Origin of the sequence: Fibrobacter sp. (genome assembly GCF_045601785.1) — a bacterium.
In the GTDB taxonomy this organism is placed as follows: domain Bacteria; phylum Fibrobacterota; class Fibrobacteria; order Fibrobacterales; family Fibrobacteraceae; genus Fibrobacter.
In genome coordinates this window covers 57672-115342 of the sequence record NZ_JAZSAF010000086.1, presented here as the reverse complement: position 1 = coordinate 115342, position 57671 = coordinate 57672, and the positions used below count along the sequence as shown (strand labels likewise).

The 57671-nt window shown below is 51.5% G+C and carries 51 protein-coding genes and 3 tRNA genes (2 of these 54 cut by a window edge); 29 read left to right on the top strand and 25 right to left on the bottom strand.

Annotated elements, in window-relative coordinates:
• From ACKI61_RS14480 to ACKI61_RS14450, 7 genes are all read right to left on the bottom strand, one after another.
• Positions 1 to 95: the start of a V-type ATP synthase subunit I gene (locus ACKI61_RS14480; protein ID WP_407458369.1), read on the bottom strand. Its footprint begins 1834 nt before the window's first position; only the first 95 of its 1929 coding nucleotides appear in the window; its start codon is at positions 93 to 95; its stop codon lies off the left edge, out of view.
• The gene (locus ACKI61_RS14475) at positions 92 to 724 is read right to left on the bottom strand and encodes a V-type ATP synthase subunit D (protein WP_407458368.1); all 633 of its coding nucleotides are present in this window, start codon (positions 722 to 724) and stop codon (positions 92 to 94) included. The genes ACKI61_RS14480 and ACKI61_RS14475 overlap by 4 nt, the downstream gene beginning before the upstream one ends.
• A gap of 1 nt (position 725) precedes the next feature.
• Positions 726 to 2027 (bottom strand): V-type ATP synthase subunit B, encoded by a 1302-nt coding sequence (locus tag ACKI61_RS14470; RefSeq protein ID WP_072799621.1) that lies wholly within the window; start codon positions 2025 to 2027, stop codon positions 726 to 728.
• Positions 2020 to 3777 carry a V-type ATP synthase subunit A gene (locus ACKI61_RS14465; RefSeq protein WP_407458367.1) on the bottom strand — a complete coding sequence of 586 codons (1758 nt, stop codon included), beginning with the start codon at positions 3775 to 3777 and terminating at the stop codon, positions 2020 to 2022. Before ACKI61_RS14465 ends, ACKI61_RS14470 begins: the two co-directional genes overlap by 8 nt.
• A gap of 17 nt (positions 3778 to 3794) precedes the next feature.
• A complete protein-coding gene (locus ACKI61_RS14460) occupies positions 3795 to 4352 on the bottom strand; it encodes a DUF2764 family protein (RefSeq protein WP_073116467.1) in 558 nt (185 codons plus the stop codon).
• Positions 4353 to 4364: 12 nt separating this feature from the next.
• Complete coding sequence (locus ACKI61_RS14455) at positions 4365 to 4967, bottom strand: ATPase (protein ID WP_088627877.1); 603 nt, start codon at positions 4965 to 4967, stop codon at positions 4365 to 4367.
• Between the two features lie 269 nt (positions 4968 to 5236).
• Positions 5237 to 6532 carry a bifunctional folylpolyglutamate synthase/dihydrofolate synthase gene (locus ACKI61_RS14450; protein ID WP_407458366.1) on the bottom strand — a complete coding sequence of 432 codons (1296 nt, stop codon included), beginning with the start codon at positions 6530 to 6532 and terminating at the stop codon, positions 5237 to 5239.
• Between the two features lie 79 nt (positions 6533 to 6611).
• Between ACKI61_RS14450 and ACKI61_RS14445 the strand changes: the two genes are divergently transcribed.
• The 4 genes from ACKI61_RS14445 to ACKI61_RS14430 all read left to right on the top strand — a co-directional run bounded on the left by ACKI61_RS14445 (position 6612) and on the right by ACKI61_RS14430 (position 12986).
• A complete protein-coding gene (locus tag ACKI61_RS14445; RefSeq protein WP_407458365.1) occupies positions 6612 to 7334 on the top strand; it encodes an endonuclease in 723 nt (240 codons plus the stop codon).
• A gap of 26 nt (positions 7335 to 7360) precedes the next feature.
• Positions 7361 to 8134 (top strand): hypothetical protein, encoded by a 774-nt coding sequence (locus ACKI61_RS14440; RefSeq protein WP_407458364.1) that lies wholly within the window; start codon positions 7361 to 7363, stop codon positions 8132 to 8134.
• 88 nt (positions 8135 to 8222) lie between these two features.
• Positions 8223 to 11258, top strand: a complete 3036-nt coding sequence (locus tag ACKI61_RS14435; RefSeq protein ID WP_407458363.1) for a glycosyl hydrolase family 28-related protein — start codon at positions 8223 to 8225, stop codon at positions 11256 to 11258.
• Between the two features lie 9 nt (positions 11259 to 11267).
• On the top strand, positions 11268 to 12986 hold the full coding sequence (locus ACKI61_RS14430; RefSeq protein WP_407458362.1) for a hypothetical protein: 1719 nt from the start codon (positions 11268 to 11270) through the stop codon (positions 12984 to 12986).
• A 1-nt stretch (position 12987) separates the two neighbouring features.
• Here the strand turns inward: ACKI61_RS14430 and ACKI61_RS14425 are convergent, their stop codons facing one another.
• A complete protein-coding gene (locus ACKI61_RS14425; RefSeq protein WP_407458361.1) occupies positions 12988 to 13191 on the bottom strand; it encodes a type II toxin-antitoxin system Phd/YefM family antitoxin in 204 nt (67 codons plus the stop codon).
• Between the two features lie 25 nt (positions 13192 to 13216).
• Between ACKI61_RS14425 and xseA the strand changes: the two genes are divergently transcribed.
• Positions 13217 to 14515, top strand: a complete 1299-nt coding sequence (gene xseA / locus ACKI61_RS14420) for an exodeoxyribonuclease VII large subunit (protein WP_407458360.1) — start codon at positions 13217 to 13219, stop codon at positions 14513 to 14515.
• A 51-nt stretch (positions 14516 to 14566) separates the two neighbouring features.
• Here xseA and ACKI61_RS14415 read toward each other — a convergent pair whose 3' ends face one another.
• On the bottom strand, positions 14567 to 14992 hold the full coding sequence (locus tag ACKI61_RS14415; RefSeq protein ID WP_407458359.1) for a type I restriction enzyme HsdR N-terminal domain-containing protein: 426 nt from the start codon (positions 14990 to 14992) through the stop codon (positions 14567 to 14569).
• A 429-nt stretch (positions 14993 to 15421) separates the two neighbouring features.
• On the opposite strand from ACKI61_RS14415, the gene ACKI61_RS14410 reads away from it, so the two are divergent.
• On the top strand, positions 15422 to 16723 hold the full coding sequence (locus ACKI61_RS14410; protein WP_407458358.1) for a pyridoxal phosphate-dependent aminotransferase: 1302 nt from the start codon (positions 15422 to 15424) through the stop codon (positions 16721 to 16723).
• Positions 16724 to 16744: 21 nt separating this feature from the next.
• Complete coding sequence (locus tag ACKI61_RS14405) at positions 16745 to 17803, top strand: spermidine/putrescine ABC transporter substrate-binding protein (protein WP_407458357.1); 1059 nt, start codon at positions 16745 to 16747, stop codon at positions 17801 to 17803.
• 26 nt (positions 17804 to 17829) lie between these two features.
• Here ACKI61_RS14405 and ACKI61_RS14400 read toward each other — a convergent pair whose 3' ends face one another.
• Complete coding sequence (locus tag ACKI61_RS14400; RefSeq protein ID WP_407458356.1) at positions 17830 to 18630, bottom strand: exodeoxyribonuclease III; 801 nt, start codon at positions 18628 to 18630, stop codon at positions 17830 to 17832.
• A gap of 254 nt (positions 18631 to 18884) precedes the next feature.
• On the opposite strand from ACKI61_RS14400, the gene ACKI61_RS14395 reads away from it, so the two are divergent.
• The 9 genes from ACKI61_RS14395 (at position 18885) to ACKI61_RS14355 (ending at position 30268) form a co-directional block, all read left to right on the top strand.
• Positions 18885 to 19469, top strand: coding sequence for a hypothetical protein (locus tag ACKI61_RS14395; protein ID WP_407458355.1), 585 nt, complete (start codon positions 18885 to 18887; stop codon positions 19467 to 19469).
• 101 nt (positions 19470 to 19570) lie between these two features.
• A complete protein-coding gene (locus ACKI61_RS14390) occupies positions 19571 to 20458 on the top strand; it encodes an MBL fold metallo-hydrolase (RefSeq protein WP_407458354.1) in 888 nt (295 codons plus the stop codon).
• Positions 20459 to 20473: 15 nt separating this feature from the next.
• A complete protein-coding gene (locus ACKI61_RS14385; protein WP_407458353.1) occupies positions 20474 to 21226 on the top strand; it encodes a tRNA (guanine(46)-N(7))-methyltransferase TrmB in 753 nt (250 codons plus the stop codon).
• A gap of 38 nt (positions 21227 to 21264) precedes the next feature.
• Positions 21265 to 22908: a DNA repair protein RecN gene (gene recN, locus ACKI61_RS14380; RefSeq protein WP_407458352.1), complete on the top strand. Its 1644-nt coding sequence runs from the start codon at positions 21265 to 21267 to the stop codon at positions 22906 to 22908.
• 11 nt (positions 22909 to 22919) lie between these two features.
• The gene (gene pgsA, locus ACKI61_RS14375; protein ID WP_407458351.1) at positions 22920 to 24077 is read left to right on the top strand and encodes a CDP-diacylglycerol--glycerol-3-phosphate 3-phosphatidyltransferase; all 1158 of its coding nucleotides are present in this window, start codon (positions 22920 to 22922) and stop codon (positions 24075 to 24077) included.
• Between the two features lie 49 nt (positions 24078 to 24126).
• Positions 24127 to 24200, top strand: a tRNA-Met gene (locus ACKI61_RS14370).
• Positions 24201 to 24292: 92 nt separating this feature from the next.
• Positions 24293 to 26476, top strand: a complete 2184-nt coding sequence (gene dnaG, locus ACKI61_RS14365) for a DNA primase (RefSeq protein WP_407458350.1) — start codon at positions 24293 to 24295, stop codon at positions 26474 to 26476.
• 55 nt (positions 26477 to 26531) lie between these two features.
• Positions 26532 to 27596: a histidine phosphatase family protein gene (locus ACKI61_RS14360; RefSeq protein WP_407458349.1), complete on the top strand. Its 1065-nt coding sequence runs from the start codon at positions 26532 to 26534 to the stop codon at positions 27594 to 27596.
• A 131-nt stretch (positions 27597 to 27727) separates the two neighbouring features.
• Positions 27728 to 30268 carry a VPS10 domain-containing protein gene (locus ACKI61_RS14355; RefSeq protein ID WP_407458348.1) on the top strand — a complete coding sequence of 847 codons (2541 nt, stop codon included), beginning with the start codon at positions 27728 to 27730 and terminating at the stop codon, positions 30266 to 30268.
• Between the two features lie 83 nt (positions 30269 to 30351).
• Here ACKI61_RS14355 and ACKI61_RS14350 read toward each other — a convergent pair whose 3' ends face one another.
• A complete protein-coding gene (locus tag ACKI61_RS14350; RefSeq protein ID WP_407458347.1) occupies positions 30352 to 30903 on the bottom strand; it encodes a hypothetical protein in 552 nt (183 codons plus the stop codon).
• A gap of 142 nt (positions 30904 to 31045) precedes the next feature.
• On the opposite strand from ACKI61_RS14350, the gene ACKI61_RS14345 reads away from it, so the two are divergent.
• On the top strand, positions 31046 to 32248 hold the full coding sequence (locus ACKI61_RS14345) for a sialate O-acetylesterase (protein ID WP_407458346.1): 1203 nt from the start codon (positions 31046 to 31048) through the stop codon (positions 32246 to 32248).
• On the opposite strand, the gene tsaA is transcribed toward ACKI61_RS14345, so the two are convergent.
• On the bottom strand, positions 32226 to 33014 hold the full coding sequence (gene tsaA, locus ACKI61_RS14340) for a tRNA (N6-threonylcarbamoyladenosine(37)-N6)-methyltransferase TrmO (protein WP_407458345.1): 789 nt from the start codon (positions 33012 to 33014) through the stop codon (positions 32226 to 32228). The two genes, ACKI61_RS14345 and tsaA, sit on opposite strands and share 23 nt — an antisense overlap.
• A gap of 91 nt (positions 33015 to 33105) precedes the next feature.
• Here tsaA and ACKI61_RS14335 point away from each other — a divergent pair, with 91 nt between their 5' ends.
• Positions 33106 to 34443 (top strand): UTP--glucose-1-phosphate uridylyltransferase, encoded by a 1338-nt coding sequence (locus ACKI61_RS14335; protein WP_407458344.1) that lies wholly within the window; start codon positions 33106 to 33108, stop codon positions 34441 to 34443.
• 33 nt (positions 34444 to 34476) lie between these two features.
• Complete coding sequence (locus tag ACKI61_RS14330) at positions 34477 to 35373, top strand: lauroyl acyltransferase (RefSeq protein WP_407458343.1); 897 nt, start codon at positions 34477 to 34479, stop codon at positions 35371 to 35373.
• Between the two features lie 6 nt (positions 35374 to 35379).
• On the opposite strand, the gene ACKI61_RS14325 is transcribed toward ACKI61_RS14330, so the two are convergent.
• Positions 35380 to 36204, bottom strand: coding sequence for a transporter substrate-binding domain-containing protein (locus tag ACKI61_RS14325; RefSeq protein ID WP_407458342.1), 825 nt, complete (start codon positions 36202 to 36204; stop codon positions 35380 to 35382).
• Between the two features lie 133 nt (positions 36205 to 36337).
• On the opposite strand from ACKI61_RS14325, the gene ACKI61_RS14320 reads away from it, so the two are divergent.
• Positions 36338 to 36808: a Smr/MutS family protein gene (locus ACKI61_RS14320; RefSeq protein WP_407458341.1), complete on the top strand. Its 471-nt coding sequence runs from the start codon at positions 36338 to 36340 to the stop codon at positions 36806 to 36808.
• A gap of 78 nt (positions 36809 to 36886) precedes the next feature.
• Positions 36887 to 36960, top strand: a tRNA-Pro gene (locus tag ACKI61_RS14315).
• A 290-nt stretch (positions 36961 to 37250) separates the two neighbouring features.
• On the opposite strand, the gene ACKI61_RS14310 is transcribed toward ACKI61_RS14315, so the two are convergent.
• From ACKI61_RS14310 to ACKI61_RS14300, 3 genes are all read right to left on the bottom strand, one after another.
• Entirely contained in the window at positions 37251 to 37562 is a 312-nt protein-coding gene (locus ACKI61_RS14310) for a transcriptional regulator (protein ID WP_407458340.1), read from the bottom strand.
• Positions 37563 to 37565: 3 nt separating this feature from the next.
• Positions 37566 to 37901, bottom strand: coding sequence for a type II toxin-antitoxin system RelE/ParE family toxin (locus ACKI61_RS14305; protein ID WP_407458339.1), 336 nt, complete (start codon positions 37899 to 37901; stop codon positions 37566 to 37568).
• Positions 37902 to 38043: 142 nt separating this feature from the next.
• Positions 38044 to 38313, bottom strand: coding sequence for a hypothetical protein (locus ACKI61_RS14300; RefSeq protein WP_407458338.1), 270 nt, complete (start codon positions 38311 to 38313; stop codon positions 38044 to 38046).
• Between the two features lie 30 nt (positions 38314 to 38343).
• Between ACKI61_RS14300 and ACKI61_RS14295 the strand changes: the two genes are divergently transcribed.
• The 3 genes from ACKI61_RS14295 (at position 38344) to ACKI61_RS14285 (ending at position 40706) form a co-directional block, all read left to right on the top strand.
• Complete coding sequence (locus tag ACKI61_RS14295) at positions 38344 to 38826, top strand: hypothetical protein (RefSeq protein ID WP_407458337.1); 483 nt, start codon at positions 38344 to 38346, stop codon at positions 38824 to 38826.
• A gap of 435 nt (positions 38827 to 39261) precedes the next feature.
• Entirely contained in the window at positions 39262 to 40167 is a 906-nt protein-coding gene (locus ACKI61_RS14290; protein ID WP_407458336.1) for a PD-(D/E)XK nuclease family transposase, read from the top strand.
• Between the two features lie 269 nt (positions 40168 to 40436).
• Positions 40437 to 40706, top strand: coding sequence for a type II toxin-antitoxin system RelB/DinJ family antitoxin (locus ACKI61_RS14285; protein ID WP_073053781.1), 270 nt, complete (start codon positions 40437 to 40439; stop codon positions 40704 to 40706).
• Positions 40707 to 40713: 7 nt separating this feature from the next.
• On the opposite strand, the gene ACKI61_RS14280 is transcribed toward ACKI61_RS14285, so the two are convergent.
• From ACKI61_RS14280 to ACKI61_RS14260, 5 genes are all read right to left on the bottom strand, one after another.
• Positions 40714 to 41316, bottom strand: coding sequence for a fibrobacter succinogenes major paralogous domain-containing protein (locus ACKI61_RS14280; RefSeq protein WP_407458335.1), 603 nt, complete (start codon positions 41314 to 41316; stop codon positions 40714 to 40716).
• Positions 41317 to 41386: 70 nt separating this feature from the next.
• On the bottom strand, positions 41387 to 41995 hold the full coding sequence (locus ACKI61_RS14275; protein WP_407458334.1) for a 50S ribosomal protein L25: 609 nt from the start codon (positions 41993 to 41995) through the stop codon (positions 41387 to 41389).
• A gap of 36 nt (positions 41996 to 42031) precedes the next feature.
• A tRNA-Gln gene (locus ACKI61_RS14270) sits at positions 42032 to 42103 on the bottom strand.
• Between the two features lie 48 nt (positions 42104 to 42151).
• Positions 42152 to 43018 (bottom strand): 4-(cytidine 5'-diphospho)-2-C-methyl-D-erythritol kinase, encoded by an 867-nt coding sequence (gene ispE, locus ACKI61_RS14265; RefSeq protein WP_407458333.1) that lies wholly within the window; start codon positions 43016 to 43018, stop codon positions 42152 to 42154.
• Positions 43019 to 43185: 167 nt separating this feature from the next.
• Positions 43186 to 46218, bottom strand: a complete 3033-nt coding sequence (locus ACKI61_RS14260; protein WP_407458332.1) for a DNA translocase FtsK — start codon at positions 46216 to 46218, stop codon at positions 43186 to 43188.
• A 51-nt stretch (positions 46219 to 46269) separates the two neighbouring features.
• On the opposite strand from ACKI61_RS14260, the gene ACKI61_RS14255 reads away from it, so the two are divergent.
• Positions 46270 to 49398, top strand: coding sequence for a CHASE2 domain-containing protein (locus ACKI61_RS14255; protein WP_407458331.1), 3129 nt, complete (start codon positions 46270 to 46272; stop codon positions 49396 to 49398).
• A 79-nt stretch (positions 49399 to 49477) separates the two neighbouring features.
• On the opposite strand, the gene panC is transcribed toward ACKI61_RS14255, so the two are convergent.
• From panC to folK, 3 genes are read right to left on the bottom strand one after another with little or no spacing between them, the layout of a single operon-like run.
• Positions 49478 to 50329 (bottom strand): pantoate--beta-alanine ligase, encoded by an 852-nt coding sequence (panC, locus tag ACKI61_RS14250; protein WP_407458330.1) that lies wholly within the window; start codon positions 50327 to 50329, stop codon positions 49478 to 49480.
• Positions 50329 to 50979 carry a deoxynucleoside kinase gene (locus ACKI61_RS14245; protein WP_407458329.1) on the bottom strand — a complete coding sequence of 217 codons (651 nt, stop codon included), beginning with the start codon at positions 50977 to 50979 and terminating at the stop codon, positions 50329 to 50331. The genes panC and ACKI61_RS14245 overlap by 1 nt, the downstream gene beginning before the upstream one ends.
• A gap of 1 nt (position 50980) precedes the next feature.
• Positions 50981 to 51490, bottom strand: coding sequence for a 2-amino-4-hydroxy-6-hydroxymethyldihydropteridine diphosphokinase (folK, locus tag ACKI61_RS14240; protein WP_407458328.1), 510 nt, complete (start codon positions 51488 to 51490; stop codon positions 50981 to 50983).
• A 71-nt stretch (positions 51491 to 51561) separates the two neighbouring features.
• Here folK and yajC point away from each other — a divergent pair, with 71 nt between their 5' ends.
• From yajC to ACKI61_RS14220, 4 genes are read left to right on the top strand one after another with little or no spacing between them, the layout of a single operon-like run.
• Positions 51562 to 51939, top strand: coding sequence for a preprotein translocase subunit YajC (gene yajC, locus ACKI61_RS14235; protein ID WP_407458327.1), 378 nt, complete (start codon positions 51562 to 51564; stop codon positions 51937 to 51939).
• 10 nt (positions 51940 to 51949) lie between these two features.
• A complete protein-coding gene (def, locus tag ACKI61_RS14230) occupies positions 51950 to 52489 on the top strand; it encodes a peptide deformylase (protein WP_407458326.1) in 540 nt (179 codons plus the stop codon).
• Between the two features lie 18 nt (positions 52490 to 52507).
• Positions 52508 to 53869: a SpoIID/LytB domain-containing protein gene (locus ACKI61_RS14225; protein ID WP_407458325.1), complete on the top strand. Its 1362-nt coding sequence runs from the start codon at positions 52508 to 52510 to the stop codon at positions 53867 to 53869.
• A 4-nt stretch (positions 53870 to 53873) separates the two neighbouring features.
• Positions 53874 to 55175, top strand: coding sequence for a tRNA (N(6)-L-threonylcarbamoyladenosine(37)-C(2))-methylthiotransferase (locus tag ACKI61_RS14220; RefSeq protein WP_407458324.1), 1302 nt, complete (start codon positions 53874 to 53876; stop codon positions 55173 to 55175).
• Positions 55176 to 55282: 107 nt separating this feature from the next.
• Here ACKI61_RS14220 and ACKI61_RS14215 read toward each other — a convergent pair whose 3' ends face one another.
• Positions 55283 to 57671 carry the 3' portion of a fibro-slime domain-containing protein gene (locus tag ACKI61_RS14215; protein WP_407458323.1) on the bottom strand. The gene runs 386 nt beyond the window's last position, so only the last 2389 of its 2775 coding nucleotides appear in the window; its start codon lies beyond the right edge, outside the window; the stop codon is at positions 55283 to 55285.

Sequence of the window (57671 nt, the reverse complement as noted above, 5' to 3'; positions counted from 1 at the left end):
AGGTGCAAAATTTCAAGCGTACGGAGCGCCTGGAGCGTCTCTTCAACCGCACCTGCAACCGTCAGCACCGTCACCTTCTTCATAGGAGTAATCATGCGGCGGCCTCCTTCGCGAGTGCATCCTGAACAGCGGTACGGGCGGTGGCCTTACCCTTGGCAAGCTTGCTGCGGGCAACGCCGGACGTCTGCTGGTCGCCCAGGAAGATGTTGATGACGCGGATATTTTCCTTCGCTTCGGGAATCTTCACCTTTTCGAACAGATTCACGCGCTGGCTCGTGGTACGCAGTTCCTTGGAGAGGAGCTCGTACTGACGCTCGAGCACGCGGCGTTCCAGACGCAGCGAAATCAGGCCCTGAAGGCTTCTGATACCGTCGTCCAGCCACACGGGCGTGGTAAAGAAATCCGGAATCGAGATATTAAAATCTACCCCGTCGTATGTCGGAATCTTCACGCCGGCGATGTTACCTTCGCCCTGGCGCACTTCCTTCACCGACAGGTACTTGCCCCACTCGACAGGTTCGGCAAACAGCGAAATCCAGGAGGCCATGCTCTTGCGGAGCTTGTCCTCTTCGGCTCGCTTAGCCATCACCCGTTCCTGGAGCGTGCGCATTTCCATCTGCAGCTGCTGCTTTTTCAAGAGCAACGTGGGCAGATAGCGCTGGAAGCGCTTCAATGCGTCGCGTTCCGCCTTGAGGGCGTTCTTTGTTAACTTGACCTTCGCCATATTACCCCTTCTTGGGCCAATATTCGTTGATCATCTTGGTCGGAATACCCGTTTCTTCGGGTGCGAAACAGTCAGCAAGGATTTCCCAGCCAAGGTCCAAAGCCTTTTCCAGCGGAATGTTGACGGAAAGATCCATCATTTCGCTTTCGAAACGCTGGCCATACTTCAACAGCTTCTGGTCCCAGTTACTCATGTTGAAGCCCATGGACTGCTTTTCCAAAGTTTCCTTGTAGCTTGCGTACAGCTGGATCATGGTGTTCATGATGGTACGGTGGTCGCTACGGGTCTTGCCGTTCACCTGCTGTTTCAAACGAGACAGAGAACCGAACGGTTCGATACGGCCCTTACGCAGGTAGAACTGACCTTCGGTAATGTAACCGGTGTTATCCGGAACCGGGTGAGTCACGTCGTCGCCCGGCATGGTCGTCACAGCCAGAATGGTGATGGAGCCCGAACCTTCGAAGTCCACAGCCTTTTCGTAACGGCTGGCCAGCTGGGAGTAAAGGTCGCCGGGGTAACCGCGGTTCGACGGAATCTGTTCCATCGTAATGGCGATTTCCTTCATGGCGTCAGCAAAGTTCGTCATGTCGGTGAGGAGCACAAGCACGTTCTTGCCTTCGGTGGCGAACTTTTCAGCCACGGCAAGGGATGCATCCGGCACGAGCAAGCATTCCACAATCGGGTCAGAGGCGGTGTGCATGAACATCACCGTACGGCTAAGGGCACCGTTCTTTTCGAGGAAGTCCTTCAGGTACAGGTAGTCATCGTGCTTCAGGCCCATACCGCCGAGGATAATCACGTCCACTTCGGCCTGCAAGGCAATGCGGGCCAAGAGTTCGTTATACGGTTCACCGGCGATAGAGAAAATCGGGAGCTTCTGCGAAACCACGAGCGTGTTGAACACGTCGATCATCGGGATACCCGTACGCACCATCGTCTTCGGGATGATACGCTTGGCGGGGTTCACGGAGGGGCCGCCGATAGTAATGCGTTCGCCGTCCACTTCGGGGCCGTTGTCGCGGGGCTTGCCTGCACCGTTAAACACGCGGCCAAGCAATGCTTCGCTGTACGGGACCTTCATCGGTTCGCCGAGGAAGCGCACTTCGGAGTCGGTCGAAATACCGCGGGCACCTGCGAACACCTGCAAGTCCACCATGTCGCCGTCAATACGGATCACGCGGGCAAGGGATGTTCCGAACGAGCTTGTCACCTGGGCAAGTTCCTGGTTTGCTACACCTTCGGCGCGGAGCGTAATCACGGAACCGGCGATGCGTTCAATACGATGGTATGCCACATTATGCATTAGCGGAAACCTCCTTCACGGAAGCAAAAATACTTTGTTCAAGATCCTTGAATTCCTGAGAATCGAACTTGACACGGTTCCAGTCCTTCGTCGACTGAGTAAGCTTAAGGAAGAACGTACGGGCGACGTCCTTTTCGCTGAACTTCATCGGGGTCTTGAGAATGGTGTAAACCTTGTCGAACACGTACTTCTGGCGTTCGGCGGAGCAGGCGGCGTCGATTTCGTTATAGGCGTCCTGCTGCAGATAAACGGCATCGAGGTATTCGGACTTCAGGTAAATCACGAAGTCGTCGATAGAGGTACCTTCTTCGCCCACCACCTTCATCATGTTGTTCACGTCCACGCCGTTTGCGAGGATGTGACGGGCTTCGGCAACCTTCTTGCTGTCGATGATGCCTTCGTACTTGGACCAGGAATCCAGCGGGTGGATTGCCGGGAAGCGGCGCTGGTCGGAACGTTCACGGCTAAGGCCGAGGAATGCGCCCACCACCTTAAGGGTGGCCTGGGTCACCGGTTCTTCGAAGTTACCACCTGCAGGCGACACGGAACCGCAAATCGTCACGGAACCGGTAGAGCCGTCCTTGAGGCGAACCACGCCACCGCGTTCATAGAAGGCGGCAATCACGGATTCGAGGTAAGCCGGGAAGGCTTCTTCGCCCGGAATTTCTTCCAAGCGTCCGCTCATTTCACGCAGAGCCTGAGCCCAACGGGAAGTCGAGTCAGCCAAGAGGAGCACGTTCAGGCCCATCTGGCGGTAGTATTCGGCGAGAGTCACGCCCGTATAGACGGAAGCTTCACGGGCAGCCACCGGCATCGAAGACGTGTTACAAATAATCAGCGTACGTTCCATGAGGGACTTGCCGGTACGCGGGTCAATCAGTTCAGGGAATTCGCGGAGGGTTTCCACCACTTCACCTGCACGTTCACCGCAAGCGGCCAAGATCACGATATCCACGTCGGCGTAGCGGCTCATGAGCTGCTGAAGCACCGTCTTACCGGCACCGAAGGGGCCCGGCGTACAGAACGTACCGCCCTGCATCACGGGGAAGAACGTATCGATAATGCGCTGCTGCATGGTGAGGGGCTTGGAGGGACGCAGGCGTTCTTCATAGGCCTTGATCGGCATCTTCACCGGCCAGGTCTGCACCATGGTCACGTCCTGGGTTTCGCCCTTATCGTTCTTGAGTTTAGCAACAACAGTTTCAACAGTGAATTCGCCCGCGGCAGAGACCGATTCCACGGTCCACTTGCCCAGCAGGCGGAACGGCACCATGATGCGGTGCGTGAACACGCCTTCGGGCACGGTGCCGAGCGTATCGCCGGCGACCACCACATCGCCCACCTTCGCGACCGGGGTAAACGCCCACTTCTTGTCGCGGGGGAGCGCCTTCAAGTACTTACCGCGCTGCAAAAAGAAGCCGCATTCTTCGGCAAGCTTCGGGAGCGGGTTCTGCAGACCGTCAAAGACCTGGGTCAAAAGGCCGGGGCCAAGTTCTACGGACAAAAGTTCGCCGGTGAATTCCACCTCGTCACCTGTCTTGAGCCCCGTGGTGTCTTCGAACACCTGGAGTTCGGCGTAGTCACCGCGGATACGGATGACTTCGCTCTTGAGGGGGATAACTTCGGACTTGCCGTCCTTGTTTTTCTGAGTAAGCTTGGCATACGCCACTTCGTTCTGGGACACGGCGCTTTCGAACTTGACGCGAATCAGGTTACCGTTGACGCCGATGATTTTTCCGATACTAGCCATTGAAAATGGACCTCCGGTCATTCCTGTGCCGCCGCAGGGGCGTATGCAGGATCGTTTGCATTAATAACATTCAACACGGCAGCGTCGCCCGCTTGTTCGGAGAGGCGCGCCCAACGTTCACAAATCTTCAGTTTGATCGCATAAGCGTAAACATGCTTGACGGTACCCTCGCCTACACCTGCAAGCGAGTCCACAAGCCAGAAACGGGCCTTGTCGATATCCTGCTCTTTTTCCATAGGATTCGACTTGGCAAACGCATCTTGAATCATCTTGGCAAAGGCGACATCGTAACCCGGGAAGGACTTTTCCGTAAAACGGATATCGGGCCCCCATGCGCTTGCACGGAGCCTGCCCGAAACGTTCTTCATCTGGATTTCGTGGGCCTTGTAGGCGCGCACGAACTCGTCGTCGCACTCTTCGCATTCACCGTCATCCAAAAGCGCGTCCAGAGCCGCAAGTTCCGGCTCGGACAGCACGCCGATGCAGCGGTGGCGAAATTCTTCCATACTGAGCGGGGCTGGATCGCCGAACTCAATCATCGGAAGAGATGCCATCAAGTAAGAAGGACTGCTCATCAAGTACCCGCGTTACTTCGCCTGTGCGGCAGCGTTTACCACTCTAGCAAGTTGCGGACGGAGCAGGGCCGAAAGAGCGTCGGCCATTGCAGCTTCTGTAAATTCGTGGGTGACCTTGCCGCCATCGAGCTTGATGCGGAAGCCGAACTTGACGCCCTTGTCGCTTTCGACCTTCACGCCGGCGGAAAGCTGCTTCTTGAACTCGCCCATCACAAAGGAGCTGAGCTTACGGGCATCGGCGTCGGAGAAATCCACCTCGATGTCGGAGGTATAGGACTTGGCTACCGTGAGGAGCATGCTCTTGACGGTGGATTCGTCCAGGGACTTCTCCACCTCGAGGTTCAACAGGTCCATAATCATCTTTTCGAGATTCTTGCCTACCGAAAGCAAAAGGTCGCGGGCGGACTGTTCCAGGGTGCGTTCGCTACGTTCCGTGAACGCTTCGGCGTCCTTGTCGGCCTTTTCCAGACGGGCGGACGCTTCGGCCTCGGCAGCCTTCACGATATCGGCCGCCTTTTCCTTGGCCTTGGCAATGATAGCCGCCGCCTCGTTTTCTGCTTTATCGACAGCATCTTTCTGGATGCGTTCCATAAGGTATTGCAAGTCTTCTGCCATATATATCTCCAATAACAAATCCTAAAGATCCCTATAGCAAAAAACACACCAAAAGGACCTTTTTGGAAAAATTTCGATAGTAATATACAAGTAATTTTGGCAAAAAGTTAAAAAAATCGGCAAATTTTTTGAAATAATGGATAAAAATCCCGTTTTTGGCGATAAATGTGCAAAATTTGCGAAAAATAAAGTTTACAAGCCGTTTTTTTGGATTTACAGGAAATGTTTTGGAGCCAAAAAAATTTACAGAATTTGTTTTCTACGCAAAATTAGCGGTGTTCGTTCGTCGAGGGTTCAAGGCCACGGAAAAACGCCAAACCGTCAAAATCGTCCTTGAGGGCCTGCACCGTTTCACCGATCATGTAAAGGCTGCCTGTTACAAGAACTGGAATATTTTCATTGTCTGAATAGGCCGCGTCCGCCACCTTGTCCAAATAACCACGGTTCAGTTCACCCTCGCTAGCCACCTTCAAGCCCAAATTAGAGAGTTCGGTCTTCAAATCGTCCAATTCCCGGAAACGCGGGTACAGCGTCTTGGTAATATGCCAATGACTCACATAGGGAGCCATCAACTTGAGCATTTCGGCCACATCTTTATCCTTGAGTGCACCAAAGACGCAGTGGAACTTGACTCCCGGATAATACTGAGCAAGCGTTTCGACCAGACGGCGCACCGCATGGGAGTTGTGGGCGCCATCCAAAATGTAACGGACCACCCCATTCTTGTCGGAAAGCTGCTGCATGCGACCCGCCCAGGAGCGGGTCCCTAGGGTCTTTAGGGCCAAGGCTTCATCGTAGCGTTTGCCATTACTTTGTATAAATCGCTCCGCCGCCGCCAAGGAAAGGCTCGCATTTTCGATGTAATGGTGCCCCAGATTCGGGAGCTTGATGTCGGTCCGGATTGTAGGAACAATACATTTAGCATCATGTTCGCTTGCGTAAGCGCGGGCATCGGCTAATAATTCGCTGGAAAGGCCTCCAACTATAAATGTCTTGCCACAGGCGCCTCCCGCCTCGACTACAGCCATTTTCTCTTTGAGGATGGCGCTTTCGGTAGGGCCCAGGACTTCGGTATGTTCCAAGCCAATGCTCGTGAGCACCACGATATCGCCACAAGCGACCGCAGTGCTATCGAGGCGGCCTCCCATTCCCGCTTCCATCGAGACGACATCAACCCCTTGCTCGGCATAATAAAGGAACGAGACGAGCGTCAGGACTTCAAAGAAGGTCGGCTCCACCTGCACCTGTTCGGCGGCAGCCTTCACCTGGAGCAGCAATCGGTCCAAATCAGCGTCGCTAATGGGAATGTCGTTGATGCGGATACGCTCGCGAAGGCTTACCAGATGCGGACTCGTGAAAAGTCCCGTTTTAAAGCCGTGCACCTGCAAGATGCCTGCCAGGTAGTAACTCGTGGAGCCCTTGCCGTTCGTACCGACGATATGGATGGTCTTGAAGGAGCGTTCGGGGTTTCCGAGGGCGTTGCAAAGTTTACGAGTTGATTCAAGCCCCGGCACCATGCCGAACATGAGCCTCGAATTCAAATAATCCATACCGAGCGATTGCATGTGCCAAATTTAGATAATAGACGAGAGACTAGAGACGAAAGACGAGAGAAATTGTGTTATATTGTTAGGTGGTTTTTATATGAAAAGTTTTGGTTTATTACTGCTTCTGGCGATTTTTATCGCTATTGCCTGGTCCCGCGTAGACCCGACGGCGGCCCCGCAGCATTACAATTACCGAGACGCAAGCAAGCAACTTAAGCGAGTGTATTACGGTGAACTGCAAGAAACACTCTACTGCGGATGCCGATACGACAACAAGAAGAATGTTGACTTTTCGAGTTGCAACTTCAAGCCGCGCGAGAATCCAAAACGCAAAAGTTTTAAACGCGCCGAGCGCATCGAGTGGGAGCACATGGTAACCGCCCACAACATGGGGCAGCACCTCCCCTGCTGGAGAGAAGGCGGGCGCAAGAACTGCAGCGCAAACGACACGACCTTCAAGGTGATGGAAGGCGACATGCACAACCTGTACCCCGCCATCGGCGAAGTGAACGGGGACCGCAACAACTTCATGTTCAGCCAATGGACGAACAACCCGGAACCCATGTACGGCGGCTGCAAGACGATTGTCGACTTCAAGCTCAAAAAGGCGCAGCCCCGCGAAGAAGCCCGCGGAATCATAGCGCGAGCACATTTCTACATGGAAAAGACCTACGGCGTTAATTTGTCTAAACAGGACCGCAAACTCTTTGAAGCCTGGGACAAAATGTACCCCGTGACTGAGAAAGAATGCGAACGTGACCGCCGTATTTTCAAGGTGCAGGGCGACCATAACCCGTTTGTATTCGAGAAATGCAAGTAGAGTACCTTCGAGGCCGCTGCTAGAATATGAAAAAACTTTCAACAATTATTTTGTTTATTGTTATATATTCACTGGCAGCTGATTGTGGTTTAAAGTATCCTGTAATTGAAATTATTTTCAAAGATTCCACTCTTTGGTGGCGGGATTTGAATTCTTTTTTTGGAGCAGGTCCCGTTTTATTAGATGGGGAATTGACCACTATACTTGAAGATGGTTACAATTGTGAAAAACAGAAATATGAAAAAGCGTTTATTGACACAAACACATATTTGCACAGAGATTACACTTCAGGAAGTCATCCTGAATGGCGAATTATAAACATCGGTCAAAACGATTTGTCCACTTACAATATGGGTGATGTCTTTAAGGATGAATTTATGCATTGGCAACAATGTGGAATGTTGAATTTGACCTACGAAGAAGCAGATAGTGTCGCTACATTATTAACCAAAGCTATGGACGATAATTTTGAAAATGAATTATGTTCATGTTATGAGTCGGACATTTTTTTTGCGACAGAGTATCCGACAGGGGGAGAATACCCAGCATCTTTTGTAAAATGGGCAGAAGAGGCTTGCGCAACAGTCTCTATTGCTCTGCAAAAAAAGCCAGCTAACGCCAGTATCGTTTTCGAAAAAGGTATAGCACGCATTCCAGAACACCTGCGCGGAGAAAGCTACTTTATATTCGACATGAACGGTCGAATTATAAAGAAAGGCACTGCCGGAGAAATGATTCGCATGCCGATTTCACCAGCAATTCTAAAAATCGGGATAGAAAAGCCTATTTTGCTAAAGTAAGTCTATACAGACCCGCTACAATATATATATTTGCTTTCGAGGTTAGTGTATGTACAAAACCCTTTCTCTAGTTGTTGTCTTTTTTGCGATGTCTGTATATGCCCAGGTGGAATTCCCCATGGGCTCCAAGATTGTTAATGTCACCAAGGATCCCTACTTTGCAAAGGGCGACGGAAAGAACGACGATACAGAAGCCATTCAGAAAGCTTTAAACGACCACCCCGATGGGGACTTCATCATCTACCTGCCGCACGGCATCTACAAGATTTCGGACGCCCTAGTATGGCCCACCACCAAGAAAGCGGAAACTTCGAGCCGCCGCACCATTCTACAGGGGCAAAGCATTGGCGGCACCATCATTCAGCTCGCCGATAATACTTACGGCTTTGACAATGCGGACTTTCCGAAGGCCATCATCTACACGGGCGACGGTCCTTCTCCCAAATACAGAAACGCCATTCGCGACATGACGATCCGCACCGGCAAGGGAAACCCCGGTGCCATCGGCATCCAATTCAATGCATCTAACCAGGGCACCATCAACAACGTGAAGATTTATTCCGGGGACTCCACGGGCGTCTACGGTATCGACCTTGGATTCACGGAAGGCATCGGTCCCCTGCTTCTGAAAAATGTCGAGATTCGCGGATTCAACATAGGTGTCTACGCCAAGGGCGAAAAGGGAACCGCAACCCTTGAACACGTGACCTTGGGTGGACAACGCAAATACGGCCTTGAAAACGAAGACATGAACCTCGCCATTCGTTCGCTCCGATTCAAGGGAGCTGTCCCTGCCGTATACAACCACGGTCCCTTTGCCATGATGAGTCTCGTCGATGGACTCTTGGAATTCGACAACGGCAACAAGAAAGTCAAGCCCACTACGGCTATTTTGAACGAGAGCCACCTGTTCGCAAGATCTATGAAGGTTTCCCGCTACAAGACCATGATTCAGTCCAAGAAGAAGGCCTACAACGAGGAAATGATCCAGGGCGAAATTATCGAGTTTGCAACCCAGCCTACGCACCAGCTGTGCCACAGCCCCAAGCACTCCATGAGACTCGCCGTTGCAGAAACGCCTATCTTCCCAGAACAGAAGGCCGACAACTGGATTACGATTGCAGGCGACTACGGCGGAAAATCGAGCACGGGCTCCGACGACTCCAAGGCCATCCAGGAAGCCATTGACGATGGCGCAGAAACACTGTACTTCCCGCCTGGTGGTCGCTGGACCATCAACCGCGACATTTATATTAGAAACCGCGTCCGCCAAATCATAGGCATCGAAGGCCGCATCGATGGCAAGGGGAAGTTCATCATTGAACAGGGCGCCTTCAACGAGCTCACCATCGAACGATTCTCCGAGTTCGGAAGCGGAATCATTCTCAAGTCCAAGCGCAACTTGCTCCTAAAAAACATCATGGTTCGTTCGCTTGAAACGGACGAACTCGGTGGCGGAGACATCTACCTAGAAGACGTCACTATCGGCTCAATCCAGCTGAACTACCAGAAACTGTGGGGCCGCCAGGTGACCATGGCCGGGGATTCCAAGGGTGCAAAGATTATGAACAACGGCGGTTCCGTGTGGATTCTGGGACTTACCGCGAAGAAGGGCAACACCATCATCCAGAACTTCAACAAGGCAAACGCAGAACTCATTGGCGTCGAAGTGGTCGCAAGCGACAAGGCAAAAGACCGCCCCATGTTCATCAACGACAACTCGGGACTCTCCATTATGGGGCTTCGCGAAACGCTCACCCGCGGAAACGCGTTCCCGAAGATCGTCGAAGAATCTAGACAGGCGTCTGCAATCAAATCCCTGTACGGGAAGGATCTGATCCATTCTCCGAGCGAAGGCGTCTTGATGCCAATCTATGTCGGCTACGCCCCCAAGCAGGGCGCAAATGAAAAGCCGATTGCCTCTATCCCCGAAGAAATGGTCATCGTGCAACCCAACCTGCTCCGCATCATAGGCAATGTCGAAGACGACGGACGCGGCGATGGACTGTGCGAAGACCCTGTGCGTTGGAAGAAAGGACTCGGCCCTGGAAACGTGGTGTTCTCAGACAGCATGGCCTACGAAACCGATGTCTCGTTTACGGCAAGCGGACGCTATAACATCATCTTTACCGCAGACGACGGCTACCAGACAGGTGCCGACACGGGAAAAGTCTTTGTATTCGACAAGCACTACACCACCTTGGATCATACCGGAGATGGCATCCCGAGCGGCAAGGGCGCCTCGACCTGGATTTCTGAATTCGACAACTACAGTCCGCACAATTCCGACCCCGATTTGCACATTGCGAATGTTCAGAACGGTGGCGCAGGAAAGGCCTATCTGCGTTTTGACCTTTCGGCACTGCCCGGTCCGCTTTTTGATGCAGCCCTCAAGCTGGAATTCAACAAGGACTCGATCAAAAAACCGATTCAGCTGAACATTTTCGGGCTCAAGGAAACCAAGAAGGACATGAACTTCGGCGACCAGAAGCTCGGCGTGGACTGGGCAGATTATGAACTGACCTGGGAAAACGCCCCCGCCAACCTCCCCGACCAGAAGGGCGGACAGTTCAACATCCGCAAGAATTCCGGTGGTGGCGTCGACACCAAGTACGCCGACTACTTGGGCATCATCACCTTGAATCCGCAAGCTCCGCTCGGAGCATTCCTAAGGACCCCGACACTCACCGAATTCTTCAAGCGCAAGCACGCTTCAAACCTCTACACGCTTATTCTGACCGCAGTAGAACCAGGCGAGATCATCTTGCCTTCGGCTGCTGCAGGCAAGGACTTTGCACCGACGCTTTACGTGGGCTATTTTGACAACACGCGCTCCGTAGGTGGCGAAGCGATGGACGGAGGCTACACGCTTACCAAGGTGAACATCGACATCTACAACCTAGAATGCGACTTTGACCTGACCGTAGGCTACCCGCAGTTCGTGCAAATTGAAATCGTAAATGAATTTGGCAAACGAATGCTGACTGTTGCGGCTCGCGACCTTGACGGCGAAAAGAAAACCCACTTCAAGTTCAAGGCCATGGCATTCCCCACCGGCAAGTACGTTCTTAGGGTCATCGGCGAAGCATTCACAGCGGAGCAGTCCTTCTACATTTTGAACTAGGATTAAACCATGCAACTAAAGAAAGTTTTTCAACTAGCAATCCTTGCATCTTTATTCGGAGTGTTCACCGCCTGCGGTGACGATTCAAGTTCTTCGGCATCCGACGAAGACAGCAGTTCATCTGTAGCTTCGTTCAAGTCCAGCAGCTCCCTTAGCACGCGTGCAGACATCGACTACAAGGACACGGTCAGCCTCGGCGACACGATGAAAATCTATTTGGAACTTTTCAAGGGTGACAGTTCCAAGATGGACGAAAGCGAAACCTACCTGGACAGCGAAGCGGTCAGCCTGCCACTGTACCTGGGCGAACTCCCGAAGGGTAGTCGCATCACGGTTTTCGCGACGACATCCGACATCAAGAACGAAAAATTTCGCATCAAGAGCGAATTCGGCGAAACGCTCCAGGCTATCTATGCAGCCCCGAAGGACGAGTCCAGAAAGGATTCCGTCTATAGGAGCGAACTCATTCCGAGCTTTGGGGCAGACACCAGTGCCTCCTTTAGGGATTCAAACACCTTCGTCAATTTCAACGACGGCCACTTTTTCGTAAACATCGAAGGAGAATTCAACGACAATTCCAGCATCAAGCTCAAGGTAAATGTGGATACGTCGTACTACAGGTATATCGGCGAAAGCGAAGAAGTTTCGATGAAGATGACCGACACACTGCGCGGTATCATGCTAATTGACAATGCGCCCGACGAAGTGTCCATCGCGTTTTCCGCTTCGGAAGGCTACAGTGTCAACCTGACAACCATCGGTGAAAACATCGTCTTGTACAAGCTAACCGACAAGGACAAGGAACTCGGTTCTTCGACCACGAACCTTGACACAATGCTTGTTCCCAACGATTCCGTTGACTGGTCCATCAAGATCAAGCCCGAATCTTTTTCGAGCGTTTGGACGGGCCCCTTCGCCTACTTTGAAGCACGGACCAAGGCGCGCGCCCTAGAACAGGGTGAGTATTTCTCGTTCCCCGATTCCATCAACTACCCCGGCGAAGCATTCGTCCGCACCAGGCCGAAGGACGACATCGGCATATACAAATACAATCTGCGCCAGGAACAGTTCGTCTGGATTGGAGACTACAAGAAGGGCGATTCCATCATCGTCAAGCATTGGATACAGAACTACAACGATGAAAACTTCCAGAATGTTTCTCTTGAGATTCTAGACAAGAAAAAGAAGGTTCAGGGAACTATCAGCAGCGTCTATGGTGGAAGCCTAAAGATTACCAAAGACATGCCCGAAGGTGCCTACTACCTGCACTACATCCGCTTGAAATCGGACCCGCTCGACCAGGGTATTCCCGACAGCCTTCGCTACGTATTGCAGCTTTTCACTATGGTACAGCAGCCGGGCATTCTCCAAACAATGCAGTTCTACGATTCCGAAAGCGACTCGCCCATGAAAGAAAAGGTTCTCGCCGTCGATGACACGCTCCGCTTTGACGAATTCACCTTCCTCATGGAACCGAATTCCAAAACCAAGTGGCGCATCATCGGATCGGACATTGCATGGTTTGTTCCCTGCGAAACGCTCAACTACCTGAACAACAGCAGCAACTACAAGGAATCCAACTGCGAAGACGAGCAGGAAATCTCTTCAAATTACCTAATCGCGCTCGAAAACGGAATTGGAGAAAACGCTAAGCTGATTGCACAGAGTGTCGCCGACCCCGCAAAACGGGACACGCTCACCATCACGATTATTGCAAAGGCAGAATAGTCTACGGTTCTTCCCAAATATGATTGGGAAGCTTACCAATATCACGAAAATCCAAAAGGCCTGCCGTCGGAGCGTTAACGCCCACGAGGCGCGCCAAGGGTTTCCCCGCGCGTTCGATAACGATTTCCTCGTCCTTCAGGGATACCTGGTTCAAGAGCGAGCCGAAATTCTGGCGGACTTCCATGGCAGAAACTACTTTAGACATACCCTAAAAATAGTATATTCTGCGTATGGAAACCGAAAACAAGTCCTATACCGTCACGCAATACATGAAAGCCCTGAAGCAGAAGGTGGAATCTACCCCTGCTGTTTGGGTGCGCGGCGTGATTACCCAGATTAACGAGAAGGCGCGCGTCGTCTATCTGAGTATTGCGGACTTTGAAGAAGGGAACGTGAACCCGCTTGCGACGGTTCCCCTGTACTGCTATTCGGCAAAATTCGCAGCCATTCAAGCCAAAGTTGAAAATTACCCGCAGCCGTTTATTCTCAAGGAACAGCTCAAAGTGAGTTTCCTGATCAAGGCGGACCTGTATGTGCCTTACGGAAAATTGCAGGCACAGATTCTAGACATTGACCCCGTTTACACGCTCGGTGAACTTGCTCTCACGAAGAGCGCCATTCTAAAAAGACTCGCGCTAGAAGGCTTATTAGAAAAGAACAAGGCGCTTACACTCGCCGATGTTCCAATACGCGTGGGACTTATTACCGGCGAAGGGACGGCCGCCTACAAGGACTTTACCACCAAGCTCGCCGAATCGCCTTTTAATTTCAAGGTGAAAACCGCTTACGCAAAAATGCAAGGCGCAGACACCGAGCCCACGGTACTTGCCGCACTCGAGGAACTCGCCAAGGATTCAGAACTGGACGTCGTGTGCATTATCCGCGGAGGCGGAAGCAAGACAGACTTGAACTTTTTCGATAGCGAAGCCTTGTGCCGCGCCGTTGCGAACTTTCCGCTACCGGTGTTTGTTGGCATTGGGCATGAAATTGACCGCAGCTTACTCGATGAAGTCGCCTACCAGTCCTGCATTACACCGACCGATACCGCAAAGCGTCTGATTGACCGAGTCGCCGACAGCTGGAACCGTATGCTTTCGCTTGCGCAAAACATTGCATTACAGACAAAAGAAACACTTGTCTCCGTCAACCGCGACCTGACCTACAAGGGGAACCACCTGCAGCAAAAGGTGAACGCCCTTATTCAAAAAGAAGCGATGAAACTTTCGCTGTACAAGGGCAACCTGCAAAAAGACCTGCAGTTTATCTTTAGAGGCGAACGCGAACGCATCGCCCGCGACAGCGAAGGTCTGCACCAGGGTTCCCGCAAAATTCTGGACCTTGAAAAATCAAAATTCAACCTCATCGAACTCCGCGTCAAAAACGCCGACCCCGAGACCACTCTTTCAAAAGGCTACACGCTTACGCTTGACGCCAACGGCAAGTTCATTCGCAACAAGAACCAGCTAAAGCCTGGCGACACTCTTACCACAAGATTTAAGGACGGAAGCGTACAGTCGAAAATAGTGTGAAGTGAAGAATGAGAGATGTGAAGTGTGAAGTGTATAATTACTCATTTCACATTACTCAAACTTCGGTAATTTCTCGATTTTCTGGAAACGCTTGGTGGCGGCATCCAGCGCAAAGTAGCGCACCGCATCGCCTAGCGAAAGCATCACGTACTTAGGCGTCAGTACCTGCAAATACTTGTTCAACTGCACCTGGAGCGCTTGCCACGTGTACTCGCCCGGAGCCTTGCATTCCACCAAAAGCCACGGATGCTTCAAGTCTGCGCCATCCTTAAAGTCCTGCACCAGAATGTCCACGCGGTCATCTGTAGAAGACTCCACCGTCGAAAGTGCAAACTCCACCGCAATCAAGTTCTGCGGCACCTTGACTGCATCCATCAGAAATTTAACCGTCGCCTGGCGCACATGTTCTTCAGGCGTGGCAGGCACCTCTTTTTGGCGAATGGGGTCGAATAAGGTTTGATGCTTGAGGTTGTTCACTTTGGGGAAGGGATGCAGAATGTGAAGTGTGGGGTGTGGAGTGTGAAATGAGGAAATACTTTCCGTAAAATAAAAAAATCTTATGGTCTTGACAATTTCCCTATTTTCAAACTATATTTGATTACATGAATAAAATCTTTGGACAGAACACCGCAGCAGCGGCAATGGCAGCAAGCCCGGCAGCAGCCCGAGCTATTGTGGGGCTGTCCAGAGAAACCAAAATCTGTAAAGCGTTACGCTAAAATTCAGATTAGAAGTTTCAAGGGCAGCCCCGCAAACGGCTGTCTTTTTTTTGCTCGTTCCCACGAGCCCACATTTTCACCCCATTTAACCATCAACCATACGGGAAAACGAAAATTCATAAAAGATTATATTCTATAATTACAACGTAAAAACAAGAATTTTCGATCCCTACACAGGAGCATTAAAATGCGCAGAAGACTATTGAGCGAAGGTGCCAAGGAACTCTCTTACGAAATCCGCGAGATCGTGAAGAAGGCAAACCAGCTCAAGGCACTCGGCCTCCCCATTCATTGGGAAAATATTGGAGACCCCATCGAAAAGAAATGTCAGATTCCTGACTGGATTAAGGATATTGTAGTTGACCTCGCCAAGACAAACCGCAGCTATGGTTATTGCCCATCCAAGGGTATGCTTGAAACCCGCGAATTCCTGGTGAAAGAAAACAACAAGCTGGGCGGCGCCCAGATCAATGTCGATGACATCCTGTTCTTCAACGGCCTCGGCGACGCCATCGCCACCATTTACGGATTACTGTCGATGACGACCCGCATTATCGGACCGGCACCGGCCTACTCTACCCACAGCTCTGCTGAAGCGGCTCATGCCCACACGGCCCCGATTACCTACCGCTTGCAGCCAGAAAACCACTGGTATCCGGATTTGGAAGAACTTGAAAACAAGGTGAAGTACAACCCGAGCATTGCAGGCATCTTGATTTTGAACCCGGACAATCCGACGGGCATGGTCTACCCGCTCGACATTCTCCAGAAGATTGTCGACATTGCGAAGCGCTACAACCTGTTCATTATTTGCGACGAAATCTACAACAAGATTACCTACAACGGAGCGCACGCTTACGCGCTCGCCGAATACATTGGCGACGTGCCGGGTATCGCCCTCAAGGGAATTTCGAAGGAATACCCGTGGCCGGGCGCTCGTTGCGGCTGGGCAGAATACTACAACCGCGACAAGGACGAACAGTTTGACGCATTCTGCCGCGCTCTCGACAACGCCAAGATGGTAGAAGTCTGCTCCACCACGCTACCGCAGATGACGATTCCCCGCGTGCTTGGCGACAAGCGCTTCAAGGAACACCGCGATGCGTTAAACGAAAAAATCGGCCGCCGTAGCGCTATCATCAACGAAATTCTCTCCGATATTCCGGAGCTGTATTTCAACCCGACTTACGGCGCCTTCTACAACACCATCATCTTCCGCGAAGGTACCCTGAACAGCCACCAGACCTTGAAGATCGACAACCCGATCATCAAGAAGAAGGTGGAAGAATGGTGCAGCAAGACCACGAACCTGGACTACCGCTTCGTGTACTACCTACTGGGTGCAAAGGGTATCTGCGTGGTGCCGAGCACGAGCTTCTGCACGGACTTGAAGGGCTTCCGCGTGACGCTCTTGGAAGAAGACGAAAACGAACTGCGTAGCGTCTTCACCACCATCCACGACGCAATCATAGAATACCTGCACAGCTAGAAACCAATCGAAGGAACCGCCGTGAAAACATACGCCTTACATCTGTTCTTGGTTCTCTTGTTCGCATGCCTGCTCTGCAGCTGCGACGACCAGCAAAGGCAGCAGCCTAAGACTGTCAGCGTCATTCTTTACAGCGAATACTTCGACCCCAACATGATTACCGACTTCCAGATGAAGACGGGGTACAAGCTGCAACTGGAGCTCTACGAAGCCCAAGAAGACATGGTCGGAAAACTCCAGGCAGCAGGCACCAGCCAGTACGACGTCATCATCGCTTCGGATGTGGTGATTCAGCAGATGATTAAACTTGGACTTATCGTCCCGATTGACACGAACAAAATCCCGAACCGAGTCAACGTGGCAGACCAATTCAAGAATCCCGTCTATGATCCCACAAACACCTACACGGTTCCTTACCTGTGGGGAACGACCGGCATATTGTACCGCGACAGCTCCATCGATGCAAACCATGTCAGCTATGACATGCTGTTCAACCCCAGGAATACGAAAGGTAATTTTAGTTTGTTAGAAGAGTCTCGTTCGATGCTATCGATGGCCCTGCTTTCAAAGGGCCTTAATGCCAACAGCACCGACGCAAACGATCTAAACCAAGCCATTGATTTGCTCCTGCAAGTCAAGCAGGATCCCCATTTCCTTGGTTTCGATGGTTCCGTCAACGGGAAGGACAAGGTACTTTCGGGAATGAACTGGGCATCCATCGTATTCAATGGAGAGGCCATGGCCGCCATTGCTGAAGATTCTACGCTCCAGTTCGCCATTCCCACCGAAGGGAGCTTCATGTGGGTGGACGCCATGACTCTCAGCAGCAACGCGCCAAACCCCAAAGGCGCCTATGCCTTCATGAACTATATTCTGGACGCAAAGATTGGCGCACAGCTTGCGAAGTCCATCAACTACGCAAGTCCCAACAAGGCCTCACTTGAAATCATCGACGACAGTTTCAAGAAAAACCGCGTCATCAACCCCTCCAGAGAAGAAATCAACAGGATGGTGTTCTTGCGCGACCCAGGCGAAGCATCAACCCTGTTCGACAACGCCTGGGAAATCGTCAAGAAATAATGGAATGGTCTCCTATAGAAAGGAGGCTACTCGTGAATTATCGGAAGCGGAGCGAACGGAGGCTCGAGCTCGATGCTAATCGGGCAGTGATCCGACCCCATGACATCGGGATGAATCTCGGCACTCACAATGTTGGGTGAGAGGCCTTCGTCTACAAAGGCGTAGTCAATGCGCCAGCCCACGTTGCGCTTGCGAGCCCCAAAACGGTTCGACCACCAGGAGTAGCAATCGCGGTCTTCGGGGTGCAACTTGCGGAACGAATCTACAAAGCCATTCTCGACATACTTGTCCATCCAGGCTCGTTCAATCGGCAAGAATCCGCTCACGTCCTCGTTTTCCTTGGGACGAGCGATATCGATTTCCTTGTGGCAGGTGTTGTAATCGCCAAGGGTCACCACATGCTTGCCGTCAGCCACCCAGCGTTTGCTGTTTTCAAGGAAGGCATCGTAAAAACGCAGCTTGTAGTCCAGACGATCGTCGCCCTGTCCCCCATTGGGGAAATAGATGCTATTGAGAACCCAGTCGGGAAACACCAACTGGAGCACACGGCCTTCTTCGTCGAATTCTTCGATGTCAAAGCCGTAGTTCACGCGATCGGGTTCGATCTGTGTATAAATGCCAACACCGCTGTAGCCTTTTTTGCGGCGGCACGGATTCCAGTATGCAAAGAATCCTTCGGGGTGAGCCACCTCTTCGGGGATCTGGTCCTCTTCAGCTCGAACCTCTTGCAGGCACAGGATATCTGGCTTTGTAGCGGCAAACCAATCCGCAAACCCCTTTTTGAGCGCAGAGCGGATGCCGTTTACATTCCAGCTGTAAATTTTCATAGTCTACCCAATTCTTAATCCGCGCCAAAAATACATTTTTCATTGAGTAAAAGCATTATTTTTTAATTTTTTATTGGGCTCCCCCATTCAAACACGGCTAAATTTGCGCCCAGCGCACAAATTGATAATTTAAGTTTACATTTAGGATTATTCCAACAGGAATTGCCCCCTTTGGATAATAGAATTTAACGATTTTTTTTAGTTATTCTAAAGAAAAAATATGCCAAACGCAAGAATAAAATTATATTTAGCGTATGAAATCTTCATTTTTGCTCTTCTCTGGTATCGCTTTTCTCTCCCTTCTTTCCGCCTGTGCCGGTTCCAATTCGGGCGAAAACCTGGAAGTCCCCACCAACATGCCCCCGATCTGCCGCGAGATTGACTTCGTTGAACAGCCCGACATGCGTGAAATGTGCGGCGTCCGCACGGTGAGGTCCTTTGCGTATAAGAACATTCCGCAGCAGCGCTACCTGATCAAGCCGCAGGAAACCTCCATTGTCAAGTCCAACGGCCAGCTGGAGCTCCGTTTCCAGAACTCCCTGCCGCTGTACCTGGATGGACCGATCATTGACGAAATCGAATTCAACCAGCAGAAGCGCCTTGAAAAGATCAAGAACTCCTACGACTACCACGAAATCTACAACAAGGGCGCAGAACGCATCCGCATTTTCAAGATGGGCATTCCGACCGACAAGGGTTCGTCTTACGACTTCTGCTTCCGCATTCCTGAACGCAAGGGTAACGCCCGTACGCGTAGCGTCGCCATGGGTAACCACATTGAAGCCCTGAGCTGTGCAGACTTTGACCGTCTCGTTGCAGAAAACGCAAAGACGAAATAGCTTTGAGCACGGGGCATAAAAAGCCCCTCTGAGGTTTGAGCTATGAGCAAGGTTCCTAAAAGGAACCTTTATTTTTTTCTACATTTACCGCCGAATTCATCATGTCAGAAATCAAAAAAATCCATAATGCCCTAAAGCAGGTTCACACAAACACTTCGTGCACCTCGGTTTCGGGATTTTCGATCTCGGGCCTTGCGACTTATTTTCAGCTTCCCGAGCTCGATTTCTGCATTGACATGGGCGAATGTCCGCTGTCGGCCACTTCCATCAACCATGTGTTCCTGACTCATGCCCACGGCGACCACGCGCGTTGCCTGATGCGTCACCACAGCCTTCGCAAAATGATGGGCGTCGAGCGCGAAAGCGTCTACTACATGCCAGAATGTATCTGTGACGGAGCCCGCGAGTGGATTCGTGCCGAAGCGCTATTTGAAGGCGTGCCCGAGACAAAGTTCCGCTACCCAGAAATCATCCCGATCAAGGCAGGCGAGCTCAAGTTCCTAGAATACCGCAAGGATCTTGCCATAGAAGCATTCGATGTCAAGCACTCCATTCCGGCCATGGGAGCAACGCTCTACCACTACAAGAAAAAATTGAAAGATGAATACCTGGGATTGCCCCCCGAAGAAATTATCAAGCTACGCGAAAGCGGAACCGAGATTACACGTGAAGTGTACAATCCGCTAGTCAGTTTTATGGGCGACTGCATGGGTGAAAGCCTGCTCGAGAACAGCCACGTATTCCAGTCCAAGGTGCTGATTACGGAATGCACATTCATTGCCCCCGAAGATTACGCGATGAGCCATAAGAAGGGGCATACGCACCTGAGCCAGATTGCAGATGCGCTCAAGGAACTGGACGACCAGGTAAAATGTGAAAAAATTATCCTTTCTCATTTTTCGATGAAGTATCCCGACAAGTACATTCGCGAAATGGTCGAAAAGGAAATCCCAGAAGAATTCAGGGACAGAGTGGTTGTGTTTATTTAGACAAAAGACAAAAATATGAGCGAAGAAGTTTTGGACAACAACGAAGAAAAAATCGAAAAGGAATTGGTTATACCTGAATTTTACCGCGACCTGAAGGAAGATCCGGAATCGAAGGGACTGTGGCATTACGTATTCCGCACGCACGGCGACCGAAAGCCGATTGCAACACCCGACGGACTCCCCCACAAACTTGACTTTGAGTGGAAGGACATGTTCCCGCAAATCGCAGGCAAGGCCGACGCCCGCGTGGAAGTCGAAATCGGAAGCGGCAAGGGCGGTTTCCTTTCCGAATACGCCCCCAAGCACCCGGACCTCGTAATCATGGGTAGCGAATGGGACTACACCTGGGCCAAGTTCGCCCAGCGCAAGATGGACAAGGCGGGCGCACTCGCCAACGCCACTATGCTCCGCGGAGATGTTTTCTACTTCTTGCGCGACTGCGTCAAGGACAACACCGTCGACGCATTCCACATGTATTTCCCGGACCCGTGGCCAAAAGAACGCCACCACAAGAACCGCCTCTTGCGCCCGGATTTTCTCAAGGAAGTCGCTCGCGTATTTAAGCCGGGCAAACGCATTTTTTACTGGGGCACCGACCACCAGGAATACAATGAAGTAGCCCTCGAGGTTTTCGACAACTTCAAGGGATGCAAAATTCTAGAGCGCAACACGGCCGAACCCACCGAAGGAATCATGACCGGTTTCGAGAAGAAATACCGCAAGGAAGGCCGTCCCATTTACAGAAGCGTCATTGAGTTCGAAAAATGACACTTCGTGTCAAACGAATTTGCTAGTTTATTGTCATCATGCTCAAGCACCTGTCGATTAGTGGATTTACTTTGATTGCGCAAGCGGAAGTTCCCTTCCGCGAAGGTTTTACAGCGATTACCGGCGAGACTGGCGCTGGAAAATCGGTACTTCTTAAAGCACTCCGCATCGTATGCGGCGACAAGGCCCAGGCCTCGATGGTCCGCTCCGGCGAAGAGAAAGCCGTGGTCGAAGCGACCTTCGACATTTCGAACGAACCTCAGGTGAAAAGCGTTCTCGAAGAACTGGAGCTGGACAGCGACGACGAACTCATTATCCGCCGCGAGATCCAGGAGAACGGCAAGAGCCGCGCCCGCGTGAATGGCGCCATCGTTGCTCTCCCCGACTTGCAGCGTCTGGGCGAAGAACTTATCCAGATGCACGGCCAAAGCGAACAGCTCCTGCTTCGCGACACGCGTACCCACACCAAGATGCTTGACGACTTTGCAGGGAACGGCGAACTGCTTGCGACCTATTCCTCCGAATGGAACGAATGGAACAAAATTCAGGAACAGATCAAGGCGACCGAGGATCGCGCGAAGAATCTCGCCGCGCAAAAGGATTTTTTAAAATTCCAGTTCGATGAACTTTCGAAAGCAGCCCTCAAGGAAGGCGAAGAAGAAGCGCTCGAAGAAAAAGTCAACAGCGCAAGCAAGCTGGAAGCAGAAACCCGCTACCTGAACGAAATCCAGGGAATGCTGGGTGGCGAAAACGGGCTCTTGGACCAAGTGCAAATCCTCACGTCCAAGCTGCGTACCCTGGCAACAAAGCTTCCCGACTACGAAGATTACTTGAAGTCGCTCGAAGAAGTGACCGACCCCTACGAAAGCGTCTGCAAGGACCTGCTAAGACTCCGCCCCGCTGCGGCCATGAGTGCAGCGGACATCGATAAAGCCAACGCACGCATCGCGGCGATCCAAAAACTCAAGCGCAAGTACCGCACAGACGTTCCCGGGCTTATCGCCTTGACGGAACAGCGCAAAGAAGAGCTCTCTAGCCTCGAAAATCTGGACGCCGACCTGGAAGAACTCGAAAGGCAGTCCAAGAAGGCGCATTCGGCTTTGCAAGCAACGGCAGCCTCGCTCACGAACATCCGCACCGACGCTGCATTGCGCTACGATCAGGCAGTGAGTGCCATTCTGCGTACGCTCGGCATGGAGAAGGCCGTATTCACGACTTCGATTACTAGTCAGCAACTATCTCCGAACGGTGCAGACAAAATCGAATTCATGCTCGCCCCGAACCCCGGCGAAGGATTCAAGAGCTTGCAAAAAGCCGTTTCAGGCGGCGAACTTTCACGAGTGCTTCTCGCCATCAAGAGCGTCATGGCAGAACTCGACCAGGTGCCGCTGCTCATATTCGACGAAGTCGATTCCGGAATCAGCGGAGAAGTCGGCAACAGCATTGGCGAGGCACTCAGGAAATTGGGAAAACACCACCAGGTGCTGACGATTACGCACCTTCACCAGGTCGCAAGCCGCGCCGTAAACCAGCTCGCCGTCAGCAAAGAAGAAATTGACGGACGCACCTACACGCATGTAGAGGAACTGGACCGCGAAGGACGCATCAAGGAACTTTCGCGTATGCTCGGCGGCGAATCCGAAACGATTCGCGAACACGCAAAGCAACTCCTAGAAGCTTAACAGAGGCATCCATGACAGAAGAACAGACATCCGACATCAGACTGCGTTCTCGCATTTGGAGCGTATTGCGGGCTATGGTCTTTATCGCCGTCATCGTGTTTATATGGATGGGCATGGCAAAGACGGCCTGCGCCCTTGTCGCCGTGGCCCTCATTATGGGTTGGGTCAACCTGTACCAGCTGCGTTCCCAGGAAATTGAAAAGCCCTACTACAGGCTGTGGCTGAACGTGGTCGACGGATTTCTCTCGTTCGCCGTGATGACAAGCATCTTTGTCCGCGACCTGATGCAAAACGACCAGACCGAAAAGCTGCTCGCTGTCGGTTGTGTATTCCTGCTTGCGCGACTCGTGGCGCACACCCTGTTTAGCCTCGGAGTTCTCCGTGAAGGCAAGTCGCTCCCGCGCAAGCGCCGCTGGAGCAAGATGTCTAACATCGCCATCACCATCACGATGGGCGTGTACCTTTTGAACCTGGAAGACTACCAGCAGATTTGCATGGTCTCTTCGATTCTTTTGATCATCGCATCGACCGTCGCGTATGCCTACTGGTACTACCGCGATCCCGCACACCGAAAGCCGCTATCGATTGCAAGCCAGCTCACCATGAGCAGGATCGTGCTCACCCCGTTCTTCCTGTGGGTATTCTTCTACGACAACGATCTGGATTACAGCAACAACAGCCTCGTTTTCAAGAGCCTTTCGCTGGTGATGGTGCTCGGGTTCATGCTCACCGATTTTTTGGACGGCTACCTCGCTCGCAAAATGGGCGAAGTGAGCACGCTTGGCAAGTACCTCGACCCGTTCAGCGACAAGATTTCGAACATGACGATTTTCATGTGCTTTATCGCCACTGGATACGCACCCGTGTGGATGGTAGCGCTCATCTATTTCCGTGAATCCAGCGTGGAGACGCTCCGCACGCTCGCCGCAAGCGAAGGGCTCATTATGCCCGCCCGCAGGAGCGGTAAGTGGAAAACCGCTCTCCAGGGTATTGGAATTGTCGCTATTCTGCTCGGAGCACTCGACCCGATGGAGACTATAATTCCCAGTTATCAGGCGTTCTGGGCCATTTTCCCGCAAGCCGTTATGGGCGTTATCACCGCAATTACCATCATCAGCGGCATCGACTACTTCGTCGCAAGCAAACACATCCTGAAAAAATTCGTTTAACGACCCTTGACATGGGTATAAAAATTTACTATATATGGGCTAACCTCGACGCGGGGTGGAGCAGTTGGTAGCTCGTCGGGCTCATAACCCGAAGGTCGCAGCGTTCAAGTCCTGCCCCCGCTACTAGAAGAAACTCGTTTTAAGGACGAGTTTCTTTTTTTATCCGGGGCGGCCTAACCCACGCCACTCCAATCCATTTTTTCTATTTTTTTTGTATGGCTTTTTACTCGAACGAAGTTATTCAGCAGCTCAAGGCCCATGCGGACATCGCATCGGTCATTGAGAACTTTGTACCGCTGAAACGTTCGGGTAACGGACGCTACCTGGGCGTCTGCCCCTTCCACGACGACCGCAGCCCATCGATGAACGTGAACCCGAGCCTCGGCATTTACAAGTGTTTTGCCTGCGGCGCGGGTGGCGACGTGTTCAAGTTTGTACAGGAACACGAAAAGATGGACTTCAAGGGAGCTGTTGAATGGGTCGCCAATTTTACCGGCTTTGCCCTCCCCCAGCTAGGAGCCCCCGAAAGCAACGAAAAAACCGAAGAACGCGCCATGGTCCGCAGGCTAAACGAACTCGCCTGCGAATGGTTCGAACAGGAACTTTCACGTTCTCCCAAGGCACTTGAATACCTTTCAAGCCGACACATTACCGACGAAACTCGCAAGCGATTCCATATCGGATACGCGCCCGACGGACGCGAAGGCTTTATCGGATACGCCGTTAAAAACGGTTTTTCGCCGCTGGACTGCGTGAAGGCGGGGCTTGCGGTCCAAAAGGAAAATGGCGGTATATCGGACAAGTTCCGTGACCGCCTGATGATTGCCATCCAGAATATGTCGGGCATCATCGTTGCATTCGGCGGCCGCGACCTCTCTGGAAAAAGCCACGCCAAGTATATGAACAGCCCCGAAACAGAGCTCTATCTCAAGAGAGACATTCTTTTTGGGCTGTACCATAGCAAACAAAGTATCGCCAAAGAACGCGAAGTAATTATTGTCGAAGGCTACTTTGACATGATCAGCCTTTTTCAGGGGGGCGTCACCAACGTGGTGGCCGCCTCGGGAACCGCCCTAACCGACCTGCACGCAGGTATTCTCGCCCGCTACGCCGAAAAGGCATACCTTGTATTCGACGGTGACGAGGCAGGTAGAAAAGCGACTTTCAACAGCCTCGCTATCGTACTCCCCAAGGGAATCGCGCCACGCATTTTTGCGCTTTCGCGACCAGACGGGACCAAGATCGATCCCGATAACTTTGTAAACGAGTTTGGAGCAGATGCGTTCAGAGAAGCACTCAAGGGATCCGAGGACTGGCTTTCTTACCTGATGCGAATCCGCGACATGGAAAGTCCCGAAGAACGCGCAAAGCTCGTCACCTTCGCGAAGTCGCTCGTCAAGAGTATTCCCGACCACGAACTGCGCAACCAGTACGTGAAATTGATTTCGGAACGATTCAACACGGACCGTTCACTCTCGCAGGTAAAGGCCCTAAAGCCGCAAAAAAGTTTTGATGAACGTCGCCCCGCCCACGGAAACGGCGCACCTAACGCAAACGGCGAAAATGCAGAGGTCATCCCGCAGCTGGAACAGGCGGCGACACTCGACTGGGCAAGCATTCCGCCCATGGAAATCCGTTTTGCAAACTTGATTCTTAGAAACCCAACGCTGATGGAACGCGCCTTGGAATACTTCGACATGGACTGGGCCGCAAGCGGAATCCAGATGTTCGAATCCCCGGTGGTCGAAGAATTCGTGAATTCCGCGATTGCCCTGTACGCCGAAACGGGAGCCATGTCGCCCCAGTTGCTTTACGACAACGTGTCACCCACACTCAAGCTGTTCCTGGAAGGGCTTCCCGACGAGCAATGGAAACCTCCGCAAGAAATCGTAGAATTTTACCAGACGCTCACCGTTCTTTCGACAAAACTCTGCGATCGCCAGAAGCGACTGATTCCGCTGAACAGCAACGAGGCCGTAGCCGTCCGCATGCAAATGTCGAAGTTCACGCAGGGCATGCAGACACTGAACAAGCTTTTCAATGCCGAAAAGATTAACATTGACGCCTTTGCCGACCAAATCGTCCGCAGCAAGGCCCAGCTGATTCTATTCCAAGGAACCATTTCTAGAGCCCCGTTTCCAGAAAATGCAGTTGCTGAAACACCCGCCACAGTCGCGCATGCGGCCCTCTCAATTGCAGTTTCTGCCCCCCAAGCCCCTAGACAGGTTCCCGAACCGCCACAAAATTTCGCTGCGACGGCAGTTCCCGAAAATCCAGAGGACCTTGAGCCCCCAGAAGGGTTTGAGCCGCCGCCACCTGAAGACGACGAAGAATATTCCTATGGTGGCGACGACAACCAAGAAGGCAGCAGCGACGACTTTTACGACGCCGGCTACTAGGATTCGTTCCTTTCATTTTACATCTCTCCCTACATAATTATTGTATATTATGAGTATGAAGACTAAATTTCTTTTTACCGCCTTGACCGCTGTAGCCATGCTTACGGCGTGTTCTGATGACAGCTCCTCGGGCAATCCGGCCGACCCTGCAGCCCAGCCGGGTGCAGACACCACACAGGTCGACCAGCAGCAAACCACTGAAACGAACGATTCGACCCAGACCACCAATCCGGCCGATGTTCAAGGTGAGCCGGTGACAGGTGACTCGACAGCGACCCTTGATCCACCCCCAACAAATCCTGAACAGGGCCAGGTCGATACGACCGCGACTCAACCCGGAATCGATACCAATCCGGGAACACAAGCGAACGGCTGCGCCGAAGGCGAAGTTCCCGTACCAGTCGAATTTCCGATGAATGTGTTTAATGATATCGGCGAAGTCTACAGGTCCATCCAGTGCAACGAAAAGGTCATCTTTATCGTGCGCCATGGCGAACGCGATCGCAAAATTACGAAAGAATCCCAGCTGACAGAAAACGGCATCGAGGAAGCCCAGGCCATGGGCGCTAAGCTCGCCGGTCCGATTGACTTCGTGTTCTACCATTCCGGATTTGTACGCACCTACCAGACCGCATTGAACATTGCAGTCGGACGCGGCCAGTCCCAGATCGTCGACGACACCGTCGCCGTGAATTTTTCAGCAGACACCATCCCCCAGCTTGCTGATGGTTGGTACCTGAAGAACAGCGAGATGCGCGATTCCATCGCAAAAGCCGACTCCCTGAACAATGTCAACCTTGTCTACACCTACTGGATATACGAAGACAAGTATTCTGAAGCATTCTACGACCTAGAAGAGCGCACCCAGGAATTGTTGACGAACTACGTTCTCAAGGACTATGACCAGCTTCCCAAGTACACGCTGATGGCATCGCACGACCAGCTCCTGATGCCGCTTACAGCCTACGCCACACAAAAGCAAATTGACCTCAAGCTGCACGACATCAATTCTCGTCGGTGGATCAATTTCTTAGCGGGTGTCGCAATCATCGTCAACAGCGACAACCAGGTGCGTTTTGTGGCCGTCAAGGGTGGAGACCGCGGAACCACGCGAGATTAAAGCCTCTGTTGAGAATCCATAAACATAAATTTTAGCGCAAAGCGGCTTTTTTAGCCGCTTTTTTGTTTTTTAAGATATTTTTCTTGAAAAAAAGTGGAGATGGTATGCTTGGTAAAGTGAAATTTTTGACAATGGCGTCGATTTTTGGTCTCGGCGTCCTTGTTTCAACTGCAAATGCCGAAAAATACAACTGGGGAAACGTCCGCTTTGATGGCGGCGGATTTGTTTCGGCTGTCATTTTCCACCCAAAGCAAGAAAACCTGCTTTATGCCCGCACCGACGTGGGCGGCATCTACCGCTACGACTTTAAAAACGAGACATGGGCCCCGCTGATGGACTGGATCTCCGAAAACGACAAGGGGCTTTACGGCACAGAAGCGTTCGCGCTCGACCCCACCGACCCCAAGCGCATCTATGTTCTCGCCGGGACCGGCTACTTTAGCAAGGGGCGCACCGCAGTGCTGCGAAGCGAAGACTACGGTGAAACCTGGGACACGAGCTACGTGGAAATGCTCGCCCACGGAAACGGCATGGGCCGCCAAACCGGCGAAAAGCTCGCCGTTGACCCCAATATGCCAAACATCCTTTTCTGCGGCAGCCGCACCAAGGGCCTTTACAAGAGCTCCGACTACGGCAAGACCTGGACAAGTGCTTACCAGGTAGCCCTCTCCAGCGCCACCGAATCCGCATTGAACAACGTAAACGGCATCAGCTTCGTGATGTTCGATGAATCGCAAGGCAAAAACGCAGACGGATCCACCAAGACCATCTACATCGGCATTTCGGAAACCAAGGACAACCTGCAAGTCAGTAACGACGGAGGCAAGACCTGGAAGGCCATTAGCGGAGGTCCCGAAAAGCTGATGCCCCACCGCGCAAAGATTGTGGGCGGCAACATGTACATCACCTACGCCGACGGCCCCGGCCCCCATAGCATCAACAGCGGTGCAGTCTATAAGTACAACATCGCAGGCGGCACGTGGGAAGATATCACCCCGAGCGATTCGGTGACGCACGAGCAGAGCCCCACCACCTACGAGAAGGACTATAGTTCCTACGGAGGCATTTCCATCGACCCGAAGGACCCGAAGCACATCGTGGTCTCGACGCTCGGCAAGTACACCGGGCGCCACCTTGCCAAAGATGCGAACGGCAAGGAACGCGACAACTACGGCGACCGCATCTACACCTCGACAGATGGCGGCAAGAGCTGGATTCACGGACAGCACTATGGCGATGGCGTGAACATCGACGCGAACGGCACCTCCTGGATTCCGGGCAACGCCATCCATTGGGCGGGCTCGCTCGAAATCAACCCGTTCAATAACAAGCAAGCCTGGGTCACCAGCGGCAATGGCATTTTCATGACGGATGACATTACCGCCAAGGTTCCCGTTTGGAAGTTCCAGTCGAAGGGCATCGAAGAAACCGTGCCGCTCGATATCGTGAGCGTTCCTGGCGGACCACTTGTGACCGCCATCGGTGACTATGACGGCGCCGCCTACACGGACATCACCCAAAGTACTCCGCGCCACACGCCCACCATCGGCACCACGCAGAGCATGGCCTATGCACCGCTTTCGGGAACGTTCCTGCGCACCGGCACCATCACCGTCTACGGGCAATACGAAGCGATCAACTACAACGTGATGTACAGAAGCGACGATGCACTCGCCGCCAAATGGGATACCGTCAAGACAACCCTGAAGGGCGCCCAGGGACTCGTCGTACTTTCTGCGGACGGCAAGGTGATACTGCATCGCCCAGACCAGAGCGCAAACGTCTACCGCAGCGACGACAACGGAGCCTCCTGGACCGCCATCGAGACGGGCACACAGACTCAATACTCACGCATCGTCGCTGACCCTGTAGACGCAAATGTTTTCTATGTGATGAATTCCATGGGCACGCTCTACAAGTCAACAGACAAAGGCAAGACATTTGAGGCGCAGACGGCTCGCCTCCAAAACGAGGGCGCAGGTGAATACTACAACGGTGGCGGTCTAATACGCACGGTCTACGGTCGCGAAGGTCACCTGTGGGTCCCGCTCGACCAATCGCAGATGTGGCTTTCCAAGGGCTACAGTGAAAACGGGCTCGCCTACACCGAAGACGGCGGCAAGACCTGGAACAAGTGCGAAGGCGTGAACACGGCGATTGCCGTTGGCATCGGCAAGGCCAAGGAAGGAGCCGACTACGAGACGATATTCATCTGGGGTGTCGCTGGCGGCGCCGAGAACCCGCTGGGAATTTACCGCAGCACAGACAAGGGCAAGACCTGGGAACAGGTGAACGACAACGCACACATGTTCGGTGGTCCCGGCAACGGAAACTTCGTGCAGGGCGACATGAACACCTTCGGTGTCGTCTACATGAGCACCGTGGGCCGCGGACTCATCATCGGAGCCCCCGAAGGCACCATCTTGACCGGACTCAAGCGGGTAAATGTTTCCAGCACGACCTTCATGCAGCTTGAAAAGCGTACGCTCCATGTGAGCGCCCCCGCAAACAGCACCGTCGAAATCTACAGTGTAAACGGCAAGCTCGCCTTGAGCGCCATCATCGAAAGCAACGCCATTAGTTTAAATAAGCTCCCCGTAGGCAAGTACCTGGCCCGCATCAAGGACGCAACCGGGAAGACGCTAAACCAGAAATCCCTGGTGATTCGCTAAAGAGTTCCAAATACACACAAAAAGTCCTCGGCTTCATGCCGGGGACTTTTTAATATTGGGCTTAGCTGAAATCTTTACAGAACTTAGTCTGCATTAATGGTCAATACTTCAGTCGAAGAAGCCCTAAGGTCGACTTCGTCCATTGCATTTTCCATTAGCCAAAGAGTGCCAAAGGACATCTTGATAGAGACTCCTTCCTGCTTGATCACCGGAGTGATCGTAATGTGTTTCTGGCCAAGGCACATGTTATTGATTTTTGCATTCAGGGTAAGAGACGCTCCTGCAATCGACCAGTCACCATAAATAGGATTGCAGTCTACCGTCCTAAGATCTTCTGGGGCACTCATGGGCACATCGAACTGGAATGAACCATCTTCATTGAATGTCATTACACCGGGTGCAGCCGAATAGTTGTAGTTGGTAAGGATATCTCCTGCGCCAGGATTTGCCGGATCTGTACTGATGAGGGCAAGGCCAACCAAGTTCCAGGAACCCTCTAAGCATTCTGCCGAAAGCCCCGCAGCGCAGTCTTCCGCCTTCGAAGACTTGGCACCAGAAGAAGAATCACCGCATGCAGTCAGGGACGCTGCAAGAAGTCCCACAGCAGCAACCGAAAGAAAAATCTTTTTATTCATAAAGAACCTCGAGTTTTCCTTGAATATAAGTAATTATTGTTGTAAAAATCAACAACATATTAAAGTTTACAATCAAAAATCCTCCATAATAATGGATTATTTTTAGCTTGAGGGTAATTTTTCCCATTGTTTGGAGTATATTATGAAGAAAATTCTTTTAGGAGCAGCATTCGCAATGGCTCTCTCTCAAGTAAACGCAGCCCCGGACCCGAACTTCCACATCTATCTCGCCTTTGGCCAGTCCAATATGGAAGGCCAGGGCGATATCGGGCAGCAAGACAAGACGGTTGACGAACGTTTCCAGGTTCTCTGGGCGGCCGACAATGGCTCTTGCTCCGGGAAGACCAAGGGCAAATGGTCTACTGCCGTACCTCCGCTTGCGCACTGTCAGGGTGCAAAGCTTGGCCCCACGGACTATTTTGGTCGTACCATGGTCGAAAAGACGGATTCACAAATCAAGGTGGGGGTTATCGTGGTGGCTGTCGCCGGTTGCAGCATCCAGTTGTTCGACAAGGACTCCTACGCAAATTATGCTAAAACACAGCAGAGCTGGATGACCCAGCGCATTAACGATTATGGAGGAAACCCCTATGGACGCCTGATCGAAATGGCCAAGAAGGCCCAGGAAGAAGGCGTTATCAAGGGTATTATTTTCCACCAGGGCGAAACCGATGCCGGCGATGGCCAGTGGCCTTCCAAGGTCAAGAGGGTCTATGACAACATCATCAAGGACTTGGGCCTCGAAAACGACATTCCGTTCCTTGCGGGCGAAGTGCTGCGCAGCGGTTCAAGCAAGGGCGCGAACAACAACATCGCAAAGCTTCCGCAGCAGTCCAAGAACTTCTACGTGGTGTCATCCGAAGGCTTCAACCAGGCTTTGGGCGACGGCCAGAACGTGCACTTCACCTCGCAGGAATACCGCGACTTCGGCAAGCGCTATGCCGAAAAGATGATCGAGGTCCTGGGCGACAAGCTCAAACCCGTTGCAGAATCGAGTAGCAGCGCGGCAGAATCCAGCAGCAGCGAAGTTGCATCGAGTTCTAGCGAGACCTCCGTCGAAGGATCTTCTTCGTCTGAAAACGGAATGGGCTTCACCCAGGTGGAAAATTTTGCAGGCGGTTCGCTCTCGATTACCAAGACTGGCGATATACAGCTGAGCGTTGCAAAGGCTGGACTGCTCACCGTCAAGGTTTACTCTAGCCTCGGCAAGGAAGTGCTTGATTTGAGCGGCAACTACGCCGGAACCAACACCCTTATGCTTTCAGACAGACTCCCGGCCGGGCGCTACGTAGTCAGTGCCCAAGGCGAGGCTTTCAAGGCCACTAAGCCTGTAATGGTAAAATAGCGACGACCGTCAGGTGGTCGCCCTGCACTTGAAACTTGATTTCGAAGCCGGCGAACCTAATGCCGTAAATGCGGTCGGTGGACCTCTGGTACGCGGGCCGCGGATCTTCGGAAAGCAGCTCTACTAGAGCTGCCTTTTTTTCTGCGGGGAACTTTGCGCAGGAGGCATCGGGCGCAATTTCCGAGCCATCAAGTAACTCCGGCGCTAGATTTTCGGGTGCAAATTCCGTGCCTTCAAGAACTGCTTGCGCCTCGGCGGCAAAATCGACTTGCAGTTTTTTAAAACGGACGGCCTCGGCAAAACCACCGGTGGCCTCGGGCACAGAATCCGAATACGGCAAATAGGGCTTGATGTCTACGATAGGCGTGCCGTCCATCAGGTCGGCGCCGCTGACCGTAATGGAGGGAGCATTCTCCCCCGTCAGGTTGATTTTTTCGATTTTCACGCAACTCATGGCAATCGGATTCGGCCTAAAGCTGCTGCGCGTTGCAAACACACCTAGCCGCGTATTCCCGCCAAGCCTAGGCGGACGCACCGTCGGCTTCCAAGTGTCGCGAACGTTCTCCGAAAATATCCATAAAAGCCACAAGTGACTAAAGCCCTCTAGACCGCGCAGTGCATCGGCATTCCTGTATTCCGGTTCAAAAACGATCGTCGAACGCAGGTTCTTCAGGAGACCACTCTGCCGGGGAATTCCAAACTTATCGTGGAAATCGCTCCGGATGCGAGCCACCACCTTGAAGGTTATTTCATCAAACTGATTCACAACGGATTATATAGAAAAAATAGACAATGCCCAAACATGCCGCCTTTTATACAACTCATTTTTTGAATGCAATATTTCTATATTACGGTCCATGGATATTATCGAATCTTTGAACGCAGCAGGTCAGCAAGATCTGGCCAAGCACCTTGAAACATTGTCGGGAGATGCCCGCAAGAACTTGGAACGCGACATCCAGAGCCAAGACTGGGAAGAACTCAAGGCTCTTTACACAGAAAAGTCCAGTGCTTCACTAGAAGACAACGTGTCGGGCGACTTGAAGCCCATGCCGTTCAAGATTGCCGCAGACGACCTGCGATACGATTTTTGGAAGGAATCAGGTGAAATTCTTTTAGGGAAAGGCCAGGTCGCCGCATTCCTGGTCGCAGGCGGACAGGGATCGCGACTCGGATTCGATGGCCCGAAAGGCATGTTCGATATCGGGCTGCCCAGCCACAAGAGTCTGTTCCAGCTGCAGGCGGAACGCTTGCAGAATCTGGCCGCCCAGGTAGGCCATGCGATTCCGTGGTGCATCATGACAAGCCCACTGAACCACGAAGCGACAGTCAACTTTTTTACCGAGCACAACTTTTTCGGATACGCCCGCGAAAATATCCGATTCTTTGAACAGGGAACCATCTGCGCACTTGATCCGAACGGAAAGGCCGTCGTCGACGAGAACAACCGGCTAGCCCTTGTCCCCGACGGCAACGGAGGCTGCTTCAGGGCGCTCGCCCAGAGCGGAACCCTCGCCTGGTTGATTGAAAAAGGAGTTCGCTACGTATTCCTTTACAGCGTCGACAACGCTCTCTGTCGCATTTGCGATCCGGCTTTCATCGGAGCTCTCGCCAGCGAAGGCCGCAGCATGTCGGCATCCAAGGTGGTGCATAAGGCAGGGCCCAACGAGAAAGTGGGCATCTTTGCGCTGCAGAACAACAAGCCCGGAGTCGTAGAATACAGCGACTTGCCCGAAAGCTTCCGCGACATGACCAACGCCGATGGCACACTCACCTTTGACGGCGGAAACATCGCCATTCACTTGTTCAAAATCGAAGGGCTCCGCAAGCTACAGACAAGCAAACTTCCGTGGCACACCGCCCGCAAAACCGTTTGCGGTATCGAGAAATGCTGGAAGTTTGAGCAGTTTCTCTTTGACGCCTTCCCGCAACTTGGCACGATGATACCCTTTGGTGTTATTCGCGAAGAAGAATTTTCTCCGGTAAAAAATGCCGACGGAAACGATTCGCCGAAGACTGCGCGCACTATGATTGGAAGACTCCATCGCGAATGGCTCCGTAAGGCCCATGTCGAAGTGAAGCCGGGCAAACTATACGAAGTATCGCCCACGCTGAGCTACGCCGGCGAAGGTCTTAGCCGTCGCGTGTTCGAACGTGAACTCGGAAGAAACATTCTGGAATTTGACGAAGAATAGTAGGAAGTAGACTGTAGGAAGTAGGAAGGATCAATGAAGGAAATCAGGTTCGTTCTGTACAAAGCGACATTCCACTTCCTGCTCCGCCTGCCAAACGCTTTCTACGCTACGCTGTTCACACTCGCTTTTCCGATTTACAAGGCGTTACATACCAAGCGCGCCTATGGTCGCGTCGCACGCCACCTGGAAAAAGCGAGGCGGTTTCAAGAGCAATTCGCAAACGGAACGCCGTTTCCGCTGCAGAAAACAACACCGCGTGATGTTTTCAAGGGAATCTTCTGGAACGCGCTAGACTCGTATCGGGGACTCGCCTACTTCAGAAGCGTCGAAGACCGAATCGTCTACGAGAACGAAGAAATCATCCGCGAAGCCGTAAAACTTGGGCCCATCGCCGCCATCAGCATTCACCAGGGAGCATTCGAACTTTTGCACCGCAGCCTTTGCCGCTACAGCGAAAATGTACACCTGATTACCGATTCCGTCGGCGACCAGACTTTTCGTAAAGTGCTCAAGGAGCTTCGCAGCACCCCGCACCTGACCGAATACCACCCCGAAGAAACGGGGAAGCTCATCCGCAATCTGTTTTCGAGAAATGGGAGCTCGAACGGTATTTTGGCAATGGTCGTCGACCAGGGGCGAAACACCAAGGGAAACTCCGTTGAACTTTTCGGACGCAAGAGCACCCTTTACCTGAGGCTCCCGCAAAAGGTAAACCAGATGGGGGCCGGCATCGTCATCTTTAGGACTTGGACCGAAAGCTCTCCCCTGCGCCGCATTATCATCCGATTCGAAAAATATTATCCACCCAAGTCGGATGGGCTCATTGAAGACATCACTAAAGAAATTGAGACATGGATAGCCGAGCACCCTGAACAGTGGAGCTGGAACTATCACCAAAATTTTCGGGAAGCACAAGACTCCCCTAGATAAGCAAAATTAATCGCCGAACAGCGTATCCTTAATGCGCTGCAAAGTCGATTCAGTCTCGCCACTACGAACGACCACCACAATTTTCGATGTGGCATAATTGTCGGTAAAGTTGACTATTTTTCCGCGTTCTTCAGTCACCGAAAAAGCGGCTAGACCAATATCTGCCCTGCCCGAATCCACCGCTCCAATCACTTCGTCAAAGTCGATGTCAATAATTTCGAGCGGACGCTCCATGAAGTTTGCTATGTAGCGGGCAATTTCGATATCTATCCCCTGGGCACCCTTATCGGTACGGAACTCATACGGAGGAAATTCCGCATTGGTCACCACCTTGAGGGCGGGCCCCGTCACTTTGCCCATCTTGATATGATAGGAGCCGTCTCCACCGATATAGGAATTGAAAATGGAATCGTAGACCCCCATGGCTCGCATCTGGATAAGCGCCATGTTTACCGTATCAAGGAGAGCCCAGTTCTGCTTTGCCACAATCCCCGCATAGGATTCTTCCTTGAAAACTTCATTCAAGATGCGAAGGGTTGAATATTTCGCCACATAGACCGCAGCGGGAGCATCGTCGCAAAGGACCGCATCCAGCTCTCCGCGGCGCAGGGCCTGAATAGACTGTTCTAGGGTTTCAAAGGGAACCGTTTCTATCCTGGCGGAATCGGAACCATAATCAGCAGCATAAATTTCGGCAGTTGTGGCGGTCTGGACCCCCACTTTCTTATGAAGCAGATCTTTAATCGAAAATACACGGTTTTCCGGAATTTCTGAATTTTGACACGCCGATAAAAATACTAGGAGCGCCCCCAGCACCCAAAGAGTTTTCATCTTTACAAATACCTCATAAAACACTTACCTTTTTGTCAATATAGAAAAAAGAATTGTATTTACAATTGAATTTTCTTGGCGAAATAGGCAAAATTTTCTAAAAATTCTATCTTTTTACAAAAAAGAGCCAACAATGCCACTCAATCAAGAAGAAGAATTCCAGCTGCAGTGGATCAACAACCACCACATGGAAGACAAGGACGAGCAGGCGCGGAAAGAAGCTGAAGAGCAAGCCGCCGCACGCCCCACGCGGGCCCCGCGCGGACGCAAGATGCGCCGTAACCCGGCCGCCTGGGAACTCCCCGTGCCCGAAGATGAAATCGACCTCCACGGCATGACATCCGACGAGGCGGCCGAAGCTGTAGAACGACGCATCGATGACCTGATGATTGCAGGCCTCAAGATTCTCAGGGTCATCCACGGCGGCGGAAACCCCAGCTACGGCAACGTGAAGCGAATCATCGACCGCAAGGTGCGTTCCGAATGGAGCAACCGCATCCAGCTGTACAAAGTCGAGCCCGACAACGCCGGTTCAAGCATCATGATCCTCGGAAAACCGCGCCCCGCCCAGGCAAAAACCACCAGAAAGCCCGCCAAGAAATAAAAATCCGATTTTTTTCACTTTTTTGCGCCCTTCCCCTTTAAATTCTTCAATTTTTTTTCTATTATTGGACCACCGAACCGGAATATAGCTCAGCCTGGTAGAGCGCTTGCTTCGGGAGCAAGAGGTCGTGAGTTCGAATCTCGCTATTCCGATAAAAACGAAAAGGACACCATTTGGGTGTCCTTTCGTTTTTTTTATTGCAACTAGCGCGAGATGAGAACTCACGAAATGAGTTCGACTAACTTGCCCCATGAGCAAAGCGAATATCGGGCAAGTTAGAGATTTTGGCGCAAGCCAAAACCCGCAGGGCAAAAGTTGAAACGAAGTGAAACTTTTGTCTAATCTCGCGTTCACTGATGAATGCTTAGACAAAAATGAAACGAAGTGAAGGCTTTGTCTAATCTCGCTTCAACAGGCGTCACTCTCGCTATTCCGCTTCCGACTACGCCGACAGTGTCTTCAGCAATTCTTTCTTGGTTGCACCTAACGCGAAGAACATCTTGATCATCAGTTCAAGGGAAACGCTGGAGTCCGCATGTTCCACTTTGGCATAACGAGACTGGCTCGTTTTCGCGATAATTGCGGCAGAGACTTGAGTTTCACCAAGAGACTTCCGCTTGGCAACCAACGCCTTAGCCAAAGCGACCTTCATTTCAACAATCGCCATTTCAGCAGGACTCAACTCCAAAAACTCGTCGACATCCCCGACTTTCCATCCCTTCTTCTGCAGTCTTTCTTTCTTCAACTTATCCATAAACTAATCCTCCGCATCATAAGATTTCAATCGTTGACGACACAAGTCCAGAATTTCATCAGGCGTCTTGTTCGTTTTCTTTTCCGTCCATAAAATCACAACTATTGCATCCGCATCAATCCGATAAAATAATCTCCATATCTTATTTTCATCTCGAATGCGAAGTTCATGACAATGCGCTCCAATTGACGGCATCGGGCGACTCTGTGGAAGCGACAGATTCATTCCCGATTGCAGTAATCGTAACAGATATCCGGTTTCTATCCTCGCTTTTTGAGATAACGGTGGTGTCTGCGGTTGTTCATGCAACCAGACCAATGGTTTATGACTCGGACTCATAAAATATATATCAGATTCGACATAATATCAAGGGTTAAGGTGAATTTTTTTACCCCCTATTACTATACACGCTGTTTTGGGACGTTTGAATACCGATTTCACGAAAAATTTATTTCTTTTTACAACGCAAAAAAAACACCATTTATAAATTTTCTTGAACATCATGGCGTTTTTTGACTATATTATTGGTGTAAAGAAGAGGTTTTATCGAAAAATAACGATTAAACATATTTGAGCTTTGCTCTTGGCTTCCTGTTGGAATCGGCAAAATTTTAACTCTAGAAGATTCAAGATGCATAGGTTCACGCCGCGTGGCGTGGGTTTTTGCATTTATTTCTAGAATGGTTTTGCCGAACCTCAACAGGGTAATAGCATTAACTCCACGCTTTTTTTGTGGAGTAAAGTTATCCAAGGGTATGTTTTTTTAACCAAGGAGATAACTATGAAATTCACAAAACTAACACTCGCTATTACTGTTGTCGCGGCATCGGCATTTCTGTGTGCTTGTGACGATTCCAGTTCTGCTAAGGATGAAGCTTCTGAAAACAATGCTACTCCTGCACAGACGCAAACTCCATCGGACGTGTTCTCGAAACATGAAGAATACTCATACGTGCTAGTCTTTGGGGAAGTCTGTAGTTGGGGACCCGCCATTAACGACATCCAATATGATTTTGGCCCAGGGCGCTCCGTGACAATGACAATGATTAGTCCTGACGGAACAACTACAATAACAGGCATGTATCAAAAAACTAAAGATGAAGACGGAGAAGAATATTATATGATTCAACTCAAGGATTCAGATTTAACATATGAATATTATCCTGACGACGCAATCACCTTTACAAAGGACAATACATTATACGTCTACGCCAAAGACAAAAAAGATATCGAAATGTTTACCGCTTTAAACTGCGCCGAATAATTTATAAAACATCTCTTATCCCCCCCCTGTTACAACACCCGGGGTTTTTAAGGGGCGGAGCGCCCTTAGGCGAGGGGGTAACGTCAGACACGGCGATAGCCTGGCCGCAAAGCGAACATTCCGGAACGGCCATGTGAGCTTAAAGCCCCATGCGTTAAGCTGGGGCTGTAGTGAGAGTGAGACGCAAGTCGAACGGTCATGTAAGAGCGAGACGAGCACTTTTCTGGAGCCGTGGGCATTTGTAGCAAGGGCGTTGCCCCGGAACAAGTCCGGGGCAGGCTCTAGCGCGGCGACTGAGCGCCCGTTAGAAACGTGAAAACATCTTTTTACATGGAATTCAGTCTCAATTTTGCCTAAAAAAGCGTGTACATATAAAGATAGGGACAACTCTCTATTCGCTTTTCGGGGGCTGTTCCCCGGTTTAGGAAAAATAGAATGAAACGTGATGAATTCGCGCAGTTTCTTGGTGAACTCAGAAAAACGAATGAAAACGGGCAAGACATTGACGCATTTGTCAAACAATACGAACACAGGAACGTGTATTTCTACAACGACGGATGCATCAAGAAAATCCTTGCCAGCGAAAAGAACTTGATTCTCACGACGGACCTTGTGAATGCGGCTCTAGGCTTGATCGGCTCGGACCGCATCGCTAATCCGAAGCTCGTGAACCCGTTCATTCCTGGCGAGCTTGGTTACCACAGTGTCGAACCGGACATTTTGCTGACGAATGATCGCGGATCAGATGCACCGCGTGACCGCATTTCGATTGAGGTGCAACACGAGGACAACAATTCCTTGTTCAAGGATCGTCTTGTCCTTTACGTGGCCCGCCTTACAAACAATATGGTGAAACAGGGCGAAGTTCCGCAACTCGAAAACTTGCACGTGGTCAGTTTCCAGTTCTTTGACGCGTTCGCGAAGTCGCCAAATTACCGCCATACGGTGCAGCTGAAAAATCAGGAACAGGAGGTTTACTTTGACCGCCAGACAGTGACGTTGGTTGAAGTGGCGAAGTTTCTCAAGAACGCGAAGGACTATGTCGGCGACAACTGCCGCTTGGCTCAGTGGCTCCGCGCCATCGACACGTTGAATCGCGAAGCCGATTTCAGTGAATTTGCGAACGATCCCGTGTTCAAGCTCTTGCAAAACGAGGTGAAATTATGTAATTTCAGTTCGAGGTATCTTATGACTGTAGACATGAGCGATTTCGACCGGGCTGTAGCCGAGTATTCGACGAAAATGGATATTGCGAAGAAAATGCTTGAAAATAAAGAGCCTCTTCAAAAGATTGTTTCTTATACGGGACTTCCGGAAGCTAAAATTCGCAACTTGAAGTAAATCTTTAAACAAACGTGGCGGTCGAAAGGCCGCCGATTCCATATATGGCGTGCGGAGCAGGCTGAGCCGTGGCTAGAGTTAGGGGGACCCCTCCCCCTCCTAAAAATAATCGCAATTTTGCAATCAATTGATTGCACGCATTAGACGTTTCTTGTTTTATCTTTCGCAAAGAATTAAGGAAATTGCGAAAAATGACAAGGCCTCCCACTTTACAACATTTACACCACAGACACTTTACAAACGCAACTAATTGTTGTATATTTAGAGGTATGAGTACCGTGGTAACAAACATACGAATCGACAAAGAGCTCAAGGCTCAGGCAACCGAACTATTCAACGACTTGGGCTTGACGCTCTCCCAAGCGTTTACGGTTTTCCTGAAGCAAGCCATTCTGCACCACGGCCTGCCTTTTGCCGTTACAAGACCTCCGTCCAAAGAACTCCTCGAAGCCATCAAGGAAGGCGAAGAACTCGCCCACGATCCTAATGCAAAAACTTATGCTTCACCGCAGGAGCTATGGGACGAACTTGGCATATGACAACTTACTACCGCACGCACCTGACCGAGAATCCGAAGTTCTTGGGTTTGGACATGTAGCCGAACGCCATGGATTTACTGGTGAGGTACCACACGCGGGCAGAGCCGGGAGCAACGCCTTCGGAGGAATCGTCAGCGCTCCAGAAGAAGGCGAATTTGGCGGTGTTGCCGTAGGTTTCGTCGTCGAAGCGGTTGCCGGCGGGCATCGCCGAGAATTTGAGAGTGTCGTTGCCGTTGGTGTCACCCGACCAGCCGTAATCGGCCTTGATCAAGTAACCCGCGTTAAAGTCGGCGCCCGCCGCGGTCCAGAGGCTTTCGAAGTCGGCGTGCGTGGGCAAGCGGAACCCGGCGGGGCATGCCTTTTTGGCCGCATCCCAAGTGTAGAGCCTGCCGTAGACCATGCACTGGTCGTCATCATCTTTGTAGCAGAAACCGCCCTCGGTTTTGTAATTCAGGTTGTCGCCCAGCCATTCGAGGCCGGCAATTTTCACCGTGCGGTACGTCTGCTTGTCGCGCGGGTCCTTGAACTCGTTTTTCTTTTTAGACTTCGGTGCAGCCATGGAGTTAACCACGAACAAACTTATCAAAGCCACAATCAACACATTTTTCATCGGCGTAGAATATAAAAAAACTGCTAGGAACTTCCTAGCAGCTTTTTGCAAGATTTTAGAAAACCTGCGATTACTTAGCTTCGGCAGCCGGAGCAGCTTCAGCAGCGTCGTCAGCCTTCTTACCGCTCTTAGCAGTAATGGTGAAGATAACGGTGCGCGGCTTGCAAGCGAGTTCGATACCGTCTTCGAGCTTCAGGTCCTTGGCGTAGAACGTTGTCGGAGCCGGGAATTCGGAGATGTCCATTTCGAGCACGGCCGGAATCTTGGTCGGCACAGCGGCGAGCTGGATGTAGCGGTTCTGCTGAGCGAAGGTACCACCCTGGGTCTTGACACCAACCGGGAGGCCGTTGAGCTTGACGAGAACGCGAACCTTGACCTTGGTAGCATCGTCGATCTTGAGGAAGTCGATGTGTTCGATTTCCTGAGTCAGCGGATTCTTCTGGTAGTTGTAAATTACGGCAGCGTTGCCGGCCTTGCCATCAATTTCCAAATCGAGAAGCGTGTAACGCTTACCCGGGGCGAGGACCTTGCGAACATCGATTGCGCTAACGCTGATATTCACGGACTCCTGACCCTTACCATAATAGACAGCCGGGATCTGGCCAGCCTTGCGAAGGCGGGCGTTGTCGCGGCTCTTGCCTAGCACTCTCGAGGTTGCTGCGAGCTTTGTGAGTTCCATAATTTTACTCCAATTAGTAAATGGTTAAAAAATTCATTGGGGTAGCTGGATTCGAACCAACGAATAACGGAATCAAAATCCGTTGTCTTACCACTTGACGATACCCCAATGGTGGCGCAAATATAGCAAATTTACGCCTTTTTCAAAGGGTTAGGGCTAAAAACCCTCAAAAAAGCGGGTCACCACCTGGTATCTAGAGATGGGTTTCAGCTCTTCGGCGGCCTCTTTTGCCTGCTTGCGAGTTGCAAAAACGCCAAAAACAGACGCTCCTGACCCCGACATCAGGACGGATTTCGCCCCGAGGCGCTTGAACTCATTTTTCATCTCTTCGACAAGCGGATGCCTAGGAAACACAGACTCTTCAAAAGCATTGAAGGTATTGGCAAGCGCAAAGTCAATCGACGCGGCCTTGCCCGTGCGCATGCACTTCGCCCTGTAAGTTTCCCAGCGGTCCGGACCAGACTTTGGCACCCCTGCATAGGCATCCTTGGTCGGAACCGAATCATGCGGAGTGGCCACCAGTAGGTACTGTTCGTCGTTCAACTGCAGAGGCTTTACAAAAGTGAGCTTTTCACCAATCCCTTCGGCGAAAGCTGTGCCGCCTCGCACCAAGAACGGCACATCGGCCCCGAGACGGGCACCAATTTCTTCAAGCTTTTCAAACTTGAACTTGAGCTTCCACAGCTGGTTCAACAAACGAAGCGTCGCAGCAGCGTCTGCAGAACCACCGCCGAGGCCTGCACCCAGGGGCATTACTTTGTTCAAATAAATGTCTGCACCGAGGGTCGAACCCGATTCTTGCTGCAAGAGCTTGGCGGCCTTGTAAACCAAGTCCGTTTCCAGCGGATAATTCTGCGGTTCGTTGTAGCAAAGCGTAATCCGACCGTCCTGGCGCGGCTCGGCACTTACAGTATCGCCAGCGTCGATGGTCTGGAAGAGGGTGCCCAAATCATGGTAGCCATCTTCACGTTTACGAATAACATCCAAAAACAAATTAATCTTGGCAGGAGCGTATTCTTTCATACCGTTAAACTTAGCAAAAATATTTCTAGAAAAACTAAATGACCATCACCGTAAAGTCATCAAAATGGTCTACACGGCGATTCAATCAGAAAAAAAAACAACACATAATATTCAAAAAAGCTGTTCCGATAGGACAGCTTTTCTTTTAAAATGATTTTAAAGGAAACTTACCCGAATTTCCCGGAGCGTTCCATGTTCTGGATTTCTTCGATGCCAAGGAGCATGGCGCGGGGTTTGCTGTTACCCTTGGCAGGGCCACACACGCCGAGGCTGTAAAGTTGGTCCACAATTTTACCGGCTCGGCTGAAGCCCACGCTAAAGTGGCGCTGCACCGCCGAGGTCGAAAGCCCGCGGCATTCGACCGCCCAAACAGCCACATCGTAAAGCAGCTTGTCGAGCTTGCCAAGGTCCTTTCCGCCGCCTTCGCCATCTTCGTCGCCTTCGCCGTCGCTGACGTCGAACGATTCCACCTGCGGGTAGAATACGTTCTGGTCGGAGCAGGCATCGGCAAGCTTTTCGGCTTCTTCGTCGCTTAAGAAGGCTCCGTGAACACGAACCGGTTCCGGATCGTTCACGGCCTTGTAAAGCATGTCGCCGCGCCCCAAGAGCTTTTCTGCGCCGGCATGGTCCATGACCGTGCGGGCGTCAATCTGGGACGCCACCTTGAAGCTGATACGCGTCGGCAAGTTCGCCTTGATAATACCAGTGATAACCTTCACCGACGGGCGCTGCGTGGCAAGCACCAGATGAATACCCACGGCACGAGCCTTTGCGGCAAGGCGCGCCACGTTCTTTTCAATTTCCTTGCCAGCGACCATCATAAGGTCCGCCATTTCATCGATAATCACCACGATAAATGCCATGCGGTGACTGCGGTCTTCTTCGGGCACTTCATCAGGCAACTCGCCCGCCTCAAACTTCGCGTTAAAGCCGCCAATGTTACGCACCTTCGCCGATGCCAAAACTTCAGTTCTGCGGTCCATCTCGTAGCACAGCCACTGCAACGCCTGAATGGCAATTTCGGGCTTGGTAATGACAGGCGCCAAGAGGTGCGGGATGTTTTCGTACATTTTGAGTTCCACCGCCTTCGGGTCCACCAGAATCATGCGGAGTTCGTCAGGAGTCTTACTAAAGAGCATAGACGCCATGAGAGCGTTAATGCAGACAGACTTACCGGAACCCGTCTGGCCTGCAATCAGCAAATGCGGAGCCTTAGCCAAGTCCATCGTGAACGCTTCGCCGGTAATGTCTTTACCGAGCGCCACCAGAATCTTTTCGGGCGAGGGCTTAAACTTTTCGCTCTGGAACACATCGAGGCTGTACACCGTCTGGAATTTGCGGTTCGGAATCTCGATACCGACAGCAGCCTTGCCCGGAATCGGGGCTAGAATACGCACCGAAGAAACCTTGAGTGGAAGCGCCAAGTCTTCTTGCAAGGCAGAGAACCGGCTCACCTTCATGCCTGGGCCCGGTTCCACTTCAAATCGCGTAATCATCGGGCCCGTTTCACAACCGATCACGCGGCCTTTCACCTTGAAGTTTTCGAGTTTTTCTTCAAGCATCTTGCCGATAGCGTTCAGTTCTTCTTCGCTGTAATCGGCGGTCTGCGGCTCATGTTCTTCCAGAATGTCACTAATGGCAGGCACCTTGTATTCGTCGTAAACCGTGGTCGGGTCTCGCTGCGGAATCGGGGCAGCCTTCATACCCGCTGTTGATGTACCGCTCGGCACATTCCCAATCGAAGCCCCCAGTGTTCCATCCGGCATCTCAGGGACATCACCCACATCGTCGGCACCATAAACTTCCGGTACAAAAGTATCATCATCCGAAGCGGGCGCACCCATCGTCTCGGCCCCATCGCCACCGAGCAAGTCTTCGGCATTCACGTTTCCGCGAGTCTGTTCACCCGCCATCACCGTGCGGTCATCAGACGGAACCTGCGTCATGGACCTTTGCGTTACACCCTTGGCGGCAGGCATTGTCCCCGTCGGCATCGCATTGTCGGCCACAGTCCGCGCATCCATAGCCCCCGTCATCGGAGAACCTTCACGGCGCACATCGCCCTTCACTTGCATACGGCCGCGATGATCCTTTTCCCAGGCAATCAAGTCACGGGCTCGCTTGAGGGCCGCAATTTTCTCCTTGACTTCCACGATTTCAAGGGCGTTCATCTTGCCGCCATTCTGGCGCAAGTAATCTTCGAGCCTGCGGATTTCAGGATCTTCGTCCAGGTTATACTCGCCCGCAACGTTGTTCGTAGGTTCTGATTGCGGCTGAACCACCTCTTTCACCTGGTGCGGCGTCATGGTCTGCAGCACTTCATCCGGAACATCGGGGATTTCGTCCAAGGAACCATTCAAACTGAATTCATCATCCATCCAGTTACTGCGTCCGTTGAAAGGCGTCACCCTGTTCTTGCGGCGAATCTTGAAACCGTCCGGCTTAATATTCACCGTATTGTCGTCCATGTAAACGCCTCGCGGAAGCCCCGCGAGAGGCAAATTCATATTGGTCGCAACAACATCTAAATTTTCACGGCCGGAGATAGGTTCAACATCGTTATCTGAAGGCTTATTTTTTGCCATGACCGACTTAAGCCAAGATGTCGTTTGCACCACAAACCGGAAATGTCTCGGGCGAAGTCCAAAAGCTAACACAAGAATCAATGCCAGAGCCACAAGCAACAAACAAAGCGGCATCACAATAGATGTCGGACCAAAGAACGGCAACATCACATTCTGGCTAAAGAACTGGCCAAGGACGCCACCATTCTGCGACAAGATCTCCTTAGAAAGATTCTCCTTGCCATAGCTCTTAAGTGCAAGCAGGAAGGACAAGTCTATCGACAGCAACGAAAGCCCCAAGGCGTACCGAACAAAGATAAAACGCCTTACAACCGAAATAAGGGAGAGTCCCCAAAAAGAAAGGGCAAAGGCAACCACCAACGAAGGTAGCCTTCCAAAGAAAAAGGCAAGCCATCCGGGCAGAAGCTTTCCGAGATAGGGCCCCATCATATTTCCCTGGGAACCGCTATAAACCGAGCAAATGCAACCTAGTGCGACAAAGGCACCCAATGCAACCAAAAACCAGCCGCCCACAATCATGCCAAAACTCTGCGATTCAACATCGCCAGTCACCTTTTTGGTTGGTTTCGCCGTTTTTCCCGTTTTTTTCGATGAAGTTTTCTTTTGACTAGCCAAAAAAGCCTCCGCAATTACCTTGTAAATATAGCATTTATTATCTTTTTTCCCATGCAAATAAAGTTTTCTAAAAAGATTAAGAAAGTCCTTTCGGGCTTTAGCTTTTCGGCAGTCATTGTACTCATCATTCTCATTTTTGGAAGTACGCAAAACGACATCCAGGGTTCGACCCGAAACGGGGCCGAAGCCATGGAAAACATCTTCTACGACCTGTTTTTCAAGGCCGCCACACATTCCGACAAGGCTCTCGACGAAGACAACACCTTGCACAGGCGTATCTCCTTCAGCGACAGCACCGACCCCAACATTTTCATTGTTGATATCGACGAACCTTCCCTGACCAAGCTCGGAAACTATAACGAATGGGATCGTTCCATTCACGCCAAGGTCATCCAGAACCTAAGCGAAGGAGGTGCTGCGGCGGTCAGCTTCGATATTTTGTTCAAGAACGCCGACTTTGGAATACAGAAGACAAACCAGGCGGTAAGCGTTCTCAAGAAAATCGCCCCCGAAGCCGAAGTGGACTCCCTTTACCCAGCACTGCTTGCCAACTACAACTTCGATTCCATGTTGGTTAGCGCCGTCAGAGAAAGCGGAAATGCCATTGTTTGCTTCATGTTTGACGACCGCAAGTCCTACAAGCATCCCTCGCAATGGATTCCCCTGAGCACCAAAGAACGCGCTGACGATATTGGATACACTTCCACCCTGGACACAACCCAGGTAGACAAAATCGACGATGTAGAGCCCAAGGACCTGCTCGACAACATTTTCCCAGAACTTGCACAGGCGGGTGCAAAATTCGGTTCAGTGAACGCCTACCCCGACAACGACGGCGTTGTTCGAAAAGTCGCCATGCTCTACCGATTCCCCAATCCCTCCTTAGACATTCTTTCTCTGTTGGACACGAACAACGCAAGCGATAGGGAAAAGATCCACTCCATTATGGAAAACGATCCCGAAAAGAGCTACGTGTACTCCACCATGTCGCTCATGACAATCCTGCACCTGTTCCACAAGGATCCCAAGGACGTGGTTGTCAAGATGGGTCAGTACATTGATGTGGGAAAGCCTTTTGGCATTTACCGCGACTCAGCAGGAATCTTTCACACGACATACCCGAATTTCAGCTATCACATGTTCCTGTTGCTCAAAGAAACGCTTTCCGAAAAGAAGATTCAGTCTAGGGCAAGCAACGAAATCCTGGAAATATCGAACAAGGTTTTTGCAAAAAAAGATTCGAACGGGAAATTGTTTCTCGATATTTCTAATGGAGGCGCAAGCAGCAGCCTAGACGCAGAACAGTCCGCCCTGCTCATGAAAGTTAATACGGAACAGCTAGATTCGCTAGCCGAAAACGAAAAAATACGACTTACAAGCAACTATTTCCTAAGAAAAGATACCGAGGACGAGGGTTTCTTCCAAATCGTCAAGGACCTGGAAGAGGACGAAGATGAAGAAGACGAAGAAACGATTGATTTCACGGAAAGTACCGTCAAGACTCTTGCTTTCTACAAGGACACGCTTGCGCACATGCCGTCCGGCAAGAAACTGATTCTTTCGCTTGACATGCAAATCAGCTTCAACAAGAACACCAAGAAATGGAATTCCAACCAAGCCATCCTTTCCGATGCCGTCATCCGTGACATTCAAGCAACTAGCGACGAGGCTATCAACAATCTGAAACCCGGACAGGAGCTCCGCTTCGGCAACGTGAAACGCATCCCGATCAACCGCTATGGGCGTTACCAAGTCAACTACAAAGGTCGCTATAACGAAACGAACAACAGGCGTTTTCGGCACCTTTCCTACTTTGATGTCTACAAGGGACGCGTCGACAACCTGTTCTACCAGGGCAAAATATTCATCCTAGGCTCGGCCGCGGCGGCCCTTTTCGACTTTGTTCCTGGGCCGCACGAAGAAAACTACCCCGCCGTTCTAATTCACGCCACCATCATGAAGAACATTCTCGAAGACGACTACCTTGTGACCCTCGACGAAAAGAACCAGCGAATTATCGTCATCCTGCTCGCACTGCTCTGCCTTATCCTAGGTCTCTACTTCAAGAGCTACATCTCGGTGGCCCTTTCGCTTATATTGATGTTCGTCTACAGCTATGTTGCCTACAAGTACTTCCAGAGCGGGCTCTACATCGGCGTTTCAAAGCAGTTGCTCGCCATGCTCCTCACCAACATTACGGCACTAGTCGTGCAGTTCTACTTCGAAAACAAAGAAAAGAACTTCATCAACAACGCCTTTAAGCAGTACATATCGCCAGAACTAATATCTGCCATGGTGGACAACGAAATCATGCCGACCTTGGGTGGCGAAAAGTCAAACATTACCGCCTACTTTACCGACATTGCAAGCTTCTCCACCTTCTCCGAAAAAATTGGCGACCCGAGTAAGCTAGTTGATCTCTTGAACGAGTACCTAACTGCCATGACCGACACACTCCTTTCGAACAAGGGTACACTCGACAAATACGAAGGAGATGCCATCATCGCGTTCTTTGGAGCGCCCATGCCGCTCCCTAACCACGCACAGAACGCCTGCGAATCTGCGGTCGACATGCAGAAGAAGCTAATGCAGCTGCGTAAAAAATGGGAAAGCGAAGGCGATAAGTGGCCAAAGGTCGTTCATGACATGCATATGCGCATCGGTATCAACTCCGGCGACATCGTGACGGGCAACATGGGATCTTCGATGCGTAAGAACTACACCATGATGGGCGACGCCGTGAACCTTGCTGCACGTCTTGAAAGTGCGGCCAAGCAGTACGGAGCCTACATTCAAATCAGCGAAGACACCCAGAAGCACCTAGAGCCAGGCTACTTCATCTACCGCTCGCTCGACACCATCCGCGTGATTGGCAAGAGCCAGCCCGTCAAGACTTTTGAACTTCTGGAAAAAACCGGCTGCAAGAACGAGGCGAAGCTCACCGAACTGGTTGAAATTTGGGAAAAGGCTCGTACCTGCTACCTCAACATGCAATGGGACGACGCCATCGCCCTGTTCACCAAGTGTCTGGACCTGGAACCGCACCATCCCGACCGCGACCCAGGTAGCAAGACAACGCCATCGCATATTTACATCAAACGTTGCGAAGCCTACAAGGTCAACCCGCCGGTAGCCCCGGGCGAAACCTGGGACGGCGTTTTCACCGCTACGGAAAAGTAATCACAACCTATCTACAAAGAAAACGAGCTTGGAATTTTTCCAAGCTCGTTTCTTTTTGACAAAATTAACTTAAGATTTTTTAATTCAATTCAATATTGTCAATGAGCCTCGTCTTTCCAAAGAATGCGGCGACCAAAATAACCACCTTGTCTTCGGCTCCAAGAATTCCAGAGAACTTCTGCAAGTCCTTCTGGTTCACCACCTCGACAAACTGCACGATGCCGTGGGCGGCAATGATCGACTTCAACACAATATCGCGAAGCTTACTGACCGAACGTTCGCCCTTCGCATAGGCATCCTTGGCATCCCGGAGTCCAAGGCTGATTGACAAAGCGTTTTTGCGTTCGTCTTCACTCAGATACTCGTTGCGGCTCGAAAGGGCTAGTCCCGATTCTTCACGGACAATCTTCACACGATGAATCTGAATGTCGAAATTCAAGTCCTTCACCATACGCTCAATCAGGAACACCTGCTGGTAATCTTTTTCGCCAAAGTAGGCATGGTCACAACCCGAAATCAAGAACAGCTTCGAGACAACAGTCAAGACTCCACGGAAATGTCCCGGACGATATGCGCCGCAATACATGCTTTCCAGGGATTCGTCACGAACCATGGTGAGCGGGTCGCCTTCGGGGTACATTTCAGCAACGCTCGGAGCAAATACATAATCGGCCCCAAGGGATTCGGCAAGCTTTGCATCGGCTTCTAGGCGCTTGGGGTACTTATCCAAGTCTTCATTTTTGCCGAACTGGATTGGATTCAAGAACACACTCACCACCGTAACGTCGCAATTCTTGACCGATTCCTTGATCAAGGCACCGTGTCCCGCATGGAGTGCGCCCATGGTGGGAACAAGACCAATAGTTTTCCCCTGCTTGGAAAGTGGTTTTAAAATCTTGCGCAGGGAATCAACTGTATTTACGATTTGCATCATTTACCTTCTGGAACAAAATAAGTCGTCTGCTTCGGGCACTGGGCAATTGCGTTCAGCACCATCTGCAGATCGGCTTCGTTATGGACAAAGTCAATGTTGTCTGTATTTATGATAAGGACCGGGGCATAGGGGTAATTCCAGAAATGGTCGTCGAAACGATCCATCAAGCCCTTCAGGTAAGCCCCTTCGATACTTTTTTCCATGTTTCGACCACGGCCATGAATTCGTTTCAATAGCGTCGGAACAGAAGCTTGCAAGTAAACAACCAGGTCTGGCCGAGGAATATCGTGGTTCAGTGCGCGGGCGACCTGTTCATACATGGCATATTCGCTTTCGGAAAGGTTCTGCGCCGCAAAAATTTGGTCTTTGTCGTAAGTGTAGTCGCTGACCAGCAGATCGTGGAACAAGTCGCTCTGCAAAGCAGAATGCTGCAACTGCTTCAGACGGTCCAGCAAAAAGAAAAGCTGGGTCTGGAATGCGTAGGCTTCCTTATTCTGATAGAACTTTTCAAGAAACGGGTTATCGACAAAGTTTTCCTCGATAAACATGGCCTTCCAACGCTCTGCAATGATTTTCGCAAGCGATGTCTTACCTACACCGATAGGTCCTTCTATAGCCAAAAAATGAACGCCCTTTTCTATAAGCATATCAGGGTTCCTCCGAAGAAATCACACGGAACGGAATCTTTTCTTCTTTCTGCAAAAGGTTTGACAATAGGTCCTTGACCTTAGTCCCAAGCTGCGGATCTTCCCATTCGGGGGCGACATCGTTTAAGGGGACAAGGACAAACTGCCTGTTAACAATCTGCGGATGCGGCAGACTAGGACGCCCGTGACGAACTTCCTTGCCGAAATAGAGGAGATCCAAGTCGATTTCCCTTGAATTCCAATGTCCACGCGGTTTACGTCCTAGAACAAATTCGGCGCCCTTTAGGTAATGGAGCAAACGAGTTGACGTTCCCGAATACCAGAAACTGACGACCTGGTTGAAATAGGGACCCTGCCCCGCCGGTCCAACGGGAGGAGTCTCGTAAATCGGGCTTTCCTTCCAGCCTCCCGATGAGACTTTTCTGAGCATTTCTCGCCCTTCGCTCAAATGCTTTGAGCGATTCGGCAAATTCGATCCCAGTGCAACAAATACTCGTTCTAAAGAATCCACGCCATAAATATAGATATTAATTTCTATATTTACACCCGAAACAAACCATTCACCCTCATTCAAGGTTTATTATGAAACTTTCTGCACTCCTCATCACCCTTACATCCATCGCCGCCTTCGCTGAAGAAGCCGCACCCGAACAGCAGCCGAGCGCCATCGGAAGCTTCCTTCCGCTGATCCTCCTGTTCGTCGTGATGTGGCTGTTCTTCATCCGCCCGAAGAACAAGGAAATGAAGAAGATGGAAGAGATGCGCAAGGCCCTTAAGAAGGGCGACAAGGTGATCACTACCGCAGGTATCATAGGTACGGTAACAAGCATCGACGAAACCGGCACGAACATTACCGTTCGCACCGCATCTACGACTCTTATTGAGTTTGACAAGTCAGCCATTCTCCGCGTTTTGAACGCAGAAACCGCCTCGGCCGCAAAGACCGAAGAAAAGAAATAAGGATTAGACCATGGCTCTTCTCCCTATTAGAATTTACGGAGATCCGGTGCTCCGCAAAAAGTGCACCCCCATCACCGAAATCACACCCGAACTCAGGCAGCTCGCTAAGGATATGCTCGAGACCATGTACGATGCTCCGGGTTGCGGCCTTGCCGCCCCCCAGGTCGGAAAGAACATTCGGCTTGTTGTCATTGACACCGCCATTCCCGGTGAAGAAGATCCGCGCCCCTACATCATGTTCAACCCCGAATGGGAAGCCGAACCCGATGCAAAGCCCGTCCCTTACGACGAAGGTTGCCTTTCGGTACCGGACATTTTCTGCAACGTCATTCGACCGGACAAGGTTTGCGTGCGCTTTTTCGATATCAACGGAGAGCCGCAGGAAATCCACAACTGCGACGGGCTCTTTGGCCGCTGTATCCAGCACGAAACCGACCACCTGAACGGAGACCTGTTCGTGGACAAGATTTCGACGGCCGACCGCACCATGAATCAGTCCAAGCTCAAGAAAATGGCGAAGGAAACGCAAGCAAGCCTAAAGAAGAAGTAGTCGACAGACCAAAGGAAGATGCTTTTCAAACCTTCACCTATTCTAGCACTAATCATCGGAGTTTCTGCAGCTCTTGCAGATGGCGATTTTGACTTGCCCGATGACGTGCAGAATACCGAAGTCATTCGCTTTGTGCCCATCGAGGCAACATCAACTCAGGAACCCGGGGCACAAAATTCGGAGACGAATTCCGATGTAAGTGCAGCAAAGAACGATGCATCAAACACCGTCGAGCAAGACACCCCCGCAGCATTCAAGGCGCATAAGATTCCAGAAGACTTGAACAGGCCACTCCGTGTCGGGGTGTTCACCGGCGTCAAGGAACTCTACCTAAAATACCAGGGTGAAACCGTACGGGTCACTCCGCACGGCAACAAGGTGAAATTCGAAGCCGGTGAAAATTCCACCGAAGACATTTCCCGAGAATTCAACAGCGAAGAAGGTGGATGCATCGCCGTTGCCGCCGACAAGAAATCCCTTGGCAAGGCATGCTACCCGGGCAGCATTCTTTTTAGAGCAACAAACGGAAGGCTCGACGCCATTAACTCGGTGGATGTTGAAGACTACTTACGCGGAGTCGTTCCCTACGAAATCGGAAAACTTGACAGCAGCCGCATCGAAGCCCTGAAGGCGCAAGCCGTAGCGGCACGCACCTACGCCTACAAGCATTTCAACAGTCGCGAGGCGATGGGTTTCGACGTCTACGCCGACACCAAGGATCAAGTATACAAAGGACTTGCATCGGCAACTCCACTCACCGATGCAGCTGTCAAGGCAACCGCAGGAGTCGTGATGACCTACAACGACGAATTTATCATCGCCTACTACCATTCCACCTGCGGCGGCATCACCGAGACTCTTGCCACCTGGAACCGTGCCGACCTCCCCTACCTAAAATCCGTTCCCGACAAACGCCCCAATGGAAAGCCCTGGTGCGATGAATCCAGCTACACCAAATGGGAACGCCGCTTTGCAGATAAAGAGATTGCAAAACTTTTCAAGGCGAATGCAATCGAAGCTAAGGCTATATTTAGCAGCAAGAACGGAGCCGATTTCAAGAAAATCAAATCCATCAAGATCAAGGACAAGCTGAAAAGCGGGCGCATCATGACGCTCCGCGTCGAAACCGACAAGGGCCACTTCGATGTCCTCACGGACAGAACACGTTGGCTTTTCAAGAAGGCAGGAACCATTCTTCCGTCGTCCTTCTTTAGCATCAAGAAGGACGGCAAGGAATGGGTGCTCACGGGCACGGGTTTTGGGCACGGCGTGGGCATGTGTCAAATGGGAGTGCGCGCTCGTGCCCAGGCCGGGCAAAGCTACCAGGAAATCCTAAGCCACTACTATCAGGGAATTACCCTGGAAAAATTCGAGCGGTAAGAAGATGGCAGGCTCCGTAGAAAAGCCACTTCTCGCAGTCATTAGCCAAGGTTGTAGCGCAAACTTTGGCGATGGTGAAAAGATTGCCCGCCTTTTTGAAGACGACTACCGGATCGTTTTCGGAATGTCCCAACTAAATGACGAGAATCGCGAATGCGAAACACCCGCAGCATTCGTATTGAACGTATGTACAGTCAAGGGAAATGCGGGCGCCCTAAAGCTATTGCGAGAAGCAATCAACTCGGCCCCACATGCTAAGCTGTTTATTACGGGTTGTGCTCCAAAAGATTTCAGGGAAGAAGCCTCCAAGATTTCAGATAAAGTTTTATATACGAGTCTTAAGGATCTGCACGCCAATTATAACACGTCATTGCGAGGAGCGAGAGCGACGAAGCAATCCACCGATACACTCAGGGAAAACCCTCTCATAGGTATCGTGAACATTGAAGAAGGGTGCCTTGACGCGTGCGCCTACTGTTCCACCAGACTCGTTAAGGGCAGACTCCACAGCTACCCCGCCACCGACCTAGTGCAACAAGTGAAAAATCTTGTCGAAGACGGCTGCGTTGAAATCCAACTGACCGGCCAAGACTGCGGCTGCTACGGTTTCGACTTTGGCTCGAATCTCGCCGAGCTCGTTCAACAGATTCTAGCAGATGTTCCCGGCGACTACAAGCTACGACTCGGCATGGGAAATCCGCGCCACATGCTCCAATATCTCGATGGCATCATCGACTGCTTTAAAGATGAGCGCGTATACAAGTTCATCCACCTGCCCGTCCAGAGCGGAAGCAACGATGTTCTGTATGCAATGAATCGCAAGCACAGCGTACAGGATTACATCGACCTTGCCGATGCCATCAACAGACAATTTCCGCTTTTTACCTTGAGCACCGACCTGATTGTCGGTTTTCCCGGTGAATCGGAACGCGACTTCCAAGACACCCTAGACCTTCTCGAAAAGACCCGTCCCACCGTCTGCAACATCACACGCTTCGTGGCACGTCCCAACACCCCCGCCTACAATATAGCAGGCTCCGTTCCCGACGAAATCAAGCACCAGCGTTCAGCGACCCTCGCCGAAGCCTTCCAACGCATCGCAGCAGAAAACAATTCCCGTTGGATTGGCGAAAAAGAAACTGTCACCATTGAAAAGCCGGGCTACCGCAAGGGCACCTACATCGCCCGGAACGCAGCCTACCGCCCCGTCGCAATCGCAAACAAAACACCGCTGAAGCCAGGCGAAAGGTTCACTGTTACAATAACCGCCGCAGAACCCTTCGCCCTTATAGGAACAATAAGCTAATTCTAGCGCATCCCGAAACGCATGGTTTTCCAAACCATCGTTTCGCTTGGTCAAGAAAAAGCCCCGGCTTGACGCCGAGGCTTTTCAAGTTCAATCATGCAAGTCGCTTACTTTGTTTTTGCGCGCTTGTAACCACGCCTGTAGGTTTCATTCGTTCTGGTATAGTACATCGTGTGCATCCATGCCGAAGAACCTTCCCTAACGCAGGACTTGTAGAATTCCTGAACAAAGGTCACCTGATAGATGTAAGGACCCGTGGCCACCATGCGGCCCGACTGGGACACCGGATACATCTTGATAGTCATAAAGCCTGCACCCGTTTCACCGTACAGCGGATATTCAACACCCTTTTCGACGCAAGTTTCGGGATTCGTCATGTTGATTCCGCCCAAAGCGGCACGGAGTTCTTCTTCGTTCATGCTCTTCTGGTACTGGCTCACGAAGTGGCCCAGATGGTCGAACACGCGCACATTGATGCGGAACGGTCCCATCACCGGGTAAGAAATGCTGAAGCAGCTTTCAACGCCATTGGAGAAGCACATTGCTGTACCGGCAGCTTCATTGACGCCATAGACCTTCGTGTTTGCGGCAGCTTCACCACCAAAACCTGTCTGCGAGAAGATGAGCTTTTCTTCGTTGGTCAAGGCGAGCGGGTTGCCGTTCTTACCCACGCCGCCAGGAACAGAGGTAAAGAGAAGGTCTGCGGTCATATCCAGCGGAAGTTCACCATCATTGTTTTCAGCAATCTGAGTCAGGACATTCGCCTTTTCGCTGAAGTCCGGACGCGTAATGGCAGAGTCCAGAACGAACGGAGAGCCCTGTGACGGAGCCTTAAAGTCCGCCTGCGGCCATTCGCTCGGATCATCGGGGTAACCCACCACGGACTTGCCAGAAGAAGATGTAATCTTGAAGGAAAGCTGAGTGTTCCACGCAATCAACTGGTTCCAGGTCTCTTCCGGATTGCTGTAGCCCTGGCTGGTCAGCCAGGCAATGTACTGAGCCTTCTGCTGCACGAATTCGTCGCTCGCCAAGAACTGCTGATCGGTCGGGAAGTTGAACGCCACCATGTCGCCGCCCACCACAATCGAATTGCTCAGCACCTGGCCGCTAGCGTCTCTCAGTTCACCTGTAAAGTTGTACTGCACGCCACTGGCCCCCTGGTTGGCACCTTCGACAACGGAGTTCACATAATAGCCGTAAACTTCCATCTTTTTGGTTCCCGTTGCAGGGTCGGTCACAGGACGCATCACCACGATGGTCGGCTGTGTATTGCCATAGTTTTGAATTGCTTCGAGTGTGGCCTGATCAAGAGTCGTGTTCATGAACATCGTCACAGTCTGGTTGCCCGCAGAGTCAAGCTTTGCAAGCACAGAACCCACGGCCGGCTGACCGTAACGCGACGGGGCAAGTTCCGAAAGCGAAGTACGAATATAGATGTTGGAACCATCGGTCTGACGGTCTGCGTAGAAGAAGTGCAGGTGGTGCCAGGTATTGTCTGCCCACCCTGTGGCATCAGATGCGCCTGTGCAGTTGGTATACTGAGAAAGCGGTTCACCAGCGTGGCAGCCATGGTTATTCTGGGCAAGCGTCTGAATGTTCACGCTACCCGGAGCAGAAAGGTGGGTTCCACCCAGGTCCACAGCAAGCACGCCATCCACAAAGATCCACATGTCGTCGTCGCCTGCAAACTCAAAGACTTCGGGCGTCGGGTACTGGTTGGACGAACGATACTTAAACTTGGCGTACCCCATCATCGTGAATGCATAGTTGCGTAGATGCTGAAGTCCCAGAGCTCCATTAGATGCAGCGGCAGGCCATGCGGCACTGGAATAGACGCCGTTGTCCATTACAGGACCCACATAGCGAGGTCCACCATTCTGGAGCCAGGAGTTGCACAGCTGGTATGTGTTCTGATCGACATAGTCTTTTTGAGTGTTGGCGTATTCGTATTCGTAGGGCGGGCAGAAAATGGAAAGGCTCTGCGGGCCGTACTGTTCGCAAACACCGTTGGGCTGAATGGAGGGGTTGCAGGGCTTTTGGGAAATCCACTGCTTGGTATTCGGATCAATTGTATCGAGCGGAGAATAGCCACCGTTGTTGAAGTTGTAGTCGTACACAAAGTACTTGGAACCACCATCCTGCGGGATGTCCATCGTGGTGTTCGTTCTCAGGTTGACGCGAGCGCCATTCTCGTCCACGGCATCTGTATACCACTGGTGGAAATACTGGTTGTCGCAAAGCTCGTTGGCCTTCAAGATATGGACGCTATCGTACATGTCGTACTCGCCCTTTTCATCGGGTCTGAATTCCAGATACGTCTGGACCATCCCGGGGGTGTAGTACACTTCGTTCGCCCATTCCGTTCCACCGACGCAAACAAAGCCCTTCACATCACCCACAACGTTTTCGTAGCCACGCTGGATAATGCCGTTAACGGTCGAGGTCTTGCACTGTCCGTACTTCAACACAGATGTAGCGGAAGTGCCACGCAGGTAA

What these genes read in the sequence shown, in the direction of transcription:
- ACKI61_RS14255 (WP_407458331.1), top strand. Translation starts at nt 46,270, where the DNA reads ATGCAAATAAAGTTTTCTAAAAAGATTAAGAAAGTCCTTTCGGGCTTT.
- ACKI61_RS14470 (WP_072799621.1), bottom strand. Translation starts at nt 2,027, where the DNA reads ATGCATAATGTGGCATACCATCGTATTGAACGCATCGCCGGTTCCGTG.
- ACKI61_RS14345 (WP_407458346.1), top strand. Translation starts at nt 31,046, where the DNA reads ATGAAGAAAATTCTTTTAGGAGCAGCATTCGCAATGGCTCTCTCTCAA.
- ACKI61_RS14285 (WP_073053781.1), top strand. Translation starts at nt 40,437, where the DNA reads ATGAGTACCGTGGTAACAAACATACGAATCGACAAAGAGCTCAAGGCT.
- ACKI61_RS14245 (WP_407458329.1), bottom strand. Translation starts at nt 50,979, where the DNA reads ATGCTTATAGAAAAGGGCGTTCATTTTTTGGCTATAGAAGGACCTATC.
- ACKI61_RS14385 (WP_407458353.1), top strand. Translation starts at nt 20,474, where the DNA reads ATGAGCGAAGAAGTTTTGGACAACAACGAAGAAAAAATCGAAAAGGAA.
- ACKI61_RS14390 (WP_407458354.1), top strand. Translation starts at nt 19,571, where the DNA reads ATGTCAGAAATCAAAAAAATCCATAATGCCCTAAAGCAGGTTCACACA.
- ACKI61_RS14440 (WP_407458364.1), top strand. Translation starts at nt 7,361, where the DNA reads ATGAAAAAACTTTCAACAATTATTTTGTTTATTGTTATATATTCACTG.
- ACKI61_RS14225 (WP_407458325.1), top strand. Translation starts at nt 52,508, where the DNA reads ATGCTTTTCAAACCTTCACCTATTCTAGCACTAATCATCGGAGTTTCT.
- ACKI61_RS14280 (WP_407458335.1), bottom strand. Translation starts at nt 41,316, where the DNA reads ATGAAAAATGTGTTGATTGTGGCTTTGATAAGTTTGTTCGTGGTTAAC.
- ACKI61_RS14475 (WP_407458368.1), bottom strand. Translation starts at nt 724, where the DNA reads ATGGCGAAGGTCAAGTTAACAAAGAACGCCCTCAAGGCGGAACGCGAC.
- ACKI61_RS14350 (WP_407458347.1), bottom strand. Translation starts at nt 30,903, where the DNA reads ATGAATAAAAAGATTTTTCTTTCGGTTGCTGCTGTGGGACTTCTTGCA.
- ACKI61_RS14330 (WP_407458343.1), top strand. Translation starts at nt 34,477, where the DNA reads ATGAAGGAAATCAGGTTCGTTCTGTACAAAGCGACATTCCACTTCCTG.
- ACKI61_RS14335 (WP_407458344.1), top strand. Translation starts at nt 33,106, where the DNA reads ATGGATATTATCGAATCTTTGAACGCAGCAGGTCAGCAAGATCTGGCC.
- ACKI61_RS14435 (WP_407458363.1), top strand. Translation starts at nt 8,223, where the DNA reads ATGTCTGTATATGCCCAGGTGGAATTCCCCATGGGCTCCAAGATTGTT.
- ACKI61_RS14460 (WP_073116467.1), bottom strand. Translation starts at nt 4,352, where the DNA reads ATGAGCAGTCCTTCTTACTTGATGGCATCTCTTCCGATGATTGAGTTC.
- ACKI61_RS14410 (WP_407458358.1), top strand. Translation starts at nt 15,422, where the DNA reads ATGCGCAGAAGACTATTGAGCGAAGGTGCCAAGGAACTCTCTTACGAA.
- def (WP_407458326.1), top strand. Translation starts at nt 51,950, where the DNA reads ATGGCTCTTCTCCCTATTAGAATTTACGGAGATCCGGTGCTCCGCAAA.
- ACKI61_RS14445 (WP_407458365.1), top strand. Translation starts at nt 6,612, where the DNA reads ATGAAAAGTTTTGGTTTATTACTGCTTCTGGCGATTTTTATCGCTATT.
- ACKI61_RS14400 (WP_407458356.1), bottom strand. Translation starts at nt 18,630, where the DNA reads ATGAAAATTTACAGCTGGAATGTAAACGGCATCCGCTCTGCGCTCAAA.
- ACKI61_RS14295 (WP_407458337.1), top strand. Translation starts at nt 38,344, where the DNA reads ATGAAATTCACAAAACTAACACTCGCTATTACTGTTGTCGCGGCATCG.
- ACKI61_RS14455 (WP_088627877.1), bottom strand. Translation starts at nt 4,967, where the DNA reads ATGGCAGAAGACTTGCAATACCTTATGGAACGCATCCAGAAAGATGCT.
- ACKI61_RS14310 (WP_407458340.1), bottom strand. Translation starts at nt 37,562, where the DNA reads ATGGATAAGTTGAAGAAAGAAAGACTGCAGAAGAAGGGATGGAAAGTC.
- ACKI61_RS14320 (WP_407458341.1), top strand. Translation starts at nt 36,338, where the DNA reads ATGCCACTCAATCAAGAAGAAGAATTCCAGCTGCAGTGGATCAACAAC.
- ACKI61_RS14220 (WP_407458324.1), top strand. Translation starts at nt 53,874, where the DNA reads ATGGCAGGCTCCGTAGAAAAGCCACTTCTCGCAGTCATTAGCCAAGGT.
- ACKI61_RS14425 (WP_407458361.1), bottom strand. Translation starts at nt 13,191, where the DNA reads ATGTCTAAAGTAGTTTCTGCCATGGAAGTCCGCCAGAATTTCGGCTCG.
- ACKI61_RS14430 (WP_407458362.1), top strand. Translation starts at nt 11,268, where the DNA reads ATGCAACTAAAGAAAGTTTTTCAACTAGCAATCCTTGCATCTTTATTC.
- ACKI61_RS14450 (WP_407458366.1), bottom strand. Translation starts at nt 6,532, where the DNA reads ATGCAATCGCTCGGTATGGATTATTTGAATTCGAGGCTCATGTTCGGC.
- panC (WP_407458330.1), bottom strand. Translation starts at nt 50,329, where the DNA reads ATGCAAATCGTAAATACAGTTGATTCCCTGCGCAAGATTTTAAAACCA.
- recN (WP_407458352.1), top strand. Translation starts at nt 21,265, where the DNA reads ATGCTCAAGCACCTGTCGATTAGTGGATTTACTTTGATTGCGCAAGCG.
- ACKI61_RS14395 (WP_407458355.1), top strand. Translation starts at nt 18,885, where the DNA reads ATGAAATCTTCATTTTTGCTCTTCTCTGGTATCGCTTTTCTCTCCCTT.
- ACKI61_RS14355 (WP_407458348.1), top strand. Translation starts at nt 27,728, where the DNA reads ATGGCGTCGATTTTTGGTCTCGGCGTCCTTGTTTCAACTGCAAATGCC.
- xseA (WP_407458360.1), top strand. Translation starts at nt 13,217, where the DNA reads ATGGAAACCGAAAACAAGTCCTATACCGTCACGCAATACATGAAAGCC.
- ispE (WP_407458333.1), bottom strand. Translation starts at nt 43,018, where the DNA reads ATGAAAGAATACGCTCCTGCCAAGATTAATTTGTTTTTGGATGTTATT.
- ACKI61_RS14325 (WP_407458342.1), bottom strand. Translation starts at nt 36,204, where the DNA reads ATGAAAACTCTTTGGGTGCTGGGGGCGCTCCTAGTATTTTTATCGGCG.
- pgsA (WP_407458351.1), top strand. Translation starts at nt 22,920, where the DNA reads ATGACAGAAGAACAGACATCCGACATCAGACTGCGTTCTCGCATTTGG.
- ACKI61_RS14305 (WP_407458339.1), bottom strand. Translation starts at nt 37,901, where the DNA reads ATGAGTCCGAGTCATAAACCATTGGTCTGGTTGCATGAACAACCGCAG.
- dnaG (WP_407458350.1), top strand. Translation starts at nt 24,293, where the DNA reads ATGGCTTTTTACTCGAACGAAGTTATTCAGCAGCTCAAGGCCCATGCG.
- ACKI61_RS14275 (WP_407458334.1), bottom strand. Translation starts at nt 41,995, where the DNA reads ATGGAACTCACAAAGCTCGCAGCAACCTCGAGAGTGCTAGGCAAGAGC.
- ACKI61_RS14360 (WP_407458349.1), top strand. Translation starts at nt 26,532, where the DNA reads ATGAAGACTAAATTTCTTTTTACCGCCTTGACCGCTGTAGCCATGCTT.
- ACKI61_RS14290 (WP_407458336.1), top strand. Translation starts at nt 39,262, where the DNA reads ATGAAACGTGATGAATTCGCGCAGTTTCTTGGTGAACTCAGAAAAACG.
- yajC (WP_407458327.1), top strand. Translation starts at nt 51,562, where the DNA reads ATGAAACTTTCTGCACTCCTCATCACCCTTACATCCATCGCCGCCTTC.
- ACKI61_RS14465 (WP_407458367.1), bottom strand. Translation starts at nt 3,777, where the DNA reads ATGGCTAGTATCGGAAAAATCATCGGCGTCAACGGTAACCTGATTCGC.